The following is a 57671-nucleotide window of genomic DNA, read 5'->3' as shown; positions in this document are numbered from 1 at the left end:
ATCGTAGATTGGGAAAGATTAAGCGATTGGAACAAATTTATACTTATTCCAGTACTTGTAACCACAGATGCTTCCTCAAGTAATAGCTATTATGGTTCTTCGAGCAATGTTATTAGCATACAACATGACCTGAAACCTGGTTATGCACGATTAAAAGGAGGTACAAATGCCACAAATGCTTCTTTAGATAAAGAACAACAAGATAAATACAAATTAAAACTTGAAGTTGTTTCTACGAACTTTGGAACAAAATCAAAATAAGAAATAGTTGAAATATTATAAAGCAATAGCGCAGGTTACTCAATGTAAGTTGCGCTATTGTTTTATAATATATTTATAAAGAAGTCAGATAGAATAATTCCATAATAAAACCGCTCAAACAGCAATCTTTGCTAGCGTACGTTATAGTTATAAATAAGCCTAAGATTCCTGATTAATATAGAAGAAATAGTGACGGTATATGCTTAGGATATTAACGGTATCGTCACCATATAGCGTCACTATTTCTATCGGATAGCGTTATTACTATCTTACAAAAGTATATTCTCCTACAAAGATCTTAACTTAATCCATAATAAAAACCGTGAGTTTGATTTTATCTCACTCACGGTTCCATATAATAGATTCTTATACTTCTTATTTAACAGCAGCCTTTTTAGCCTTCCCCGTAGACTTCTTCGACTCGGCTGTTGCTTTCTTTACTTCAGCTTTCTTTGCAGCAGGTTTTGATTTAGTAGCAGGGGCCTCTTTCACTACCGGCTCTTTAGCATTAGTAGCCTTTTTGACCGCCGTTTTCTTTGCCGCTTCTACTTTTGCCTGTAATTTAGCCAATACCTTTTCCAATTCAGTAATCTCATCCCCCTGATTCTTAATGGTAGTCAACAAAGAATTTAGTTCTTCACTGTCTACATCAACAGGATACAGTGCATCTACCCGTTTGATAAAGTCACCCAAAATATTCATATAGTTGGTGAAAGCATCATAAGGAGAATCATAGATACCACGGTTCAACCACATCCCATTGTTCTTCGTTGTCATAAAACGGAAGTTATTGCTGGCCTGCAAGTAATCCCAATCCTGCTTAATACGACGATCATCACATAAATGAACACGTTCGGCTACACTATACAGTTTATTGAAAGCCTCACGTTGCATAACATTACCCAGCCAACAACTAGTATCTCTTTCTTCATCTACCCATGACATCGGATAGGCAACATCAAGCTGCGACACTGATTTCAGCTTCGTTACGATTTCCGTCGGTGTAGAGAACGTGATTCCCTTAGCTTTTGCACATTCAGGCAGTGCCTTCATAAATTCAAGAATATTGGAAGATAACGGTTGAGCCATACCAAGTGCACTCAATTCCATAAAGATATTGATGACTTGTTCTTCTTGTGGCAATGCATCGATCCAATTAATATACTTATCGGCAAACAAAGGATATTCCGCCCAATCTGAATTAGAGAAACGCAAACTGATGTCGTCAGAGAGTTTGAAATCCCGCAACAAGAGCTTAAGACTTGGAGCCTGATTACAGTGATAAACATAATGCGGGCTCTTCCATCCCAACACATGTTTAGCACCTTCCGTCAACATCCCTTTGAAGCCCATAGAAGCTACCAATCCACCAATTTCATCAGAATAAATCAGACTAGAATTGCGGAACACTTTCGGTTCTTTACCAAACATCTGTTTCATCTTATCACGTTGACGAAGTACTTCTTCACGGAAGCAATCCTCATTGGCCAGTGAAGACAAGCCATGAGAATAAGGCTCACATAAGAACTCGCAACACCCAGTTTCATTCAACTGGTGCAATAAATCAATGACTGCCGGAGCATGAATTTCCAATTGCTCCAAGGCTACTCCCGAGATAGAAAGCGCTACTTTAAAAGCTCCCCCCGAATTTTTCGCCATCTCAATCAATGTATTGAGAGCAGGAATATACGAACGTTCAGCGACCTCATTCATACCCGTTTCGTTGGCATAATCATCATAATAATAATGGTCATTACCAATATCGAAGAAACGATAACGTTTCAAATGGATAATTTGATGTATTTCAAAATAAAGACAGATAGTTCTCATTTTTATTTATTGTTTTGTTATTTACCATAGTTTCTTAACACAGACTCGTAGAGAGCACGGATTCTCAAGCCGACTTTTTCCCACGTAATCCCATCTACTTCCTTCTTTCCCTCTTCTTTGAGATATTCGAAAAGAGACGGATTGGTACACAGAGAATGGATAGCGTCAGCCATCGCATGAATATCCCAATAGTCAGTTTTTATCACCTTATCAAGAATCTCGCCACATCCAGATTGCTTAGAAATGATGGAAGGTGTTCCACACTGCATAGCTTCCAGCGGAGCGATACCGAAAGGTTCAGAGACAGACGGCATGACAAATACATCACTGTTCTTATAAACCTCATATACCTGTCTACCTTTCATGAAGCCCGGGAAGTGGAATCGATCGGCAATACCACGTTCAGCAACCAAGTTAATCATGGCATTCAACATATCGCCCGACCCCGCCATTACAAAACGAATATTACGAGTACGCTGCAATACAAGCGCAGCAGCTTCTACAAAATATTCCGGTCCTTTCTGCATCGTAATACGTCCGAGGAAAGTGACCACCTTTTCTTTTGAGTGATCGGGACGCGGAATATCCAGCAGTTCCTGCGACAATGGATAAACAGCATTATGCATTGCAAATACCTTTCTGGGGTCCTGATGATACTCGTTAATAACAGTGCGACGAGTAAGCTCGGATACGCACATGATACAATCGGCATGATCCATACCATTCTTCTCAATCGAATAAACAGTAGGATTGACTTTGCCACGAGAACGGTCAAAATCCGTAGCATGCACATGGATGCAAAGCGGCTTTCCGCTAACCATTTTGGCATGTACTCCGGCAGGGTAAGTCAGCCAGTCATGCGCATGAATGATATCAAACTCCTGCTGACGGGCTACTACTCCGGCAATGATCGAGAAATTATTAATTTCTTCGTGCAAGTTCCCGGGATAACCACCTGCAAATTCCATACATCCCAAATCATTCACATGCATATAAGAAAAATCGGCATAGATATGGTCGCGGAAAGAGTAATATTCTTCCGGTGTCATCTCCAACAAACGTGATTTCAAGTAGTCATAGTGAACATCACGCCACACGATGGGTACTTGATTCATACCGATTATTTTCAAGAACTTCTCTTCTTCGCCGCTAGGTTTAGGCATACAGAAAATCGTCTCCATATCACCTTGCAGACTCAATCCTTTAGTTATTCCATAAGAAGCAACCGCAAGACCACCATATATTTTGGGAGGGAATTCCCATCCAAACATTAAAACTTTCATCTTCGTTCCTCCTTTTTTAATAATACTTAGACAGTAGCTTTAAGACACGCAGTATTTCTGCTACATTCATCGCGAACGATACTGCGCCACGTCCTTTGAAGGGCGGGTTCCCATCAAACAACTCGGGAATGGAACCAACGCAGTGGCTTGTCATCTCATCATCATAACTAATCAGCTGACGTTCAACGAATGACAACCCGCTCATCTTATAAATTCGAAGATAAGCTTCCAGATAGAATCCCATCAACCAAGGCCAAGCAGTTCCCTGATGATAAGCATAATCCCGTTGTATCTGCGGACCTACATAGTTCGGATTATATCCACCGCTCTTCGGACTCAACGAACGAATTCCTTTCGGAGTGAGCAGCTCTTTGGTCACAATATCGAGCACCTGTTTCTTTTGCGCACGATCCAAAGGAGAATAATCAAACGCTACGGTAAATATCATATTAGGACGTACACTCCAGTCCATCATATTACCGTCTACGTAATCAAGCAAATAACCATATTCATTACGGAATACCTCGACAAAAGATTTTCCTGTCACTTCTGCCTGTGCATCAAGTTCATCTGCCAAGTACACATCACCACCTTCACGCACCAAATCAGCGATAAAACGCAGTGCATTATACCATAACGCATTAAATTCAACAATATATCCAGTACGAGGAATCACCGGATGCCCGTTCACAGTAGAATTCATCCATGTAATCGCTTTATCCGTACCATTGGCAAAAAGTAATCCATTGTCATGCAAGAAAAGATTCTCATGTCTTCGCTGACGGATAAACTCCATAATATCTTTCAGAAGCTCTCCATATTTCTGACGGCATTGTTCGCGGGAAGTCTCTTTGGCATATTGCTGCATAGCCCAGACAGCCCAAAGCAAAACGTCAGGATGCTCCATTTCATAAATTTTGTATCCAACAGGTTCTTCATTAATAAAATTACGAATCGCCTTTTCCGCCGTTTTCATCACATCCTCAAACTGGTCGATCTCATCAAGCGCAAGCGTCAATCCAGGCAAGGCGATAAACATATCACGAGCACGGCATTTAAACCACGGATAACCGGCAAGAATATAATGTTCATCTTCCTGTTGGTTATGGAACTGATGAGCGGAATTTTTCAGACAGTGGTAAAAGCTATCACGTGGGGTACGATCAGCTACTTCAGCCTCAAATGTTTGTTTCAGTCTACGAGGAGTTACTTCTGAAGTTCCGGCAGAGAATACAATACTCTCTCCTTTCTTTATATCCACTTCGAAATAACCGGGAACATAAAGGTCTTCATTGAAGTCATATCCACGTTCCTGTTCTTTGGGGTATTCAATCCCCCGATACCAGTCGGGCATGAAATGAAATTCACACTTTTTATTCAACTGCATATAAAGTTCCGGATAACCGGGATACATACAGGTTTTAATACCATTTTCCACCAGTTGATACTCGCGGCTTGCCTGTGGGGTTTCGTGAGTGTACTCACGTACACTTCTGAAAGCAAGGAACGGCCGGAAGCGCAGGGTTGTAGCCGAATGCGCATCAAGTAAAGTATAACGAATCAGGATTCTATTTTCATGATGTACAAAGATTTTTTCTTTGCGGAGGATTACACCTCCGACACGGTAAGTTGTTGCCGGGATATGCTCACAGTCAAACTCACGGATATACTTGTGTCCGTTAGGACTAAAGTTGTTTCCCTGATATTTGTGCAACCCCAAGTTAAACTCCGCACCGTGTTGAATTACCGTTTCATCAAGAGAAGATAGCAGCACATGATTTTCATCGTCGAGATTGGGAACTGGAATTACCAACAGGCCGTGATATTTGCGTGTGTTACAATCAACAATCGTCGTACAATGATAAGCTCCTGCTTTGTTCGTCCGGAGGATTTCTCTCTGAAGAGATTCTTCCAGATTCGTCATGAGGGTCTTGTCAAATCGTAAATAACTCATAGTTGTGCATTATTAAAGGTTAATTATTGGTCATTATATCGTATATCTATTTATTGTTACATACCGTGTATATTGGCTGTAGCAGCATATACAATAGGTATAACGCCCAAATGTACAAATTATAGATAAAAACAAAAATAAAAAGGCTTTTTATTTTCAGATTTTGTGCAAATATTCGTAGTATTGCGTAAAATATCTAAAGAAAAGAATGTCATGAAGCAAGATATTCAGCGTATCATGCTGGCTGCAGCAAAGCCTTTGTTCCTTATTTTTATTCTCTATATACTCAAGATTATGGAAGTCGGAATGGACTGGGACTTCTCTCGCTTGGGGGTATATCCTATGGAGAAACGGGGACTGACCGGCATTTTAACCCATCCGCTGATACACAGCGGGTTCAGTCATTTATTAGCAAATACAATCCCTTTATTCTTCTTGTCATGGTGTCTTTTTTACTTTTACCGGGGAATAGCCGGTAAAATTTTTATTCTCATTTGGCTCGGAAGCGGACTACTTACTTTCCTGATCGGAAAACCGGGATGGCACATCGGTGCCAGCGGACTGATCTATGGCTTTGCCTTCTTTCTCTTTTTCAGTGGTATTCTCCGCAAATATGTTCCACTCATTGCCATCTCTTTACTTGTCACCTTTTTATATGGAGGAATTATATGGCATATGTTTCCTTATTTCTCCCCTACCAATATGTCATGGGAAGGACATCTTAGCGGAGGAATTATGGGAACGCTCTGCGCTTTCGTTTTCGTAAATCACGGACCGCAACGGCCGGAACCTTTTGCAGATGAAACGGAAGAGGAAAATAATGAAGAAGAGAAGGGAAAAAGCCCTTAAAGGGCTGAAATAGCAGAGTAAACAGACCACATTTAATTTATCAAATAAAAGTAAAGCTGTCAAAAGCCTGTTTTACTATCTGATTGATTAGAGACAAAATATCCCAAACATAGTAAATCCAAACTTCTGACAGCCTCAAAAAGCTTCTGCCCTACCAAAGGAAGCAGATAAAGAATCTTTTATTCCAAAGGAATCCACTTATACTCTCCAAGCAACTTAGCAGAATATTTGCCTGTCAAATCAGGTATATTAGTATCATCCTCCACTGTTGCATCAAACTCCCATCCACAAACTAAATCATCTTCCTGTCCTGTAACCCTAATTTCCTCATTCATCAGCTTTTTAATTTCTCCCTGTGACTTGGCAGATTTCCAAAGATGGAAATGTTTGATATATCCAGATAGTTTCCAGTCATTTGTCATACCAAGATTCCCCCCCATATGTCTAAAAGCAATCATAGATGTTCCCAAATCATTCGGATTATAAGGATTACCATCAAGCCCTGTCGCCTGATCCTTCAATTCGCCATTCATATACACTTTTACAACAATAGGTTTTCCTTCTGAATTAACATCTCCATCAACTCCTTTCTCGTTAATAACTGCTGCAAAATGAACCCATTTCTCTGTCGTACTGAAATCAATGCCAGGTTCCAACAATCCCCAATTATCCATTCCCAACGACATACGTAGTCTCTTATTATCAAAGTTATTAATTACCCATCCTTTTCTATAATGTCCGGTACCATCTTCGATAAAGACATCCACCACACTACCAAAACCGGAAGTATATTTCAACTTCACCCACAACTCAACAGTGAAAACTTGTTCACCAGTATTACCAAACTTAGAATAGTTCTCACTTGCTCCAAAATCAATATACCCGTCATTTTGTCCGTCTACATACAATTCTGCAGCTACAGAAACATATTCTATAATCACAGTTGCTTTAAAATCCTCCATCGCTTTTTTAGCAGCCTGAATCAATTCATCCACTTTCTCCTGTGAAGGATTAGTCTCTTCTCCGTTTTCAATTTGCCGGATGCTCTTTTTTATCTGGATTAATACCAGTTCAAGTATATCCCTGCTCTCTTCCGGATACATTCCCGTCTTATTTCCATACTGCGATCCATCCCTCAATGTTTCCAGCTGATTTTGATAATCAGTCAGTTGGCTTATAAAAGCTACTGTGTCTACCTTTAGCACATTATCGTCGTCATCAGAACAAGAAATAGAACATACTGATATAAACAATGCACATAGCATTATTAACAACATCTTTACTTTTGTGACTTTTTTCATGGTTTATTTTTTATTAATAAATATGATTACTGTTTGCTTTCTCTAAATTTCCCAACCCAGTACGCAGTGCGGGTGAGATAATAATCAGGTTCACGGTTCTCATAATCCAAATAAGTAAACTCGGAACTTGTGTAAGGCACAGCCGGTTCTATCTGGCTCCCTTCATGCCATTCATTAAAGGAGGTAATAGAAATAGCCGAAACCCCAGCTTCAATGGCCTTTCGATACATAGCGTCATAATACTGCCCATCCGTTCTAGTCCGGATTACCGAACCATTCCAAGGACGTATACGTGTGTCTATATATCCGGGACCCACACTTGGAATAAATATCTTACCATTTTCCTTTGCCCATTTTTGCATACTTACCCAATTAGTCGGGGTAGAACCATACGTGAACCCGGTAGCTGCAAAATATGTATAGAAACCATCAAAATGAGCATTCAAAATAAAAGGCCGTTGCACTGTCGGACTAGAAGTCCATAATCCAATCATCAAAGCATCATAGGCTGTATTTCTGATTGTAATGGAACCACCAGGACTTAATAACTTTTCCCATTCACTAGGTTCGATTAAATAAGAGTCATAAATAAAAAACAAAGGTTTGCCATCCTTTCTGTAGAAGGCCGGGTGATTTCCATACCTCGTTATCAATTTAACTATGTTCTCCCGGAGATTCTGCACATTTCTGCTGGGATATGGCTCCAAGTGAAAACATACTTTTATTTTTTTCTTATCTGCTGCATCCAGTATAAGACCGATTCTCTTGGCTTCAGTCTCATCCTGTTCATTCCACCAGGTAAGTGCCAGCACTCCGGTACGCGCCATAACAAACATATCCATATGTTTGGTCAAAATATTAGGATCACTACTACTATATCTTCCTAATTGAGGATAAAAATTACTGGCTATACTCTCCTGTGTACCCGGAATGGTCCCCGGATTCTGACCGGATCCACCATTAGGATCGGGTGCTATAGCATGGGCCCAATGTCTATATTGACCGTCAATAGCCTCACTTCCATACCAATCATAATAAAAGCAGAAAGTATCATAATCCAACTCTGTACCTAAATTATTATTTCCTCCGTTATTCTCCGAATTAGAAGGATTATTATCATCTTCTTTGCTACAACTTTCCAATGAAAGTGACAAGAAAAAAATCATCATAAAAAAGAGTCTCTGCATCATAATTGATTTAATTTTAATTATTCATATTCTTTATTTTCTCATTTCAAATGAAGGGGGGACAGACTGGTCTTGAGACGCCCACTCCTTATTGGGATAGGCCCCCATCGTTACTTCTAATTTATTTCCCTTCATCAGTTCCTCATGACTAAACCAAGATTTATCCCATTCCACTCCATCCAGCTTAACCGATTGAATGTATTTATGTTTCGGCGAATAATTATGGCAATATACTTCAAAGGTTTTGTCATCACTCAACTGAATTTTTGCCCGTTCAAACACCGGACTTCCAATGACATATATAGGTAATCCTGGCGTAACCGGATAAAAACCCAGCTGCGAGAAGACAATAAATGCACTCATGCCACCACCATCCTCATCTCCCGGCATTCCCATCAAATCATTTCTAAACCATTCCTCCAGTAATGCCCTAATCTTTTTCTGGGTCATCCAGGGTTTATTGGCATAGTTATATAAGTAAGGAATATGTAAACAAGGTTCATTTGCCATAGAAAACTGTCCGACATTACCTGTATGATCAGGAAAACGCGAGAAAAATTCATACTTGCTTTTTCCTAAAGGAGTATCAAACATCTTTTCCAGCTCATCAACAAACGCCTCTTTCCCTCCCATCAGTTTGATAAGATCCGCTACATTATGGGGGACATCCCAACGATAAACCCATCCATTATTTTCGCCATAATAATCCCTTCCACCCATTCCACCGGAATAACGATAATCAAACGGAGTGATAAAATTTCCTTCACTATCTTTAGGATGAAAAAATTTTGTTTCTGCATTAAACAATTGATGATAGTTCAAACTTCTTTGCAAAAAGTAATTGTAATCCTCTTTATTATCCAGCAGTCTGGCTATTTGTGCCAGACACCATTCATCGTACACTGTACCTAATGTCACAGCAACAGCTTGCCTTTTCTCAAAACTATGTACTTCGGAAACAACTTCCTCTTCACCAGAAGCTAACGCCGGAAAATATCCGTTTGACACATAAAAAGAATCTAGCTTTCCGGCTTCCATATCCGACCACGGTGCTAATGTCTTTTCAGTGATAGCATTTCTACAAGCACGATATGCTTCCTTTAAATCGAAATCCGTAATTCCTTTTACATAAGCGTCAAGTACAGTAGCCACCCCATGATTTGAATTCATCCGTCGGCTATCACCTGTTATCTCCGGAAAAGTAGGCATCCAAAAATGTTTCATCTGACCAGCCATCCGGATAAAAGACTGAATCATATATTTCTCGCGTTCCGGTTCCAGTAATATTCTCAATGGATGGGTAGCTCTATACGTATCCCAGATCCAATCATCAGTATAAAAAGGAACACCGCTATCCTGATGAACCTGATTGTCAAAAGCACTATAATACTGTCCATCTTCAGAAAGACAAACCATTCGTTCATATGTTCTGTATAAAGAAGTATAGAATATAGTCTTACTATCCTCACAGTTTCCCTTTACCTGAATCTTTCCAAGAGCATCATTCCAAATAGTTCTACCTGTTCGTGTAAGAGTTTCCAAATCCTTTCCAGCCACTTCGCGTTCCATATTTTTTTTCGCCTGATCTACACTTATAAAAGAGATTCCATAACGAAGATTAATCCTTTTATCATTCTCTGGAAATTTCATTACGACAGTATTTCCTTCTTCCGTTTGTAAAGGAACCACGTCCGTTTCCAGATAAAGATACACTCTTGTCTCATAGGAACCGATTTGCTGATAACCAAAAACTTTGTTTTTCTCTACATGCAACTCTCCATTTGTCGCCCCGATCAAAAGCCCAGGTTGCCCTGCCCGGAAATCTAATTGATATAAAGCCGACTGATGAGAAGGGACATATTTTACCTCTATATCATAGTCACTCAAAAAAACACTGTAATAATAAGGCTTGATCTTTTCATTATCGTAATTATACAATATAAAAGAAGACCTACTACCCTTCTCTAAACTATCACAAAAGCTATTGAACGGATTGATAGAGAAGGCCGAATTTCCTCTATGACTTGTCACTATCACAGGTAATCCCTTCAATTTATTACTTGTATAATCCTCCCTTTGAGGATATATTCGTAACATACTGTTAGGTAAATGGACAGTCGGATAAGTCGGTACCAACAAGTGACTAATATTTCCCATATATGGATTTACGTAACCAACAGGAGCTTTTATCTCCACACATCCTCCAAACGAGAAAAGCGGTAACAACAAAAACAGTCTGTATGCAAGGCAATCTTGTATTTTTCTTTTCATAAATGTCCTATTCCTTTATAAGTCGATTTCTACTGCAGGAGAATAATTATATTTAGCTTCCGACGTACTGCTCAATGCTCCGATTCTGAAAAAATAACTATGTTCCCGTTCAATTCCAGTAGTCTGGCTCAAATCCATGCTCAATTCGTACTCCGTCAAAGGTGATACAGCAGTATTTATTTCACTACTCACTTTAGCTGTCTGGATATTACTACTTACATGGGACTCTGTATGTGCAAATAGAGCGATTGTCTTTACCGGATCTACCGTATATTGCTGTAAACTGAATTTTGCTACTACTTTATTACCTTTATATCTAATATCAGGATTCACGATACGTATGTAAGGCAGAACCTCAAACACCTTATAATTCTTTCCTTTATTAATTCTAAAATCAATCGTATCTTGAGGAATATAATTCCCCTTATTCAGAATTATTTTGTAATCGCCCGCAAACATGAGATTATTTTGGAATGTTCCGTCATTTTTAACAGCCATTGCCTGAACAGGAGGATTGTCCCATCCGAGTTCAATAAAATAAATCTGCGAACCTCTGATTATCTCTTGCTCCACCAACTCACCTGTCTCCATATCCCGGATTTCCCCACCGAATGTAGCATTTGGGGCTATATCCAGATTGTCCTTTTCACATGCTACAAAACATATGGAAAAGAATATTATTGTCAATAAATAAAAAGTTGCTTTCATATTTTCTGTCTTTAAAGTAAAGTTTTGATATATCAAGGATTCTGAACAAGTCCGTTGCTACCGGTACCAGGAATATCCTGATAGTACCAGGAATAATCAAACGAATGTTTGTTCACTCCAGGAGCATCCATGCGTACAAAGATGTATTTAGGAGTTTCTCCTCTTAAATCGAGGAACGGAACTAAGGACTTCTTTATTCGGTTCTCATATTCCTTATGAAATATCCTCCAACGAATCAGATCCCATCTGCGTCTATTCTCAAAAGCAAATTCAACAAAACGCTCTTTACGTACATTCTCTATTGTTAATGGAATTTCGTCTTTGTGTGCAGCTCGCTTTCTAACAGCATTAAGCGCTTTTTTTCCTTTTTTCAGCTGTTCACCCGTTGCAGACGAATGTTCTATGGATGCTTCCGCATAATTCATCAGAATCTCAGCATAACGAAATTCGATCCAGTCTGTAAATCCCTTATTCCACTCAGAAGTCACGTCTTTACTTTCCTGCAAGAATTTGCGAAGAAGAAAACCAGAACGGGTGTAGTTACCACCAACAGAACTAAATCCCGAATACATTTTCTGATCCTGCGCACCAAACGAATAGTAGGTCTTTCCATCTTTCCCCTGAGTACTGGCATCTGTTCTGAACACATAACTTCCATCGGGACGAATAAATCCTCCCTGAATAATGATTTTCTGTCCTTTCCATTGCGTACCCGGAAGAATCATAGTAGCCCACATACGAATATCCTTATCATTGAATATTTCATAAGGAGCATCCATTGGATAAGAATAATAGTTAGCATTTCTGTCAAAACCAGAAAAAATTTCATTATTATCCACACGAGTACGGATAGGCTTACTTAATCCTTGCCCGTCATCCGTATAATCTTCATAAATATCGGCCAGATCTAACGAAGGATTCATACGTCCCGGATGCGGCCAGCCGTTTGCTACCTGATTAGGACGATACCAAATATCATAATTGTGTGCAAGTTGGGTACCAGATGTATATCCTTTAATAAAAATAGGTTCCTTCGTTCCATTCAATACACTGTTTGGATCCTCAAACAGTTTTTTATAATTTACGATAGCTTCGTCTCTGCTTTGAGGCTCTGCACCATATAAACCATACAACCCACTCTTCATTATTTCATCAGACGACTGCATACAGATTTCATAATAACGATCTGCTTCCGAAGCATCAATACCCACAAGTTTCTGTTCTACAGCCGGCCCCGACAGACCCACATAAGGCTCATGAGTATATTTGGCAATCGAAGCTGCATATAAAGCTGCCCGAGACTTCAGTGCCAATGCAATCCATTTATTAGCACGACGAGTATCTTCTGAAGACTCACTTAGTTTCCGGATAGCGTCATCACAATCGCTCAAGATAAAATCCCATGTATCCTTTTCTGTGCTGCGGGGCACTTTCAATTCTTCTACATCTCCATTATACACCTGAACTTTCTTGATAATCGAAACTCCACCATACCGCTTTGCCAAAGCAAAATATGTATATGCACGTAGAAAAGCAGCTTCACCCTCCAATAATGTTTTTTTATTATTGGAAGTATTCAACGTAGGAATCGTTTCCAACAGGTTATTAATATCCCTTATCAATGTGTAAATACCAACAGAAGCATTATACAAACCTTTATCATCCGTATATCTTTCCCAAAAATTAAATCCTTCACTTCCCCATTCGTCGAATTCAGAATGCATCGCTTCGTCACAGTACATAGCAGCAGCCCGTCCACCATTATTCGGATCAGTATTCCCAATTCCCAAATTAAAGCCCTTATCAATCGCATAAGAGAAGTCCTCGATAGGAAGACGGCCGTAAAGATTTGCCATGTGCATCGCAATCCCCTCTTCAGTAGTCAGGACTTTGTCTGCAACCACCTTATTATTAGGCTCTATATCCAGAATATCCGTACATCCTGCAAAAAGAAGAGCCATATTCAGCAATAGTATAATCTTATATTTCATAATCTATCAGAAATTAGCAGTAAAACCAATATTAAAACTTTTAGTCAGAGGATAATTCATTCCAGCACTATAAGAGCCTTCCACCTTTTCCGGATCAAACGCTTTCACAAAAGAATCACAGAAGGTTAAAAGATTATAGCCATTAATATAGAATCGTATATTACTAATACCACTCTTTCTCAAAATACTGTCTGGCAATGTATAACCCAGTTCCAAAGTTTTGAGTCTTAAATAAGAAGCATCACGACGCCAGATATTACTCTCTTTATACATAGCTCCAGTATCCTGTATTAAACGGGTAGCAGGCCATTTCCCGGCAACCCATTTACTATTCGGATTGTAAGGGTCTTCTTTGCGCCATCTGTCATAGAAATAGGCTGGAGTATTCGCTCCTTTTGACCACAGTACCTCGGCATAAACCTCTGAAAACTGGACAGTATACATTCCCGCTCCCTGAAGCAAAGCGTAGATATCGAAATTTTTCCAAGAAGCCTCCAAATTAAAGCCATAATGAATCAGTGGAGTACCTGACCAAAAGAGAGGCATTCTATCATTATCATCGATAATACCGTCACCATTAGCATCTACATAACGGTAATCCCCCGGCAGTTCCTTGCTATTTCCCAACTCTCCATCCTGAACAGGAGCATATTTTATTTCCTCTGTAGTCTGGAATTGCCCATTAGTTTGATACCCCCATGTGAAATCATTCCAACGTCCGGAAGACTGATTTCTCCAACGATCCATGCTACTGGTGAAAGGTCCTCTTTCTACATGCTCCATCCGGGTGCGGGCTAAGTTCATATTCGCTTTGACGCTATAAGAAAAATTTCTGATCTTATTAGTATGCCCGAGCGTTATGTCAATACCCCTCGTCAAATCACTATTCAAATTTTCCTGTGGCAGTTGCGAACCAAATGTATTAGGTAATGCCACCACTCTTGTAGCTAACAATCCGCTTCTTTTTCTTTGGTATAAGTCGAACTCCAAAGAGAATAATCCTTTGAATATAGAAAGATCGAATCCTATATCAAGTAACTTAGCTTTATACCAAGTTAAATTCGTATTCGTAATAGAGGGAGCAGAAATGCCCGAAGTGGTAGTTCCGTCATTAAATTCATAAATACCAACATTAAGATTATACCCCGACACATATTGGAACGGATCACCTGCATCCTGTCCGGACTCCCCGTATGAAGCCCTAATCTTCAGATTATCAAGAAAGCCCAACTTTTCCTTCAAAAACTTCTCTTCCGACAAACGCCAACCAATAGACCCCATAGGGAAAAAAGCCCATCTGCTACCAGGAGCATAGCGGTAAGAACCATCATTTCTGAATCCTAATTCTAATAAATACCTTCCTTTGTAATCATAGTTAAACCGACCGACATACGAGATAAAAGCCTGTTCGTTGGACATCCCCCCTGAAACAGCATCTTTCAATCCGGCATAATCTACTTCATCATAAGTCAATAAATCAAACTTACGTTCTATATTCGACCAATCGCTTTTTTCCTGTCTCCTTTCATAAACCAATGTAGCACTTACATTATGTGTATCATTAAACAACCTATTGTAACTGATTTGTGCTTGCATGTCAAGCCTGCTCGCTTCGTTATTATTCACTTGTATCATAGAAGGATTATTGTATTCATTCTCTATATATTCATCCGTTTCGATAGCGTATGTATAAGTAGAAAACTTCTTTCTCAATCCTTTATGTTTATTGTGATTATAATCATAGCCTAATTGCCCTTGTATAGATAATCCCTGCACAAACGGTACTTCATATTTTAAAGTGAATGTCGATTGAAAGTTTTTATTATAATAATAATGATAACCTGTCATATCCGCATCCGCCAAAGCAATGGGATTAATTCCCATACTTTGAGTTGCCAAATAGTCCGGATTGTTATTGGCATACGCAGGCACAGTCGGCACATTCACACGGGTCTGCTTGAAGATCTCATAGAAAGAGTTCCATGGCTGGCTGGTCTTATCATATCTACCTGCCAAATTAACTCCTGCGGTCAATCCTCTAGCTATTTTTATATCAGTATTCGAACGAAAAGTAAATTTCTCATATCCCAAATCACCGGATTTCAACAACCCTTCATCAGATGCATAGCTAAAACTACCAAAGTATGAGACAATATCCGAACCTCCTTGCAAGGACAAAGTATATTGCTGTTGAATAGAACTATTCTTAATCACATGATCGTATAAATCAGTACTGGCATATCCAGAAGCACCCGTCTTCCATAATTCCAGTTCTTCTTTTGTAACCAATGGATTACCTTCTCCTAATATTGCAGCATCATTTCTAAGCTCCATATATTGAGCTGCGTTTGCCATCCTAGGAATATTAGTCGGTTTAGACCATCCCCAATTAGCCGACAAGGATATTTTCGCTTTTCCTTTATATCCTTTTTTTGTTGTTACAACAATGGCTCCATTAGCCGAATTCATACCATAAATAGCTGCAGTACCATCTTTCAGGAAAGAAATGCTTTCTATATCATCCGGATTAAGACGCTGAAACTCATTAGCCCCATCTCTGACAATCCCATCAATAATGAAAAGCGGAGTACCCAAACCACGGATATTGATATCGGAACGAAATTGTCCCGGTTCACCGTCATTCTGCCGTATCTTCAATCCCGAGACTTTCCCTTCAAGTGATTGTGCCAGACTGGTAGCTTTCGTTTTAATAATCTCATCATTTTTAATATTAGAAATAGCACCCGTCAAACTCTCTTTTTTCTGAACTCCATAACCTACCACTACCACTTCATCCAACGCCTGTGTATCTTCCAGCAATTTGATAACTAAAGACCGCATATCAGACACTTTTATTTTTTGAGTGCGGTAACCAAGAAAACTAATAGTTAATTCCGTCCCGACAGGAACCTCAATGGAAAAATCTCCATTCATATTAGAGATAGTTCCCTTCCCGACCACAGAAGATTGAATACTGGCTCCAATAATCGGTTCGCTGGCGTTGTCTATAACTTTACCCGTTATCAGGTTACTTTGGGCAAGAACAGAAACTGAGAACAGTAAGTCTCCCATCATCACAAGAAAGAACCTTAAATGCACATTCCAGTGCTTCTCTTTGCAAATGCGTGCTTTCATAAATTATAAATTAAGTTGATATATTGTTCAATCAATCATCTATTATAGAGCACTATGAATCATGAACCTACTCAAGAGGTATCAGTACACTTCATAACTCGATAGATTTGCGATTAATTGGTACTGCGAAAGTATATGAGAGGCATTATCACAACATTAATTTCATATTAATAATATGATTTTTCTTATCACATTCCATATAAGTACCTGATAAACAAAGAGAAAAAAATAGAAATATTTTGCCCTCTTATGAAGAAAATAAAAGAACCCGAAAGCAATAAAGCCACTTCCGGGAAATCATTAATGCACTTTTAATGCAAAATTTATTTCATTCAAAAAATAAATTCCACCTATCAGCTCTCACAAATCACATCATCGTATGTAAATTCGGGAGAAGTATTCAATAAACGGTTATAATCAGCACAATACTTATCAAAACATTGTTTAGCAAGTCCTTTTTGTCCAGACAGAAATAACGCCCTGCACTTTATACGAATAGCATCTTCATCCGTACAGTCATGCATCAGTATAATATCCGCTATTTTCAGCAATAGTTTGTTGTCTTTCCCAATCTCTTCACGAACACTGATAGAAAGAAGTAGTTCTATAACGTTATGAGAATACTCCGATTTATATTCATCCACCCATTCCGTACTTACATTAGGCAGCAACACCCCCAAAGATGCCAACTCTACAAAGTTGACAATCATTTCTTTATTAGAAGAATTATAGAATTCAAAAGCATTTAAGATCTGGCATACCTGATGATAATCACATAGGGTATCTTCACCCATATCAATATACCAATAATCATTTTTATTAACAATCTGTACTTCCCCGACCGTCTCAAGAATTAGCCGAAGTTTACGGATATTAACCCTACGGTTGTTGGCTGCACTCGTTTTACTCATATCAAACCAAAAAGTCTCTTCCAATCTTTGTGAAGTTGTTCCCTTTCCACCTTTGATGGAGTTTAGCAATAGGAAAAGAAAAAGTAATTTAAGAGTAGGCGTAAATTCACCTGTTATATTATTCCCTTGTTTATCAAAGACCTGAAAACCACCAAGAAGTAAAATTGCAGATATTTTTCTGTTAGATGGCTTAGCAATCTCTTGTTCTCCATATTCCACTTTGGAAATAGTCATCGAAACTCCAGTTGTTTTACTTTTCTTTTTCTTGTAGACATATACAATAACGAAGAAGAAGAATACCAGACATATTAAAATGCTTCCATAGATAACCCATGTAGAAAAATGACAATCTTTGTTCTTTTCCATATAAATCTCATCTGACGATAAAGGAGGATATACTAAAGAATATACATCTAAAACTGCCTCACCCGGTATCTTCTCCTGAACAACAAAAGCATACAACATCTGGTCTTGATAGAGAAATAAATCACAATAAGACTTAATATCCAGAAAATCATATTCGATAGAATCACTTACTATTTTGGATTGTGGATTTGAGGTACAAATATCAAAACTGCACAAGTTGAGATTGGTATGGAAACGATCATTATTATAAACCAAAGCATACAACTTATCAGCGACAGTATCTATTATCATTGAATTACTAAACGTAAAATGCTCGCCTTCATTAAAAAAAGACCACACTTTAGAACATGATTTATCCCGGATATTCAACCGATAAAGATCATAGTAATTCTGTGGAGACTCTTCCTGCTTTCCTGAACGGCTTCCATACCCGCCCATTATAAGAATGTGGTCTTTATCTTCAATGCCCATAGCACTTAAATACCGAGGAGTGATACAGGAATCCAAAGAAATAATTTGCCATTGATCTCCGTCATTCAAACCTTTTTCCACAAAATCTGCATTATAAGTATGGCGTCCATATCCTCCAAAAAGGATCAAATGATTGGTTTCCGGATCTATCATACGATTATGATGCTGTCTGGAGTCCACTTCCCACGTAGAAGGAATCGACCATTCATGCGTGGCAAAATTATATTTGCTTAAAAGAGGATGTTCAGTAGAATAGGAAATCAACTCGTCAGTAGCAGCAGAATAAATAACCTGTCTGGATACTCCAAAATAAGGTTCTCCTTTTTCAACTGATAGAGTATCTACCTGTTTATTATCGACATGGTAGACCAATACCTTCTCTTTTAGTACCATAAATATCCTACCACCTATACTATCATAAGCTAATTGAAGATTTTGACATTGAAACTTCTTACTATCAAATTTCAGGGATTTCTCTTTCTGCCAGTTATAATGTCTATCTATTTCCCAAATGCCATTTTGAACAATTGCACGTTGAGCCTCTACTTCATCCATTGTTTCTCCTTTTCTGTTATGCAAGGCCAGCTTCCAGCATCGTATTATTCTACCATCCTGATTATACAATTCAATGTTACGCAAACTAACGGGAGGAACATCGGTCGTATAATACTTTGGATGCCTATTGCTTCCAAATAAGAAACTTAGACTGTTAAAGTCTTTAAAAGAATGACGCATCATTTGAGTAGCCTCATTCACCGAAATCTTAATCCCCTGTTCTGTGAAATCAAGCCTTATCTTAATCCACTCATCCTTTACTATTTGAGTACTGTCTATAAAATCCACATTCTCAACAATCGAACTACCTTTGTTCAATATAAAATTGAATTTGGATCGTAGTTGATAAGATATAAAATCCAAGCAAGAAGAAGTATCGTCGGAGATTATTCTAAACACATATCCATAAGTATGCAATTCCTCTCTCAACTTAATGTCAAAACTAAGCGAGAACTTATTACCCAGATGCAGACTTCTATCCGGAGTCAGATCAAGACTTGTTCTTTGATCCTGATTAACAGTATGTGCTTTGAAGGTAAGTCCATAACGATAATTGGACAATATAGTAGTATTTGCATAGCCCCATTGCAATGTTACAAACAAGCAGAAAATGAGAAGGCTGATCAACAAATATCGTTTTTGTTTCATTGTTCCGTGATTTTTTCTTTTTACTTATATACAATAAGGTTAACTTAATAACAGAGGTCTTTTCATGACAAACAAGAAATTCCCATCTATCTGCAACTATGACAGGAGACGTTCAAGTAATGCAAAGACACATATTAAATATTTATCTACATCCAATATACCCATATCCAGCCCCCCTATCATGATTTTCCGGCCCTACTTACGCCTCTCCACCCAGTATCAGGGATGGTTTATTTTCCATAATACCCGGATCTGGGCACATAAATCGGTTGAAAACGAGTTCCTATATTCTCTATTTTACCTTGTTCTTTCAAACGTTGTATATGACGCGATGCCATAATTTGAGTAAACTGGCAAATGGATTGTAAATTACGCCGAATCAAGACTTGGTGAGTAGTGAAAAACTCCGTCAAACGCCGATCAATTTCTTCCTCTGAAAGGACAGCCGAATGGCACTTCCATTTCGAACGTTGTATATGCATGTCATATAATTCACCTTTGAGTTCTTTATCCGCCTGAAAACGAATAGCTTTGAAAGAAACTTTATCAGAACGTGTCTTAACATCATATACCGGTTCTGTAGTCTGCAACGTCACCTGAAAATATCCTATCCCTTTCAAATGTACACGTTCACCATTTTTAAGATGAGAGCTCATGAAATGACTTAATGACATCAGAACGCCTTCAACCTCTGCCTCACCGAACGTTGTAGCTCTATGAATTTCAGCTGCCAAATATTCAGTACTCACAGAATTGAAGTTAACAACTCGGGGATGATATTGCTCTTCCTCTCCTTCTTCTCCCGTTCCAGGATTCTTATAAAACTCAAATTGTACTGCCATCTTTACGGTTATATATTAGTTTCTCCTTCATAAGGACACCGACATCCTCACCATTTCTCACCAACATCCTTGTAGTTTATTACCAACAGGGCAGACGCATTAAAAATTATTGTTCTGTAAAAGTTGTGACAAATATTTTTCATCCCATCCGGCTTTTAGTCTTTTCAGATTCATACTTCCTTTTGTTGTTTTATCCTTCTTTAGTATGGTAAGTGCCATCTTTGTTGCCACCGAAAAGTTTCTGGCTGCATTTTTCACCTTTTTACTGTAGTCTTCTCGAAAGGTAACATCCAATTGCCAATGAAGATTATTCTCAATAGACCAATGCTGTCTGATGGCAGATGCAATCTCCTCCGGTTTGGTATTATCAAGTGAAGTTACATAGTATCTGACCTCTTGAGTATATTCTCCTGTTGCTACTATTGTTCTCTCCGACTTTATCCCTACAATAGACTTCAACCCCACAAGTTTCTTCTTAAACATTTTCTCCATTATAGAACCATAACTGACTACAGTACAGGTTCTTTTCTCAACTCTTCCATGTCCGGTATTTTCCGACACATGCCTGGTGACTCTATTGATTATTTCATCTCTATCCTGATAATCGTCAATAATTTGTTTAGCTAGTTGATAATTTTTTTTCTTATTCTCCTTTATAGCTATAATATAATTTGCATCACGCTCAATAATGGTCTGGGTTATATCTTTCTGGCATCCCATCGCGTCAATTGTAACAATACAACCACTTAGTTCCAAAGAGTTAATCAACAATGGAATAGCTGTGATTTCATTGCTTTTATCATCTACTTTTACCTGACCTAAAGAAATTCCATTAACGGCAGACCAGGCGGAAACCATCCATAATTTGAATCCTTCTTTTCCCGTAGTATGCTCTCCATCACATTGGCTTGGACCACGCATGAGCTTGCCATCTATAGCTACAACGCCTTTCACCTCCTGACAAACTTGTTTTACCCAATTACGAAAGATCAACTCAAAATACTCGGGCTTTATTATACTGAAGAATCTATTAAAAGTATCATGACTAGGGATGAACTCCAGGTCAGGTATGCGACTTTTGAAAAAAGCAATTTTCGCATTGCCAAATTCCTCAATCTCATTCCAAGACTGGGCGCCACAGATTACAGCAGCAATGGATATATAGATAATAGTTTCCATTTTATGTACTTTTTTGCGGTTCATCCTAGGATCTTCTATTTGTTTACAAAGGTCAATTATGCCAATTTTCATGTTAGTTTATGTTTTATAATATCTTATAAAGATAAGGAAAATAATCGACATATACAATAGATAATACACTAATAGTCAATAATATAAAAATAAAATACAAGTTGTAAGATAGTAAAAAATATAATGCGTCGACCCTGTTATTACCAACATCAGTAACCTCTCACTAAAATGATGAGACATTATCACCCGAATGAGAAGCCCTTTTCACCTCGATGACAAGCTCTTCTCACCCTAGTGAAAAGTATAAGTAAAATCGTCAAATATACAAAAATAACAAGTAGAAAACAAGTAAAGATTAGATTATTAATCAAGACCGATGCAACGCTTCAATCAATAACGTTATATTGGCCGTAAACAACCTTACAGAAATAGCCAATAAGATGATACCAAAAAACTTACGAATAATATAGATACCACCTTTTCCCAAGAAACGTTCTACACGACCAGTCATACTCACTACAAAGTAAACCCAAATCATGTTCAATACTAAAGCTATAATGATATTAACACTGGCATATTCCGCCCGAAGAGAAAGCAAAGTAGTAAAAGCTCCGGCACCTGCCAACAAAGGAAAGACAAGCGGCACCAAAGTAGCTTCTTTGATAGGACCCTGATTTTTGAAAATCTCAATATCCAAAATCATCTCCAAAGACATGAGGAAGATAACAAACGCACCGGCAACTGCAAACGATTCGATATCTACATGGAAGAGTTTCAGCATCATATCTCCCGCATAGAAAAATCCGATCAGCAAAACAAAAGAGATGACGGTAGCTTTCATTGCATTCACATCTTTCCCCTTTTCTTTCAGGTTAATTATAATAGGTATAGAGCCGATAATGTCTATCACGGCAAAAAGTACGATAAACGCACTAACCATCTGTTGCCAATTGAAGCCTGCAAACATAATTTCCTCCTTTTTTTTCTGCAAATATACTCTATTTTTATACATTCAAACAATAAAAAAAACAAAAAGAAGGGTCAGATATTGACAGCCGTGTTGTATTATGAGTAAATTTGTACGATTAACAAGAGATTACAACATATGGAAACAATGTTCGACACTTTGCTCCAATTGCCTTTATTTCAAGGTCTTTGTCATGAAGATTTCACAAGTATTCTGGATAAGGTCAAGCTACACTTTATCAAGCATAAAGTAGGAGAAACTATCATTGAGAGTGGTAGTCCGTGTAAACAACTCTGCTTCCTGTTAAAAGGCGAGGTTTCTATTGTCACAAATTCCAAAGAAAATATATACACCGTCATTGAACAGATGGAAGCACCTTACCTGCTGGAACCACAGTCGCTGTTTGGCATGAACACTCATTACACTTCTGCTTATGTGGCACATACAGAAGCGCATACTGTCAGTATCAGCAAAGCATTTGTACTTAGCGATCTGTTCAAATATGAAATATTCCGGCTCAACTATATGAATATCGTAAGTAACCGGGCACAAAATCTTTACTCCCGCTTATGGGAAGAGCCGACACAGGATTTAACAGAGAAAATCATTCGCTTTTTTCTGTTGCATTGTGAAAAGATTCAGGGAGAAAAGATATTCAAAATGAAGATGGACGATCTTGCCCGCTACTTAGATGACACCCGGCTGAATACTTCAAAAGCACTCAATGAGCTACAAGACAAAGGATTATTAGAATTACGCCGGAAAGAGATTCTTATTCCGGATGCACAGAAGCTGGTAAGCGAATAGATACGGACTGGCTCATTATAAAAAGACCTATTCATCATAAAAATAGCCTCAACAGGAATTCCTATTGAGGCTATTTTTAGATTATAAAGTGTTATTATTCCCACTCAATGGTTGCTGGTGGTTTAGAACTGATATCATAGGTTACACGGTTCACTCCCTTCACCTTATTAATAATATCATTCGATACCTTACCCATAAATTCATAAGGCAGATGCGCCCAGTCGGCTGTCATGGCATCTGTAGATGTCACAGCACGTAAAGCAACTGCTCTTTCGTACGTACGTTCATCTCCCATCACGCCTACAGACTGTACGGGCAACAAGATAACTCCTGCCTGCCATACCTGGTCATACAATCCCCAGTCACGCAATCCCTGAATAAAGATATCATCAGCATCCTGCAGAATACGTACTTTTTCAGGAGTAATATCACCCAGAATACGCACTGCCAGCCCCGGTCCCGGGAACGGATGGCGGGTAATCAGATGTTCCGGCATACCCAACTCACGACCTACCCGACGAACTTCATCCTTAAACAACAAACGAAGTGGCTCACACAATTTCAGATTCATCTTTTCAGGAAGTCCACCTACATTATGATGGCTCTTTATCACTGTACCCGTGATAGACAATGACTCGATGCAATCCGGATAGATTGTACCTTGAGCCAGCCATTTCACGTCTTTGATCTTATGAGCTTCTACATCGAACACATCGATGAAACCCTTACCTATAATCTTGCGTTTAGCTTCCGGTTCGGCCACACCAGCCAGTTCCGTAAAGAACTTTTCGCTGGCATCAACGCCAATCACATTCAGGCCGAGACATTCGTAGTCCTTCATCACATTCTTGAACTCATTCTTACGCAGCATACCATGATCTACAAAGATACAAGTCAAGTTCTTGCCAATAGCTTTATTCAGCAGCACTGCCGCAACCGATGAATCGACTCCACCACTCAAACCGAGAACAACCTTATCATCACCCAACTGTTCTTTCAGTTCGGCAACCGTGCTCTCAATAAAAGAAGCCGGCGACCAATCTTGCTTGCAGCCGCAAACATCTACCACAAAGTTCTTCAGGATTTGAGTTCCGTCTTCACTATGGAATACTTCCGGATGGAACTGGACACCCCATACCTGCTCCCCTTCTATCTGATAAGCAGCAATCTCTACTTTATCTGTTGAAGCTATTTTCTTGAAATTATCAGGAATAGCAGTAATCGTATCTCCATGACTCATCCACACCTGCGACTCCTCACGCACTCCTTTAAACAGTACATTATCTTTGCAGAAAGAAGCCAAATGAGCACGTCCATACTCACGCGTTCCGGCCGGTTCCACTTTTCCGCCATTGGTGTATGACAGATACTGTGCACCATAACAAATACCCAATATCGGATATTTACCACGAATTTCACTCAAATCTACTTTGAAAGCATCTTTATCGTAAACCGAAAAAGGGCTTCCGGAGAGAATGACTCCTTTAATAGTCGGGTCTTCTTTAGGAAACTTGTTATAAGGAACGATTTCACAATACGTATCCAATTCACGTACACGGCGGCCTATAAGCTGTGTTGTCTGCGAACCGAAATCAAGAATTATTATTTTTTCCTGCATATCAATGGTTGGATTTTGAATAAATTGAGTTGCAAAAGTAGAAAAAAGTACGCAATCTATATTAATAATGAAGAGAAAAATAAAGGAGATTCACAAGTTTACACCTGAAATCTCCTTCATTTTAATTAGAATCAATTATTTTTTTCTTTCAGCAAATCACGTATCTCCGTCAACAAAACTTCTTCTTTCGTTGGCGCAGAAGGAGTTGGAGGAGCAGCCGCTACTTCTGCCTGTTTTTTAGTTGTCAGTTTCGTAATCAAACGTATAAATAAAAATATAGCAAAAGCGATAATCAGAAAATCAAAGGTGGCCTGCAGAAACTGGCCATAATCCAATGTCACAGCCGGAGCTATCTCCTTACCGTCAGCACCGATCTCTGCCGCTTTCATCACCCATTTCAAATCCGTAAAGTTCACACCGCCAACCAGTAAACCAATCGGAGGCATAATAACATTAGCAACCAATGATGATACGATTTTTCCAAACGCACCACCAATAACAACACCGACAGCCATGTCTATGACGTTACCTTTCATGGCAAACGCCTTAAAGTCCTGTAAAAATGTACTCTTTCCCATCTTTTTTCAATATTTAATGTGAATTTAATGCGCGAATATAAAAACATTTTTGTAATTTTGCACCGCATTTGAAAATAAAACAAGTGCGGAGGTAGAGAGATATTTGAACAAATATTATAAAACCCTTAAAAGTTTAAACAAAATGATTAAAGTAGGTATTAATGGATTCGGACGTATCGGACGTTTCGTTTTCCGCGCTGCAATGACAAGAAACGATATTCAAATCGTAGGTATCAATGACCTTTGCCCGGTTGATTACTTGGCTTACATGCTGAAGTATGATACAATGCACGGTCAATTCGACGGTACTATCGAAGCAGATGTTGAAAACAGCAAATTGATCGTTAACGGTCAAGCTATCCGTATCACAGCTGAAAGAAATCCGGCTGACTTGAAATGGAACGAAGTAGGTGCAGAATACGTTGTTGAATCTACAGGTTTGTTCTTGAGCAAAGACAAAGCTCAGGCTCACATCGAAGCTGGTGCAAAATATGTTGTAATGTCAGCTCCTTCTAAAGATGACACTCCGATGTTCGTTTGCGGTGTAAACGAAAAGACATACGTAAAAGGTACTCAATTTGTATCTAACGCTTCTTGTACTACTAACTGTTTGGCTCCTATCGCTAAAGTATTGAACGACAAGTTCGGCATCCTTGACGGTTTGATGACTACAGTTCACTCTACAACTGCTACTCAGAAAACAGTTGACGGTCCTTCTATGAAAGACTGGAGAGGTGGTCGTGCTGCTTCTGGCAACATCATACCTTCTTCTACTGGTGCTGCTAAAGCTGTAGGTAAAGTAATCCCTGCATTGAACGGCAAATTGACTGGTATGTCTATGCGTGTTCCGACTTTGGACGTATCTGTAGTTGACTTGACAGTTAACTTGGCTAAACCGGCTACTTACGCTGAAATCTGCGCTGCAATGAAAGAAGCTTCTGAAGGCGAATTGAAAGGTATCCTGGGTTACACTGAAGATGCAGTAGTTTCTTCTGACTTCTTAGGTGACGCTCGTACTTCTATCTTCGACGCTAAAGCAGGTATCGCTTTGACTGATACTTTCGTTAAAGTTGTATCTTGGTATGACAACGAAATCGGTTACTCTAACAAAGTTCTTGACTTGATCGCTCACATGGCATCAGTTAACGCTTAATTAGAAGCTTGAACCATATAGAAAACCGCTGCGGGAAACCGTAGCGGTTTTTTTATACATTTCATTTTATATATTGTTAAAAAGCAACGTGTTATCCGTTGAATAAGCGACAATTTTAGTAGCTTTGTACTTCTATGGAGAGATTATTAATAACATTGATACTAGTTTGCACTATGAGCAATATAACAAACGCCCAGAATCCTTTCTACGGGCAATACCATACGCCGCACGGAACCGTGCCATTCGACCGGATTGAAACTGAACATTATGAGCCTGCTATCCTCGAAGGAATCAAGCTGCAAAATGCTGAAATAGAGGCTATCATACAGAATCCGGAAAAGGCTGATTTTAGCAATACGATAGAAGCTTTCGAAGAATCAGGGGAATTACTGGATAAAGTAGTTGCCGTCTTCGGTAATATGTTGAGCGCAGAAACGAATGACGATCTGCAAGAACTCGCTCAAAAGATTATGCCGTTGCTTAGTGAACACAGCAATAATATCACACTGAATGAAAAGTTATTCGCACGTGTGAAAGAAGTGTATAACCAAAAAGAGACTTTGCAACTGACACAGGAACAAAAACAGTTACTGGAAAATGCATACAACAGTTTTGTTCGTCATGGTGCCAATTTGGAAGGAGAAGCGCGGGAAGAGTACCGCCGCCTGACTAACGAGTTGAGTAAACTGACGCTTACTTTCAGTGAAAACAACCTGAAAGAAACAAATGCCTATCAGATGCTGTTGACAAAAAAGGAAAGTCTCGCCGGATTACCCGAAATTATCATAGAAGCTGCTGCTGAAACAGCCAAGAGCGAAGAAAAAGAAGGATGGGCGTTCACGCTTCATGCTCCAAGCTACGTTCCTTTCATGACGTATTCCGATAATCGTGATTTACGCCAGAAATTGTATATGGCTTACAATACAAAATGTACGCACGATAACGAATTCAATAATATCGATATCGTAAAAAATATAGCCAATACACGTATGAAAATAGCCCAGCTATTGGGATACAAAGACTATGCGGAATACACGCTAAAGAAAAGAATGGCTGAAAACAGTGAGTCTGTATACAAGCTGCTCAACCAACTGCTGGAAGCATACGCTCCTACCGCACAACAAGAATACAAAGAAATACAAGAACTGGCCCGCGAAGAGCAGGGAGATGATTTCGTTGTAATGCCTTGGGACTGGAGTTATTATTCAAACAAACTGAAAGACAAAAAATTCAATATCAATGAAGAAATGCTCCGTCCTTACTTCGAATTGGAACAAGTGAAGAGAGGAGTGTTTGGACTAGCTGAAAAGTTATATGGAATTACTTTCCGGAAAAATACAGAAATTCCGGTTTACCATAAAGAAGTGGAAGCCTTTGAAGTGTTTGATAAAGACGGAAAATTCTTAGCCGTCTTATATACTGACTTCCACCCGCGTTTAGGTAAGCGCGCCGGAGCTTGGATGACGAGTTACAAAGACCAATGGATAGATAAAAAGACTGGCGAAAACAGCCGTCCGCATGTATCCGTTGTGATGAACTTTACCAAGCCAACCGAGAATAAGCCTGCTTTATTAACATTCAATGAAGTAGAAACATTCTTGCATGAGTTCGGACATAGCCTGCATGGCATGTTTGCCAATTCCACTTACAGAAGTTTAAGCGGAACCAATGTATATTGGGACTTTGTGGAGCTTCCTTCGCAGATTATGGAGAACTTCGCCATAGAGAAAGATTTCCTCAATACATTTGCCCGTCATTATCAGACAGGAGAAGTTTTACCGGATGAATTAATAAAACGTCTTGTAGATGCTTCTAATTTTAATATTGCCTATGCTTGTCTGCGACAACTAAGTTTCGGTTTACTCGATATGGCGTGGTATACTCGCGACACTCCTTTTGAAGGAGACGTGAAAGCTTATGAACAGGAAGCCTGGAAGGATGCACAAATATTGCCGGTTGTGCCGGAAGCTTGCATGAGTACGCAGTTCTCCCATATCTTTGCTGGTGGATATGCTGCCGGATACTATAGTTATAAATGGGCGGAAGTACTGGATGCTGACGCTTTCTCATTGTTCAAGCAAAAAGGAATATTCAATCAGGAAGTTGCAGACTCGTTCCGCAATAATATCCTGTCGAAAGGAGGAACGGAACATCCGATGGTACTTTATAAACGTTTCCGCGGGCAGGAACCAAGTATTGATGCTTTATTAATCAGAAATGGAATAAGAAAGTAAGTATTAAGTTATTAGATATAAAATATGAAGAGAAGTATATTTCAAATAGTAGGATTGCTTTTATTGCTTCCTTTATTTTCAGGATGTAATGATTCGGACGATTTGCAAGGTATATTCACCGGAAAGACATGGAAACTGACCTACATCAATCTAAAGGATAAAGGCGGGTGGATGAATGGTTTTAGTGAGAAAAGCATCAAAATATTGAATGAAAATCAAGAATCCTATACAATAACTTTCACAGGAACCGAAGAAGATAACAGAATTTCTAATGGTGCTGTCAAAGGGAGAATTATCACTGCAGATCTTACAGGCACCTGGAGTGCTAATGGAAAGAATAATGAATTTCATGCTAGCGTTACCAATGTCAATGAGAATGATGATTTAGCTAAAGAATTTATAAAAGGGCTAAACAATGCCTCTTCATACATAGGGGATGACAATGGATTATTCTTATATTATAATCCGGCCGGAAGCCAGCAAACATACGTATTGGCATTTCATGTACAAAGATAGCAAATAATTAACAACATGGACATTGAAAAGAAACAATTAGAACTTGACAAACGTTATATACGCATGGCCAGTATATGGGCTGAAAATTCCTATTGCCAACGCCGTAAAGTAGGAGCTTTAATTGTTAAAGATAAAATGATTATCTCCGACGGATATAACGGAACGCCTTCCGGTTTTGAGAATGTATGCGAAGATGAAAACAATCTGACAAAACCATACGTTCTGCATGCGGAAGCAAATGCCATTACCAAAATAGCACGTTCAAACAACAGTAGCGACGGTGCTACCATGTACGTCACCGCCTCTCCTTGCATCGAATGTGCGAAGTTAATCATACAGGCAGGGATCAAACGGGTAGTTTACTCCGAACATTACCGCCTGGAAGATGGAATTGAGTTATTAAAACGGGCGGGAATCGAAGTTATCTACACAGAATTAGATAACCATTCCTCTCCAGATAAATAAGAAGACGAACGTTTTAAAAAAGGAATAGACATGAGTACAAAAAACTCTTCACGTTTTACACCTGTCATCATAGCAGTCAGCGTGGTAGTCGGGATTCTTATCGGTACATTTTATGCCAAGCATTTTGCCGGCAACCGTTTGGGTATTATCAACGGCTCCTCCAATAAGCTAAACGCATTGTTACGCATTGTAGACGATCAATATGTCGACACCGTAAACATGACCGATTTAGTGGAAAAAGCCATGCCGCAGATTCTGGCCGAATTAGATCCACATTCAACTTATATCCCAGCCCAAAATCTCGAAGAAGTCAACTCGGAACTGGAAGGTAGCTTTAGCGGAATCGGTATCCAGTTTACCATACAGAACGACACCATTCATGTGAATGCAGTCGTTCAGGGTGGCCCTTCTGAAAAGATAGGATTGATGGCGGGCGACCGTATTGTTACCGTGGACGACAGTTTGTTTGTCGGTAAGAAAGTAACCAACGAACGGGCTATGCGCACTCTGAAAGGTCCGAAAGGTTCACAAGTGAAATTAGGTATCAAACGAACAGGAGAAAAAGACTTATTGCATTTCAACATTACCCGTGGAGACATTCCTCAAAATACCGTTGATGCAGCTTATATGCTAAACGATGACATTGGTTACGTGAAAGTCAGCAAATTCGGACGTACCAGCCATGTAGAATTATTGAATGCACTGGCACAACTCAACCATAAAAAATGCAAAGGTCTAATCATTGACCTCCGCGGTAACACCGGAGGATATATGGAAGCTGCCATTCGCATGGTGAATGAGTTCCTGCCCGAAGGCAAATTAATCGTATACACTCAAGGCCGTAAATATCCACGTGCAGAAGAATTCGCCAACGGTACAGGTAGCTGTCAGAAAATGCCACTCGTCGTATTGATTGACGAAGGTTCTGCTTCTGCCAGTGAAATCTTCACCGGAGCTATTCAGGATAACGACCGGGGTACAGTTGTAGGACGCCGTTCCTTTGGTAAGGGGCTTGTGCAACAACCGATCGACTTCAGTGACGGTTCAGCCATCCGCCTGACAATCGCCCGCTACTACACTCCATCCGGACGCTGTATCCAACGCCCATACGAAAGCGGTAAAGATCGTAACTACGAACTGGATTTATATACCCGTTACGAACATGGGGAATTCTTCTCACGCGACAGTATCAAGCAGAATGAAAGCGAACGTTATAACACCAGCTTGGGACGTACTGTTTATGGCGGTGGTGGTATCATGCCGGATATATTCGTACCGCAAGATACAACGGGAGTCACCTCTTATCTTTCTACTGTTATCAACCGGGGACTGACTATTCAATTCACATTCCAGTACACCGACAATAACCGGAAGAAACTTAGCCAATATGAAACAGAGGAAGAATTGCTGAATTATCTTCGTCATCAGGGATTGGTAGAACAGTTTGTCCGTTTTGCCGACAGCAAAGGAGTGAAAAGAAGAAATATCCTCATTCAGAAGTCATACAAACTTTTGGAGAAGAACCTCTTTGGTAATATCATCTACAATATGCTTGGACTGGAAGCTTATCTTCAATATTTTAACAAGACAGATGCTACCGTCATTAAAGGCATTGAGATACTCGAAAAAGGAGAAGCTTTCCCAAAAGCTCCGGTAGCCGTTGAAGAGGAAGAAGTGACGAAGGACAAAAAAGATGGAAAGAAAAAAAGAACTGCGCAAGCGTATAGCATTACTGAAGACCCAACACGCGGATTCGACTATGCGAAAGCTGCAATCAGCTAACATACTGACCGCCCTTGAAGCCCACCCGGCTTTCAGGGCGGCCAATACCGTACTACTATACCATTCGCTAAATGATGAAGTAGACACACATGAGTTTATCCGAAAATGGAGCAATAAGAAGCGAATCTTGCTCCCCGTAGTGGTAGGCGATGATTTGGAGCTTCGGATATATACCGGGCCTGAAAATATGTCAATCTGTGGTGTCTATGGCATAGAAGAACCAACCGGGGAAGCATTCACAGACTATGCAGCCATCGATTTCATCGTCGTTCCCGGAGTAGCATTCGACGCAAAAGGTAATCGTTTGGGACGAGGAAAAGGATACTACGACCGCCTCTTGCCACGCATACCAACAGCTTACAAAGCTGGGATTTGTTTCCCATTTCAATTAGTAGAAGAAGTTCCTGCGGAATCATTCGACGTCCGCATGGATATAATTATAACAATCAATGAAGACGAATTATCACACCCATACCACCCGCTGCCATCATGCGACAGGGAGTGACGAAGAATTTGTTTTAAGTGCCATCAAAGGCGGCTATCAAGAAATAGGCTTTTCAGACCACACTCCGTGGAAATACCACACCAATTATATCTCCGACATCCGCATGCTCCCTGAAGAGTTGCCGGGCTATGTGGAAAGCCTCCGTTCGCTACAAGAAAAATACAAGAATCAAATCAGTATAAAAATAGGATTGGAATGTGAATACTTTCCTGAATATATACACTGGTTAAAAGGAATCATCAAAGAATATAAGCTGGATTACATCATCTTCGGAAATCACCATTTTCATACAGATGAGAAGTTTCCCTATTTTGGCCGGAATACAGATTCGGTAGACATGCTCGAGCTCTACGAAGAGAGTGCTATTGAAGGGATGGAAAGCGGACTATTTGCCTACCTTGCCCATCCGGATTTATTCATGCGTTCCTACCCGGAATTCGATCATCATTGCAAACTGGTCAGCAGACATATCTGCCGAACAGCAGCACGGTTAAACCTACCGTTGGAATATAATCTTGGTTATGAAGAGTATAATGACATTCATGGAATCACCAGCATTCCTTACCCGGATTTCTGGAAAGTAGCCGCCCATGAAGGTTGCACCGCTATCATCGGTGTAGATGCTCACAATAATCAATATCTGGAAAATCCTTTTTATTACAGCCGTGCAACCGAAACACTTCGCAAGCTGGGTATAAAGGTTATAGACAGAATCCCTTTCCTCAACGAAAAATAATGTTTGTAATAACCATAGCACCGACTCTCTGATTGAGTGTGCGCACCAATACCTCACGCCCCATCATCAACTCCTGCCGGAGAGCAGCAGAAGTAAGATGCACATACAATGTCTGATTACGAATATAAAGATTGCTGGTATAAGCCGCCGCCGGTCCTAAGACTTGAGGCCAGGCATCCAACAGTCTTTGTTCGTTCAGCGGAGATTCCAAACTCTCCTGACGAAGAAACTGTTGAATCAGTTTTCCTATTTGTTCGGCATCATTGCGCTTCATCGTCAGCCTCCATTTCTTGAATTGTACCCTCTTCTACACGAAATATCTTATAATCACTACCTACCTTATGTAAAATACGGTCCAGATGCCCCCGGTTCGTATCCGTTATAAATATCTGCCCGAAATTATCTCCGCCCACCAGCTTCACTATTTGCTCTACGCGGGAAGCATCCAGTTTATCAAAAATATCATCTAATAATAATAAAGGAACAGTTCTGCCCGTACGTTTCAAGAAATCAAACTGTGCCAATTTCAACGCCACCAGATATGTCTTATTCTGTCCCTGCGAGCCTTCTTTCTTTATCGGAAATTCGCCCAACAGCATATTTAACTCATCCTTATGAATCCCCCGCAAAGAGAACCCCATTATCTTATCCCGCTCCCTGCTCTGCTTCAACACTTCCAACAAAGAAGCATCCCGTGCATGAGACTCATAAGATAATCCCACAGCCTCTTTATCCTGAGAAATAAAAGAATAGAAAGATTGGAAAATAGGAATAAACTCCCGGATAAACGCTTCACGCTTCCGGAAAACGATTTCACCGGCTTGAGACATCATTTCCTCCCATACAAGAAACAACTCTTCCTCCACCGGGAACTCACTCTTCAGCAATGTGTTACGCTGCGCCAATGCTTTATTATACCGTATCAGTGCTTCAAGATATTCTTTATCATACTGCGAAATCACTACATCCATAAACCGGCGACGTTCATCACTCCCTCCGGCTATCAATTCAGAATCGGCAGGTGAAACCATCACCAAAGGCAGGAAGCCGATGTGATCCGAGAAGCGGCTATATTCTTTCTTATTCCGCTTAAATTGTTTCTTCGAACGGCGTTTCATTCCACAATAAATCTCTTCAGGAGTTCCGTCCTCCGCTTCATAGAAACCCTGGATGACAAAGAAGTCTTGTTCATGACGAATATTCTGCGAATCAATCGGATTGCCGGAACTTTTACAGAAGGATAAGAAATACACTGCATCCAGCAGATTCGTCTTCCCCATCCCATTCAATCCGAAAAAACAATTCAGTTTGGCAGAGAATCCCAGCTCCACCTCTTCCAGATTCTTATAATTTAATATAGATATTCGTTTCAGTATCATTGTGCACACGTTAATTTGTTCACAAAAGTAGCAAGATTTTCGTGGTTTTCGGGTGTAAAACAAAAAAAGATGCTTCTAAATTTCATTTGTAGATATAAAAAAACTACTTTTGCGAGTCGAAATATCAAACTGTGAATAATAACAAAAAGAATCATATAAAATGGCAGAACAAAAGAATCAGAACGAACATCTGAACGTAGAAGATGCACTGACACAATCGGAAGCATTTCTTATCAAGTACAAAAACGCAATTATTGGCGGTGTTGTTGCTGTGATTATTATTGTAGCAGGTTTTATCATGTACAAAAACCTCTATGCTGAACCACGTGAAGAAAAAGCACAAGCAGCTCTTTTCAAAGGACAGGAATACTTTGAACAGGATGCTTTTGAACAGGCTTTAAACGGTGACAGCATCGGTTACACAGGTTTCCTGAAAGTAGCTGATGAGTACAGCGGAACAAAAGCAGCTAATTTGGCAAAAGCTTATGCTGGTATTTGCTACGCACAACTTGGCAAATATGAAGAAGCAGTGAAGATGCTGGATAGCTTCAATGGAAAAGACCAAATGGTTGCTCCGGCAATCTTGGGTGCTGCAGGTAACTGCTATGCACAACTTGGCCAACTGGACAAAGCTGCCTCTACTTTACTGTCGGCAGCAGACAAAGCTGACAACAACACATTAAGCCCGATTTTCCTGATACAAGCCGGAGAAATCCTGGTAAAACAAGGAAAATATGACGATGCAGTAAACGCTTACACTAAGATCAAGGATAAATACTTCCAGTCTTATCAAGCTATGGACATCGACAAATATATCGAACAGGCTAAATTGATGAAAAAATAATACCTTATTATATAAGGAGATCGAGGCACGGATTACACCGGATTAAGCGGATTATCTATTAAAACCGTGGAATCCGTGAAATCCGTGCCTTTCTTCTTAATTTCCCATACTTTCAAACTTCATTTTATAATTCTCAACTTTTAATTTACTATGGCAACAGCTTACCATAACTTATCCGAATATGATTTCAATTCCGTTCCGAATGCAGAAGCAATGAAATTTGGCATTGTCGTATCCGAATGGAACTTCAATATTACCGGTGCTTTACTGAAAGGCGCAGTCGATACATTAAAAAAACATGGAGCAAAAGACGAAAATATTCTGGTAAAAACTGTACCGGGAAGTTTCGAACTAACTTTTGGCGCCAATCAAATGATGGAAAATTGCGATCTTGATGCAATTATTGCAATTGGTTGCGTAATTAAAGGAGATACTCCACATTTTGATTATGTTTGTATGGGAGCAACCCAGGGAATTACCGAATTAAACGCAACTGGCGATATACCAGTTATTTACGGATTAATTACCACAAATACAATGGAGCAAGCAGAGGATCGTGCCGGTGGCAAACTGGGTAACAAAGGAGACGAATGTGCAATTACTGCAATAAAAATGATCGATTTTGTTTGGAGTTTAAATAAATAGTTGTATCTTTGCACCGCAATTGAGAAACAAACCTCCTCAAAAGCAAAAAAAGGGCAAATACCAGAGTGGCCAAATGGGGCAGACTGTAAATCTGCTGTCTTTCGACTTCGGTGGTTCGAATCCATCTTTGCCCACAAAAATTGCGGAAGTAGCTCAGTTGATAGAGCATTAGCCTTCCAAGCTGAGGGTCGCGGGTTTGAGCCCCGTCTTCCGCTCTCCAAAGAGAATCTGAGAAATTAGATTCTCTTTTTTTGTTTTACTTTAGACCGCTAAGATTATGAAACGGCGGGGCTCAGTTGTAATTCTTGGGGGATTAAGTTTAGTCAATTCCCTTCATGCATATACCTTTGCTAGCCTAAAAAGGAAGAAGCTCATATCCACTACTCCTCTAAATGATGCCCTAAATGCTTTGATTTTAGCATTAAATGCTTCCGCTGCTGCATTTGTACTCCTGTTCACAAAGAAGTTCAGAATCCTTTCATAATGATTCTCAATAGAGTTTGCTACTGTTGTGAATGTATCGTATCCATATTGGCTCAGTCTGAAACCTTGGGGGATTGCGTTAAAATTCTTATTTTTGCATCATGAAAACATCCTCTTCCCAAACGATTGATCCTGTTGCTTCTTTAAGCTTGTTCTTGCCTTCAGGAATCCTTGATTACTTTACCCTAGTCAATCATGTTTCTCAGGATACTTGCTTTATTCTTTATCTAGAGGAGAAAGCCACTATTCCTGCTGAGTACTCTGATCTCCATCTTCACTCAAAAGGTTTCCTCCCTGAGATTGAAGTTCAGGACTTCCCTATCCGTGGTAAAGCCGTTTATTTACGTATCAAGCGTCGTCGCTGGGAAGATCCATCCACTGGGCAGACATATAGTCGTGACTGGAGTTTGGTAGCCACCGGTACTCGCATAACCGCTGAGTTCGGTGCTTTTTTAAAAGAATTACTTAGATAATCACGCCGTTAGCTGCCAAAGTGTAGCTGAGCATTACTGTATGGATGGCAAACAGCTTCAAAGCCAATATAAAGACCACCTGAGTGACTTCCAGAATTGGGATCAGAGAGCACATGCCCAAGAGTATATCCTTTATCCAAAGAATATGGGTTATCACCTATGTATTGACGAAACGGCTTTAAGTAAGGGAGATCTTTATACCATCTTAATAAATAGAGATAAGCGAGGTAGGAAAGGTTCTATTATAGCTGTAATTCAGGGCACTAAAACCGATGATATCATTGCGGTACTTACAAAGATGCCACAGGAGCTGCGTAATCAGGTCAAAGAAATTACACTGGATATGGCCGGGAGCATGCAAAAGATTGCCAAAACGTGCTTTCCACGTGCCATGCAGGTGATTGATAGGTTTCATGTACAAAAACTTGTATACGAAGCTGTACAAGAGTTGCGCATTACATATAGATGGCAAGTGATAAAAGAGGAGAATAAAGCTATGAAAGCGGCAAAAGAGAAGGGGGAAGTATATAAAGCAGAAGAACTCGAAAACGGAGATACACTCAGGCAATTATTGGCCAGAAGCAGATATTTATTATTTAAATCACCTGATAAATGGACCAAGAGTCAGAAAATCAGGGCAGAATTACTTTTCAAGCAGTTTGAAGATATTAAGCACGTATATTACTACTCATTGGAGTTGGGAAAGATCTTTTCCACAAACTATGACAAGGATGTAGCAAGAGCAAAGCTGGCACTATGGTATAATAAGATTGAAGAATATGGATACGATACATTCACAACAGTAGCAAACTCTATTGAGAATCATTATGAAAGGATTCTGAACTTCTTTGTGAACAGGAGTACAAATGCAGCAGCGGAAGCATTTAATGCTAAAATCAAAGCATTTAGGGCATCATTTAGAGGAGTAGTGGATATGAGCTTCTTCCTTTTTAGGCTAGCAAAGGTATATGCATGAAGGGAATTGACTAAACTTAATCCCCCAAGAATTACAACTGAGCCTCCATATTCTTCAATCTTATTATACCATAGTGCCAGCTTTGCTCTTGCTACATCCTTGTCATAGTTTGTGGAAAAGATCTTTCCCAACTCCAATGAGTAGTAATATACGTGCTTAATATCTTCAAACTGCTTGAAAAGTAATTCTGCCCTGATTTTCTGACTCTTGGTCCATTTATCAGGTGATTTAAATAATAAATATCTGCTTCTGGCCAATAATTGCCTGAGTGTATCTCCGTTTTCGAGTTCTTCTGCTTTATATACTTCCCCCTTCTCTTTTGCCGCTTTCATAGCTTTATTCTCCTCTTTTATCACTTGCCATCTATATGTAATGCGCAACTCTTGTACAGCTTCGTATACAAGTTTTTGTACATGAAACCTATCAATCACCTGCATGGCACGTGGAAAGCACGTTTTGGCAATCTTTTGCATGCTCCCGGCCATATCCAGTGTAATTTCTTTGACCTGATTACGCAGCTCCTGTGGCATCTTTGTAAGTACCGCAATGATATCATCGGTTTTAGTGCCCTGAATTACAGCTATAATAGAACCTTTCCTACCTCGCTTATCTCTATTTATTAAGATGGTATAAAGATCTCCCTTACTTAAAGCCGTTTCGTCAATACATAGGTGATAACCCATATTCTTTGGATAAAGGATATACTCTTGGGCATGTGCTCTCTGATCCCAATTCTGGAAGTCACTCAGGTGGTCTTTATATTGGCTTTGAAGCTGTTTGCCATCCATACAGTAATGCTCAGCTACACTTTGGCAGCTAACGGCGTGATTATCTAAGTAATTCTTTTAAAAAAGCACCGAACTCAGCGGTTATGCGAGTACCGGTGGCTACCAAACTCCAGTCACGACTATATGTCTGCCCAGTGGATGGATCTTCCCAGCGACGACGCTTGATACGTAAATAAACGGCTTTACCACGGATAGGGAAGTCCTGAACTTCAATCTCAGGGAGGAAACCTTTTGAGTGAAGATGGAGATCAGAGTACTCAGCAGGAATAGTGGCTTTCTCCTCTAAATAAAGAATAAAGCAAGTATCCTGAGAAACATGATTGACTAGGGTAAAGTAATCAAGGATTCCTGAAGGCAAGAACAAGCTTAAAGAAGCAACAGGATCAATCGTTTGGGAAGAGGATGTTTTCATGATGCAAAAATAAGAATTTTAACGCAATCCCCCAAGGTTTCAGACTGAGGCAACGGCGGCATATCCCTAAAAATTAATTCATTCCGGTACGGAAATGATCCCAAGATACTACCGCTGACAATAACGGCTCAGTCTGAAACCTTGGGGGATTAAGTTTAGTCAATTCCCTTCATGCATATACCTTTGCTAGCCTAAAAAGGAAGAAGCTCATATCCACTACTCCTCTAAATGATGCCCTAAATGCTTTGATTTTAGCATTAAATGCTTCCGCTGCTGCATTTGTACTCCTGTTCACAAAGAAGTTCAAAATCCTTTCATAATGGTTCTCAATAGAGTTTGCTACTGTTGTGAATGTATCGTATCCATATTCTTCAATCTTATTATACCATAGTGCCAGCTTTGCTCTTGCTACATCCTTGTCATAGTTTGTGGAAAAGATCTTTCCCAACTCCAATGAGTAGTAATATACATGCTTAATATCTTCAAACTGCTTGAAAAGTAATTCTGCCCTGATTTTCTGGCTCTTGGTCCATTTATCAGGTGATTTAAATAATAAATATCTGCTTCTGGCTAATAATTGCCTGAGTGTATCTCCGTTTTCGAGTTCTTCTGCTTTATGTACTTCCCCCTTCTCTTTTGCCGCTTTCATGGCTTTATTCTCCTCTTTTATCACTTGCCATCTATATGTAATACGCAATTCTTGTACAGCTTCGTATACAAGTTTTTGTACATGAAACCTATCAATCACCTGCATGGCACGTGGAAAGCACGTTTTCGCAATCTTTTGCATGCTCCCTGCCATATCCAGTGTAATTTCTTTGACTTGATTACGCAGCTCCTGTGGCATCTTTGTAAGTACCGCAATGATATCATCGGCTTTAGTGCCCTGAATTACAGCTATAATAGAACCTTTCCTACCTCGCTTATCTCTATTTATTAAGATGGTATAAAGATCTCCCTTGCTCAAAGCCGTTTCGTCAATACATAGGCGATAACCCATATTCTTTGGATAAAGGATATACTCTTGGGCATGTGCTCTCTGATCCCAATTCTGGAAGTCACTCAGGTGGTCTTTATATTGGCTTTGAAGCTGTTTGCCATCCATACAGTAATGCTCTGCTACACTTTGGCAGCTAACGGCGTGATTATCTAAGTAATTCTTTTAAAAAAGCACCGAACTCAGCGGTTATGCGAGTACCGGTGGCTACCAAACTCCAGTCACGACTATATGTCTGCCCAGTGGATGGATCTTCCCAGCGACGACGCTTGATACGTAAATAAACGGCTTTACCACGGATAGGGAAGTCCTGAACTTCAATCTCAGGGAGGAAACCTTTTGAGTGAAGATGGAGATCAGAGTACTCAGCAGGAATAGTGGCTTTCTCCTCTAAATAAAGAATAAAGCAAGTATCCTGAGAAACATGATTGACTAGGGTAAAGTAATCAAGGATTCCTGAAGGCAAGAACAAGCTTAAAGAAGCAACAGGATCAATCGTTTGGGAAGAGGATGTTTTCATGATGCAAAAATAAGAATTTTAACGCAATCCCCCAAGGTTTCAGACTGAGCCACTATCGCTTGACTATAGTCAAACGAAAACTACTTAGGCAATGAAATAACTATCAATAGGTAAACGATTGCTTAAAAATAACTAATAAAATCATTAGTGGCAATTTATTCCAAACTATGCAGTTTTGAATAAAATAATGAAGTATTCTGGAAACGTTGTGGTAAATCTGAAAAAGATGATTGAGTTTTTAAGATTCCCCGTTATCTTTTTATTATAAAATATGGGTCAAAGGTGAGGGGTGGTGAGGGTAGATTTATAACCTTTTATTTTATTATTTTCTATACTATCTCCTTTTTTATCTATAAAAAAAAATACGAAAGTTATAAATCTACCCTCACCACCCCTCACCCTTGCCCCATTCATTAGCGCACCGTTTAACTCGTTTCTATGCTGTTCTTAATTAAATGGGAATTTAGCGGTTAAATGAGAATTTATCGGTTAAATGGGAATTTTGCAGTTAGGCTGAAAGCCTTACAATTATATATTTATTGGGGTGCCCTGAAAGGGCTTAATTATATAGCGTAGGGCAACGCCCTACGAAAAAAACACACCAGCCACAAGCCCTGAAAGGGCGGAACTGTATACAATTATGCCCTTTCAGGGCGCAAATTCAGACTACCGTTTTTTCGTAGGGCGTTGCCCTACGCTATATAATTAAGCCCTTTCAGGGCACTCCGCAAAATTATCATTTAGCTCATTTCCGTACCGAAATGAACTATAATGGATTACCTGCTTATGTAGTTAATCAAAACAAAAGTAGTAAACGTTAAGCAATTCTAAAAAGACCACTTCTTTTTAGGAAAGACCTTCTAATGGCCTGTCTTTTATATGTATTTGTCGATACACAAGACTATACAAAATCAGGTAGAAAAAGTTTGAATCATTTTCTACCTCATAATAGAAGTTTATGATGAAAATATCAGTTATAAATATAAATAATTGGCTAATTAATTACTATTTTTGACACGTAAATGAAAAACAGCGAATAACCCCTATTAAAAACTTAAAATATGATGAAGAAACTACTCACAGCCACTGCTATCGGCTTGGCTTTGTTAACTTGGCACACCAGTTGTACTCAACAACCAAAGGCTCCGGAAGCCTTTACTCCTATCAAAGTAGAAACTCCTGCCCGCCCTGCCGGACAAGAAGATGTAATCCAACTCGTTACTCCTAAAATTGATACCGTACGTGTCGGTTTCATCGGCTTAGGAATGCGTGGTCCCGGCGCCGTAGCACGCTGGACTCATATTCCGGGAACTAAGATTGTAGCGTTATGCGACCTGCTTCCCGAACGTGTTGAAAAATCACAAGAAATTTTGAAGAATGCCGGACTCCCTGCAGCTGCTTCTTACAGCGGAGAGGAAGATGCATGGAAAAAACTTTGCGAACGGGATGATATTGATCTTGTATACATAGCTACAGACTGGAAGCATCATGCTGCAATGGGTGTCTATGCCATGGAACATGGCAAGCATGTAGCCATCGAAGTTCCTGCCGCTATGACATTGGATGAAATCTGGCAGTTAATCAACACTTCTGAAAAGACCCGCAAGCATTGTATGCAGCTCGAAAACTGTGTATATGACTTCTTTGAACTGACTTCTTTAAATATGGCACAACAGGGCGTATTCGGAGAAGTGCTTCATGTAGAAGGTTCATATATCCACAACCTGGAAGATTTCTGGCCTGAATACTGGAACAACTGGCGAATGGATTATAATCACCTGCATCGCGGTGACGTATATGCGACTCACGGTATGGGCCCTGCTTGTCAGGTACTTAATATCCACCGTGGCGACCGTATGAAAACATTGGTATCTATGGATACGAAAGCTGTCAACGGACCGGCTTACATTAAAAAACAAACAGGAGAAGAAGTGACCGACTTCCAGAATGGTGACCAGACTTCGACCTTGATCCGCACAGAAAATGGCAAAACGATGCTGATCCAGCACAATGTAATGACACCCCGCCCATACAGCCGCATGTACCAGATAGTGGGAGCCGATGGCTATGCAAGCAAATATCCGATAGAAGAATATTGCCTGCGACCTACACAAGTTGATTCTAAAGATGTGCCTAATCATGAAAATCTGAATGCACATGGCTCTGTACCCGAAAATGTAAAGAAAGCGTTGATGGACAAATATAAAGATCCGATTCACATAGAGTTGGAAGAAACTGCCAAGAAAGTAGGCGGCCACGGTGGTATGGACTTTATCATGGACTACCGTCTGGCATATTGCCTGCAAAATGGATTACCATTAGATATGGACGTTTATGACCTGGCAGAGTGGTGTTGCATGGCCGAACTTACCAGACTTTCCATCGAAAACAATTCTGCTCCGGTAGAAGTCCCCGATTTCACTCGCGGCGGATGGAATAAAGTACAAGGCTATCGTCACGCTTTTGCAAAATAAAACTGAATATATCCTTTTAGCACGAACATAATGAACCAATCCGGCTTCTCCCCCAAAGCCGGATTATTCATGGGTTCGTGTTTGAACATTTTATAGATTATCATAATCACTTTTATGAAAACAGCTATTCCAAAACCTTCTAAGCAAAGCATTATCCGTGAAGCCAGAGATTATGTAATGATTGCCATCGGCATGATTTTGTATGGCATCGGTTGGACCGTTTTTCTACTTCCGAACGATATCACTACCGGGGGAGTACCGGGTATTGCTTCTATTGTATATTGGGCTACGGGGTTTCCCGTACAGTATACGTACTTCAGCATCAACTTCTTTTTATTGCTACTGGCCCTCAAATTGCTGGGGATGAAGTTTTGCATTAAAACTATTTTTGGAGTATTTACCCTCACCTTCTTTCTGTCCGTCATTCAAAAGCTGACAGCAGGTTTCGGACTCCTTCACGACCAGCCCTTTATGGCATGTGTCATTGGAGCATCCTTCTGTGGAGGTGGTATAGGGGTTGCTTTTTCGGCAAACGGAAGCACAGGAGGCACGGATATTATCGCAGCCATCATCAACAAATACCGGGACATCACATTAGGAAGAGTCGTACTCATCTGCGATATGATTATTATTTCTTCCAGTTATTTTGTCTTAAAAGACTGGGAAAAAGTGGTATATGGGTTTGTTACTCTTTATATTTGTAGCTTCGTTCTCGACCAGGTAGTGAATAGTGCCCGTCAATCCGTACAGTTCTTTATCATATCCAATAAATATGAAGAAATAGGACGGCATATCAACGAATATCCACACCGGGGAGTTACGATTATCAATGCAACCGGCTTTTATACAGGACGAGAAGTAAAGATGCTGTTCGTATTAGCCAAGAAGAGGGAATCACCTATCATCTTCCGGTTGATTAAAGATATAGACCCGAATGCATTTGTGTCACAAAGTGCTGTCATCGGAGTTTATGGAGAAGGATTCGATCATATTAAAGTAAAATAAAAAAGAAATGAAAAACCAATATTGAGAAACATGAAATTTCGACCAACCCCCAATTTATTAACAGGCATTTTCATGGGAATATTTTCCCTGACAACATTTAATGTAATGGCTGAAAAAGCCGTGCCCCCCTATTGGCAGGATGTGCAGGTAGTTGAAGTCAACAAAGAGTATCCACGCACTTCTTTTATGACATACAACAATCGCGCTGATGCCTTGAGTGGCAAGTTCGAACGAAGCAAGTATTACCGCTTGCTGAACGGAACCTGGAAATTCTACTTTGTAGACTCTTACAAAAAGCTTCCCGACAACATTACTGACCCGAATACGAATACAGATTCGTGGAATGATATTCAGGTACCCGGCAACTGGGAAGTACAAGGACACGGAATAGCCATCTACACCAATCATGGTTATGAATTCAAGCCACGCAATCCGCAACCTCCGGCTCTTCCCGAAGCGAATCCGGTGGGAGTTTACCGTCGGGATATTGATATTCCGGCAGATTGGGACGGACGGGATATCTACCTGCATCTGGCAGGAGCCAAGTCCGGCGTATATGTATATATCAACGGGCAAGAAGTTGGATATAGCGAAGACTCCAAAAATCCGGCAGAGTTTCTTATTAACAACTATGTGAAGCCCGGCAAAAACGTGCTTACCGTTAAAATCTTCCGTTGGAGCACTGGTTCCTATCTGGAATGTCAGGACTTCTGGCGCATGAGCGGTATTGAACGCGATGTTTATCTGTATTCACAACCTAAAGCAGCCCTCAAAGATTTCCGGGTGAAGTCTACCCTGGATGACAGCTACAAGAATGGAATCTTCAGCTTGAATGTCGATTTGAGAAATCACGAGAAGGCAGCAACTAATCTCACATTAGTTTATGAGCTATTGGATGCACAGGGAAAAGTAATCTCTACTGAAGAGAAGACCGCCTATATCCCATCGAACGAAATACGTACACTTTCTTTCGATAAGAAGCTGGCAGATGTCAATACATGGACATCCGAACATCCGAATCTGTACAAACTGCTGATGACCGTCAAAGAGAATGGCAAAATAAATGAGATTATTCCTTTTAATGTAGGATTCCGCCGTATTGAGATCAAACCTATCGAACAAAAAGCTGCTAACGGAAAGCCATACGTTTGCCTGTTCATCAATGGTCAGCCACTGAAACTGAAAGGGGTAAATATCCACGAACACAACCCGTCAACAGGTCATTATGTAACAGAAGAGTTAATGCGTCGTGACTTCGAGCTTATGAAGCAACATAACCTGAACAGCGTACGCCTCTGCCACTATCCGCAAGACCGCCGTTTCTACGAACTTTGCGATGAATACGGTCTTTATGTATACGATGAAGCCAATGTCGAAAGCCACGGAATGTATTACGATCTTCGGAAGGGTGGTTCATTGGGTAACAATCCCGAATGGCTAAAACCACACATGGACCGTACCATCAATATGTTCGAACGTAACAAGAACTATCCGAGCGTCACCTTCTGGTCGTTGGGAAATGAAGCCGGAAACGGATATAATTTCTATCAGACTTACTTGTGGCTGAAAGAGGCTGACAAAGAGCTGATGAATCGTCCGGTCAACTATGAGCGTGCTCAATGGGAATGGAACTCCGATATGTATGTTCCGCAATATCCGGGTGCCGACTGGCTGGAAAATACAGGAAAGAACGGCAGCGACCGTCCTGTAGCTCCTTCCGAATATGCGCACGCAATGGGAAACTCCACCGGAAACCTGTGGGGACAATGGCAGGCGATTTACAAATATCCGAACCTCCAGGGTGGATATATCTGGGACTGGGTAGACCAAGGTCTTCTCCAGAAAGATGAGAATGGAAGAGAATACTGGGCTTACGGAGGTGACTTCGGTGTAGACGCGCCGAGCGATGGCAACTTCCTCTGCAACGGTCTTGTCAATCCGGATCGTGGTCCGCATCCGGCAATGGCTGAAGTGAAATATGTACATCAGAATGTAGGCTTTGAGGCAGTAGATGCCGCTGCCGGTATATTCAAAATCACCAACCGTTTCTATTTCACCAATCTGAAAAAGTATCAGATTCACTATAACGTACTCGCTAACGGAAAGACTATAAAAGGTGGAAAAGTATCTTTGGATATTGCTCCGCAGGCATCCAAAGAATTCACCGTACCGGTAAACGGCTTGAAAGCCCAACCGGGAGTGGAATATTTTGTAAACTTCAGCGTAACAACCACAGAACCTGAACCGTTGATTCCAACAGGATATGAAATAGCATACGACCAGTTCCAGCTTCCTATCCAGGCAGAGAAAGCTATTTATAAAGCAAACGGTCCGGCACTGAAAACAACGACTCAAGGAGATGAGCTAATCGTTTCTTCTTCCAAAGTGAATTTTGTATTCAACAAGAATAGCGGATTAGTTACCTCGTATAAAGTGGATGGCACAGAATATTTCAAAGACGGATTTGGTATTCAGCCTAACTTCTGGCGTGCTCCTAATGATAATGATTATGGTAATGGCGCTCCTAAACGTTTACAGGTATGGAAGCAATCAAGCAAAAACTTCCACGTAACGGATGCAACCATGACAACAGAAAATAAGGTAGTTTCCTTAAATGTGACCTACTTATTGGCTGCCGGCAACTTGTATGTTGTCACATACAAAATCTATCCGAACGGAGTAGTCAATGTAAATGCCAAATTCACGTCAACAGATATGCAGGCAACAGAAACTGAAGTTTCTGAAGCTACCCGCATGGCTACGTTTACTCCCGGAAGTGACGCTGCCCGCAAGGCCGCTTCCAAACTGGAAGTTCCCCGTATCGGTGTTCGTTTCCGCTTGCCGGCACAGATGAACAACGTACAATACTTTGGCCGTGGTCCGGAAGAGAACTATATCGACCGTAATCATGGAACCCTCGTTGGCGTATATAAGACAACAGCAGATAAAATGTACTTCAACTATGTACGTCCACAGGAAAACGGACATCACACCGATACCCGTTGGATCGCTTTATCTCCCGCCAAAGGAAACGGCCTGGTTTTGGTAGCCAACAGTACGATCGGTTTCAATGCCTTGCGCAACTCTATCGAAGACTTTGACTCTGAAGAGGCACTGCCCCACCCTTACCAATGGAATAACTTTAGTCCGGAAGAAGTAGCCAATCATGATGAGAATGCCGCCCGTAATGTATTACGGAGAATGCATCATGTTAATGACATCGTTCCGAGAGATTTCGTAGAGGTTTGTGTGGACATGAAGCAACAAGGTGTAGGCGGATATGACAGTTGGGGTGCACGCCCGGAACCTTTCCACCAAATCCCGGCCAATCGTGATTACCATTGGGGATTCACATTAGTACCTGTTCGCTCGGCTAATCAGGCCAACGAGGCGGCTAAATACGATTATCGATAACCTTAGTATAAATTTTTAAAGAAAAAACCCATGAAAGATTTATCTAGCATTGTAGCTAAATTTAAAGTCCAAGGTACGATAGAAGAAATCAAACCTTTGGGTACAGGACTTATTAACGACACTTACAAAGTAAACACCAAAGAAGCAGATGCTCCCGACTACGTTTTGCAACGCATCAATCATGCCATTTTTCAGAATGTAGAGATGCTTCAATCCAATATTACCGCTGTCACCAATCATATTCGCAAGAAACTAACGGAGGCAGGAGAATCGGATATAGAGCGCAAGGTTTTGAGTTTCCCCGAAACAGAAGAGGGTAAAGCATATTGGTTCGACGGTGATAGCTACTGGCGTGTGATGGTATTCATCCCACGCGCCAAAACGTATGAGACGGTGAATCCCGAATATTCAAATTATGCTGGAGAAGCTTTTGGTAACTTCCAGGCTATGTTGGCCGATATTCCGGAAACATTGGGTGAAACCATACCTGATTTCCACAATATGGAGTTCCGCCTCAAACAACTACGTGAAGCCGTTGCAAAAGATGCTGCCGGACGGGTATCGGAAGTGAAATACTATCTGGACGAAATAGAGAAGCGTGCAGATGAAATGTGTAAAGCAGAACGTTTATATCGTGAAGGAAAACTCCCCAAACGTGTTTGCCACTGCGATACGAAAGTGAATAACATGATGTTCGACGAGGATGGCAAAGTGCTTTGTGTCATCGACCTGGATACGGTAATGCCCAGCTTTGTCTTCTCCGATTATGGAGATTTCCTTCGTACAGGCGCCAACACGGGTGATGAGGACGATAAAGACCTTGATCGTGTAAACTTCAATATGGAAATATTCAAAGCGTTTACCAAAGGCTATCTGAAAGGAGCCAAATCATTCCTGACTCCAATTGAGATTGAGAATCTTCCTTATGCAGCCGCTTTATTCCCATACATGCAGTGTGTACGGTTCTTGGCAGACTATATCAATGGAGATACTTATTATAAAATCAAATATCCGGAACATAATTTGGTTCGTACTAAAGCACAATTCAAACTGCTTCAAAGTGTGGAAGCCAACACACCGGAAATGATCGCATTCATCAACGATTGCTTAAAGAATTGAGAATAGAGGAAAAAAGAGAATGGAGAATTATCTATTTGGTAAAGGCTCCATTCTTCCAATGATAAACAATCGGACGGCGGAGAAACGGTTTCAGTTTCTCTGCCGTTTCTGTTGACATATAATCAGGAGTAGCCAATGTAACAGTCAATTCTGTATTTTCTTTATTAAAATCGGCTTTCATCAATAATATATCTGCCGAACGGCGTGCCTCGTCAAACTCATAAACACCTGCTGAATCCGGCGTATTCAGAAAGTCGCCCATCACAGGCAGGGTAATATAGAGAGATGCTGTAAGCGGTTTCCAGTCATCTGTATAGAAACGGATGCTGCTGTCGCAGGCAGGTGCACAAGCTGTAGAGACTGTACAGATCACGTTCGTCGAGTCATTCAAAGCCAACACTTTCATCTGCCAGGTAGATTGAGAAGACATCTGCATACGGATATAATCTTTACTTAGATCAGTCATCTCCGACTTCTTGCCGAAACGATTCTCTACTTGCGCTTTCATCTTACTTTCCAGAAAGTCAATACAATCTTCCCGGTTTACTTTGGTTAGTAACGGGCTTAGAGAATCCGGCATATTCACAAACAGCGTTTTGGCTTCTTGTGCCCAAAGAGCGGTCGAAGCAAAGAGTCCGACAGCAGAAAAGAATATAGTGATTACAAATTTATTTATTTTCATATCTATCTTATTTAACCTGTGACAAACAGATTTTGTGTAACTGTTTTAATTTTTAGACCCCAAATATAAGAATATCATTCCGATTAACACCAGTATAAGGTCAATCGCTTTGCTTTTTAAATTCTTTTCACGGAAGAGAAGTGCACCGAAAGTGAAAGAGACTACTACACTTCCCCGACGGACCATCGAAACAATGGAAATCATGGAATCGTCATAGCTCAATGCGTAAAAGTAAACGAAATCGGCAGCCGAAAGGAAGATAGAAATCAGGATAATCGTCCAGTCCCAGCGAAACGGGGTGGTAGACTTTCTTTTAGGCCACCAAAGCAATAACAGAATAGGACACATAATAAACACCTGATAAACATTATACCAGGATTGTACCAGCATCGGATTCAGAGACTTCATCAGATACTTGTCATATAATCCGCTGATAGCACCTGTAATGGCAGCCAACACAATAAAGAATATCCATTTGTTATGTTTAAAATCAATTCCTTCTTTCTTCCCCGAACGACTTAACATAAAGAAAGAGACAATGGCCAGCATTACCCCAATCCATTGATAGAGATTCAACCGTTCGCCAAATACCAGCATCGCTCCCACAAGCACCATCACCGGACGAGTGGCGTTGATAGGTCCTACTATGGTTAAAGGCAGATGTTTCATTCCGAAATATCCGAATATCCACGAAGACAACACGATGAACGACTTGATGATGATATATTTATGCTGTTCCCAACCAACAACGGGAACATTAAATATCGTTCCTCCCAACAGGTCCGGTTTATATACGGATATCAGGATAAACGGCAGAAAGATGAGACTGGAAAAAAATGTATTTAGAAACAAAACGGGAAGTACCGCATTATCTTTCAACGATTTCTTCTTGAATACATCATAAAAGCCCAGCAAAGTAGCCGAGAGAAATGCTAATAATAACCACATGAGAATATTTATTATTTATTATTCAAATATACTTTCGGGATATTCCACATTTACCAGAAACAGAGCTTGCCCCGGAGCAGATGTCCCGGCTTTGCAACGGTCTTGTTGTTCGATAACCCGCCGGAAGCCTTCAACAGTAAGTTTCCCTCGTCCCACTTCAATCAGCGTACCTACGATAGCTCGCACCATATTTCGCAGGAAACGGTCGGCACGGATGGTAAACACCCAAGTAGCATCATCTTCCTGCGTCCATTCGGCATGAGTGATATGACAGATATTGGTCTTTACATCCGTATGAAGTTTGCTGAAGCTCGTAAAGTCAGTGTACTCGAAAAGGGTACGTGCAGCTTCGTTCATGAGTGCATAATCCAACTGATTATAAACTCGCCAACGATATTGCCGGTTAAAAGGATATTTCGATGTCGTTACATAATACTTGTAAGTTCGCGCAGTCGCATCAAAGCGGGCATGCGCATCCGGCCGGACCCGGCAAACACGATAAATGGAAATATCGGGAGGTAACAAACGGTTTAATTTATCGGCAACTGATATTTCATCCAACGGCTCATCGAAGTCAAAATGAGCAACCATCAGGGAAGCATGTACCCCGGCATCTGTCCGACCTGCCCCTATTACTTCAATTTCGCGACGCAGAAAGGTAGACAATGCTTTCATCAGACATTCCTGCACACTAATCCCATTCGGTTGAATTTGCCAACCATGATAGTTGGTCCCGTCGTAAGCCAAATAAATAAAATACCTTTGCACGCTAATTCCTCATTTTAGGGTTTTCGCGCGCAAAATTAATCATTTTATCTCATTTATCTTTGTATAATTCACATAAACCTGTATATTTACAGAACAAAATAATCATGATTTACTAATACCCCACAATTATGAGTAGTACCATTTTCCTCATCATCGCCCTCGTCACGACAGGCATCTTTCTTATTCAATTCGTATTATCCATCTTTTTCGGAGATATAGATGCAGATGTAGACGTGGATGCTGATATCAGTAGCGTAGTTTCTTTTAAAGGACTTACCCATTTCGGAATTGGATTCGGATGGTACATGTATCTGGCGGGAAACACGGAAATTCAAAGTTACATAATCGGTATTCTAGTGGGTCTTTTCTTTGTTTTTGCCGTCTGGTTCCTCTATAAGAAAGCTTATCAACTGCAACAAGTGAACCACAACGAGCAGACCGATCAGCTTGTGGGACGGGAATGTGTGATCTATTTCAAACAAAGCGACAGCAAATATACTGTACAGACCACCCGGGACGGAGCCATGCGCGAAGTAGACGTCATCTCCGAATCCGGAAAAGCATATCAGACTGGCGACAGAACAATGATTACCAGCTACAAAGACGGAACGCTATTCATTCAATAATTATTCAAATACACAATTTTATGACACAAGAAATGTTAATCATGGCTGCTATACTAGTGGCAGTCATCCTACTCACTTTTATTGGTATCCTTTCGCGTTACCGCAAATGTAAGAGTGATGAAGTCCTCGTTGTATATGGTAAAACGGGAGGAGATAAGAAGTCGGCAAAGCTATATCATGGTGGTGCGGCTTTTGTATGGCCGATTATTCAGGGATATGAATTCCTGTCCATGAAACCAATGCAGATCGAATGTAAACTGACCGGTGCATTATCCGCTCAAAACATTCGTGTAGACGTGCCGACTACAATCACTGTAGCTATCAGCACCGATCCTGAAGTGATGCAAAACGCTGCTGAACGTATGCTGGGATTAACAATGGATGACAAGCAGAACTTAATTACTGATGTTGTATATGGTCAGATGCGTATGGTGATCGCCGATATGACTATCGAAGAATTAAATTCAGACCGAGATAAGTTCCTGGCTAAAGTGAAAGATAACATCGATACCGAACTTCGCAAATTCGGTTTGTATCTGATGAACATTAACATCAGTGACATTCGCGACGCTGCCAACTACATTGTCAACTTAGGTAAGGAAGCTGAAAGTAAAGCACTGAACGAAGCACAGGCTAACATCGAAGAACAGGAAAAGCTGGGTGCTATCAAAATTGCCAATCAGATAAAGGAACGTGAAACGAAAGTAGCAGAAACCCGCAAAGATCAGGATATTGCTATTGCAGAAACAAAGAAACAACAGGAAATCTCTGTTGCAAATGCGGATAAGGACAGAATCTCGCAAGTAGCCATCGCCAACGCGGAAAAAGAATCGCAAGTAGCAAAGGCTGAAGCTGAAAAGAATATCCGAATCGAGCAGGCAAATACCGAAAAGGAAAGCCGCGTTGCCGAACTGAATTCCGACATGGAAATCAAACAGGCGGAAGCTGCAAAGAAAGCTGCCATCGGACGAAATGACGCACAGAAAGAGGTAGCACTTTCCAATGCAGAACTAGCTGTAACACAAGCCAATGCCGACAAGCAAGCCGGTGAAGCTGCCGCGAAATCGGAAGCTGCTGTACAGACTGCACGCGAAATTGCGCAAAAGGAAGTGGAAGAAGCTAAGGCACGGAAAGTGGAATCTTCATTGAAGGCTGAAAAGATTGTTCCTGCGGAAATCGCCAGACAGGAAGCTATTCTTCAGGCAAATGCCATCGCTGAAAAGATTACCCGCGAAGCGGAAGCACGTGCAAAGGCTACTTTAGCACAAGCCGAAGCGGAAGCAAAAGCTATCCAAATGAAACTGGAAGCAGAAGCGGAAGGTAAGAAACGGTCATTACTTGCTGAAGCGGAAGGTTTCGAAGCAATGGTAAGAGCAGCCGAATCGAATCCGGCTATCGCTATCCAATATAAGATGGTAGACCAATGGAAGGAAATCGCCGGCGAACAGGTAAAGGCGTTCGAACACATGAACTTGGGAAATATCACTGTATTCGACGGAGGAAACGGTGGAACTAGCAATTTCCTGAATACATTAGTAAAGACAGTAGCTCCGAGCCTTGGCGTATTGGACAAGCTTCCTATCGGTGAAACTGTGAAAGGTATTATTAATCCGGAAAGCAAAACGGAGGAAAAGCCTGCAACTAAAGCTGACGAGAAAAAAGATAAGAAATAGTTGTAATCCGACATAATATACGCTGATGAGAAAAGAATGATTACTTGTTCTCATCAGCGTTTGTTTTTTATATAATTCAAATAAATCTTTGAATATTCCAGATTTATTACGTTCTTTGTGTTACATAAAACATGTAACGTAAAATATGTAATAAGTCATGAAGCCATACAATCCATTCCTTGTATACGGTTACAACAGTCCCGAATACTTTTGCGATCGGGAGAAAGAAACTGATAAAATGATTTCAGCTTTACTAAATGAACGTAACCTGACCTTAATATCCCCCCGACGCATGGGAAAGACGGGACTCATCAAAAATGTATTCTATCAAATGAAGCGGGAAAATAATCCGAATGCTGCCTATTTTTATATGGACATTTACTCCACACGTGATTTAAAAGCATTCATCCAGTTACTTGCTCAAAATGTACTTGGAGAATTAGATACTCTGTCCCAAAACATACTCCGGCAAATGACTGCTTTCTTCAAATCTTGCCGTCCTATTATCAGCGCTGACGAAAGAAGTGGTATGCCTACCGTAACATTAGACTTTGCTCCTACCCACGCTGAACAAACATTGAAAGAAATACTCAATTATATGGTAGCCTCAAAGAAACAGTGTTATCTTGCCATTGATGAATTCCAACAAATTACAGAATATCCGGAAAAAGGTGTAGAAGCATTGCTCCGCTCTCATATCCAATTCATGCCCAATGTACATTTTATCTTTTCCGGAAGTAAAAAGCATGTAATGGAAGAAATGTTTACTTCTGCAAAACGTCCTTTTTATCAAAGTACCCAAATCATTGTATTAACGGAAATCCCACTGGAGAATTATTATTCGTTCGCACACTCATTCTTTGCTAAGGAAAAAAGAGAGTTGACACTAGAAACATTTTCTTATTTGTACCAACTTGAAAACGGACACACATGGTACGTCCAAAGTATACTCAACCGATTGTATGAAAAGAAAATCAACCCCATTGATAACCGACTGGTAGATAGATGTATAAACGACATTTTAGATGAACAGGAAACCATATATCAAAGTAACCTGACTCTACTAACCAACAATCAAGTAGATTTATTGAAAGCTATTGCCACAGAAGGCTGTATAAAAAGCATAAATGCCAATGACTTCATCAAAAAGCATCATTTAAAAACGCCCAGCAGCGTTAACGTGGCACTAAAATCCTTACTGAATAAAGAACTGATATATAATACACCAGATGGGTATATTGTCTATGACCGTTTTTTCGGAAAATGGCTGAAAGATGCAGTAATCTAATACGCACTAGAAATGATTGGTTCTTAATCAAATTCCGTGCTACTTATTTATGTTCAATAACCTTATTCATGGCTATTCCGGGGTACTTTAAGATGCATATAGCTTGGATAATTTATTTGCTATTTCTAATATGCCGATATCCCTTTATCCATCAACCTTTCAATGAGCTTTACTAGCACGGAATTTGAAGAAGAACCAAATGATTTCGCGAAATCATTTCTCATGTTCTCATACTTCACATGATAATTATCTGTAATTCAAAGCAATAGCACTATGAGAAATACTTTTTAAAAAGGTGTTTCTCATAGTATTTTGCCTGAAATGTCATAAAAAACCGGTATTTCTCATACTTTCATCATGCATTTCTCATACCGGAACTGCTATATAATACCTACATAATAAATGTCAACCCAACCCGAAGATAAAAAAAAGGCAGCCAACTATTATCAGGGTATTACAGCCCCCGGTAGTCCCACATATTGTGGGAAAAGATTCCCTAGCTGGAGAGAATTTATTCCCTCATTTTGAGGGAATAAATTCCCATAATATAAGAGAATACTTTCCCACAATATATGGGATTACCGGAACTAACGGATATACTTACCCAAGATCATAGTATTCGATATATTCATCATATTGAGGCGTTTCTGTAACTCCCCTCTTTCGAAAAAGTTCTTGTATATACTTTTGTTCCTTTGGTTTAATCAACCGTTCTTTATTGCAACAACGATAATAGATCGTTTTGCCGAAGTAGGCTATCATCTGTCGCTTGATAACGGTGGCATCAGCAAGCGGCACCCGATCCAGCAAATGTTTCATTCCCCGTGCAAACAACACCGGCTTTTCATCAATAAAGTAAGTACAGTCTTCACCATCGGAGGTGACATGTTCGGGATTAATAACCATTACAGCAGCCCGCTCTTTCGGCATTCGGAGAGTTACTTGTCGTCGCAGACATTTGTCCGCACGCAAACAATGTCCATTCAAGCAATGAGCGAAGCTAACGGGCATAGAATTGTAATCGAAATCTGTTTTCATGTGTGTTATGTTTAGTGGAAAGTGGCCTATTTTTATAAACCGCTACAAATGTATGAAAATAGCTGGAGGACAAGAAATAAATACACTATTTACTTCAACACATTGATAAAATCTTTATATTTGCCTCCAACATCAATACAGGAACTTATAAAACTATATCTCTCCTGCAAAACTATAAAACAGAATAATCATGAAGACAAAACATTTACCTGGAGCACTACTGCCATTTCTCTATACAATTATCTTTTTTAGCTGTGGAAATAACGATGAAAAAAAGATATATTCTTTATCCTTCGAAAAAGAGTATTACGAACGACCTTTGTTAGGAACAACCAATATCACCATCACAGGTGGAAACAGGGACTACACCGTAACTGTAGAAAAAACTGACATTTTAAATATAGATGTAGATTTGTCCAGTTCGATAGGAATGGGAAGCTTAAGGGTCACCCCAAAAAAGAAAGGAGAAACAAAGGTGAAAGTAAAAGATAATATCACCAACGAAACAGTTGATTTAAGAATTAAAATAACAGACAGCTATTTGGCGTACGCTATAGAAAAAAGTAATCATCCGGCACTTTCCAATGGCACTGTAGTTTATCTGATTAACAATGAAGCTAAAGAATGCTATTTTTTCCGTTATATTGAGTTTAGAGACGAACTATCTCACACTCCAATAGCAAAAGGAACATACGACTTTTTCACCAAGTTAGAAAGCGGTTCCGGCAACTCGTCTCCTACATACGCCATACCTTATTTAACATTAAATTATACATCTGACGAACAAGAAAATTTCACGGATGCATCAGTTCCCCCCACCCCTCACAAATTAAGATTTGAGCTATACGATGGGGTTACGAGTGCAAATGCTGTCCTAAATCTTATATCAAGATTTCTAGGTGTAGATTGGAAAGAACTTGTAGAAAAAGCTCTTACCAGAAGCGAACATACAATAGTACCCACACTAAAAACAACAATTGACAATACAGATTATACCATAATAGGTATATTAAATACCTATCCTGAAATACCAGAGAATATTTTGGAATAACCTCAAAAGTATGGAATTGAAAATAATGCAAAGCATGGAACGTATGAAAAAATAGCGTATATTTGCGAGCAAAAAATATAAAATGACTATTTATAAGCTTCGCATATTACCGCTATTTTTACTAGTTATTGGGCTTACAACGCTTACTTCGGGCTGCAAAAAGAAAGACATGTCGCTGAAACTGAATGAGCCACGCAATATTCGTGGCGTCGTCAGCTATAAACGTTCTTTCCCTGATTTGAATGACGCACATCTGGAAGTAGCCAAAAAGATAGGGATTCACCCATTGGCAGACCGGGAAGCAGCAGAAGATATGAAAGAAAAGCTAACTCATATTACCGACAATGAGTTTTATGTAGTAGATTCACTGACACACTCCATCCCCTATCTCGTACCGCGTGCCAGTGCACTGCTCGATACAATCGGTTCCAACTTTCTCGATTCATTGGCAGCCAAAGGTTTAAACCCCAACCAGGTAATCATCACTTCCGTATTGCGTACCGAAAACGATGTGAAACGCCTCCGCCGTCGCAACGGAAATGCTTCCGCCAACTCGGCACACTGCTTTGGAGCCACCTTTGACGTCAGTTGGAAACGTTTTAAAAAGGTAGAAGACAAGGGTGGAAGACCGTTACAGGATGTAAGTGCCGACACACTGAAACTTGTCTTGTCCGAGGTTTTAAGAGACCTGCGACAAGCTGAAAAATGCTACATCAAATATGAATTGAAGCAAGGATGTTTCCACATCACCGCCAGATAATCGGGAGATGAGTATAAAATGCAGTAAAATTCACCTCCAAACAATCAGAGAATCCAAAACGTTTGATTAAATTTGCAGAAATTTTTCTTTAATACAACTTAATGATAGAGAAGCTGATTGTTCTTGAGGACATTGATCCGGTTATTTTTTACGGTGTAAACAACGCCAACATACAGTTAATTAAAGCTTTATA

At 40.1% G+C, this 57671-nt stretch carries 48 protein-coding genes, 2 tRNA genes and 2 pseudogenes (2 of these 52 only partly in view); 26 read left to right on the top strand and 26 right to left on the bottom strand.

The genetic code is table 11. The annotated features are described in order from the left end of the window. Positions 1-261: the final stretch of a DUF4270 domain-containing protein gene (locus INE92_RS25705; RefSeq protein ID WP_074910232.1), read on the top strand. It extends 1428 nt beyond the left edge of the window; only the last 261 of its 1689 coding nucleotides appear in the window; its start codon lies beyond the left edge, outside the window; the stop codon is at positions 259-261. Between the two features lie 375 nt (positions 262-636). On the opposite strand, the gene INE92_RS25700 is transcribed toward INE92_RS25705, so the two are convergent. The 3 genes from INE92_RS25700 to INE92_RS25690 are packed head-to-tail and all read right to left on the bottom strand — an operon-like array spanning position 637 to position 5328. Next, complete coding sequence (locus tag INE92_RS25700; protein WP_004316708.1) at positions 637-2091, bottom strand: glycoside hydrolase family 57 protein; 1455 nt, start codon at positions 2089-2091, stop codon at positions 637-639. Positions 2092-2108: 17 nt separating this feature from the next. Continuing rightward, positions 2109-3374, bottom strand: a complete 1266-nt coding sequence (locus INE92_RS25695; RefSeq protein ID WP_004316709.1) for a glycosyltransferase family 4 protein — start codon at positions 3372-3374, stop codon at positions 2109-2111. A 16-nt stretch (positions 3375-3390) separates the two neighbouring features. Further along, positions 3391-5328: a glycogen debranching enzyme N-terminal domain-containing protein gene (locus INE92_RS25690; RefSeq protein WP_211421272.1), complete on the bottom strand. Its 1938-nt coding sequence runs from the start codon at positions 5326-5328 to the stop codon at positions 3391-3393. Between the two features lie 213 nt (positions 5329-5541). Here INE92_RS25690 and INE92_RS25685 point away from each other — a divergent pair, with 213 nt between their 5' ends. Then, on the top strand, positions 5542-6177 hold the full coding sequence (locus INE92_RS25685) for a rhomboid family intramembrane serine protease (protein WP_032851259.1): 636 nt from the start codon (positions 5542-5544) through the stop codon (positions 6175-6177). A 179-nt stretch (positions 6178-6356) separates the two neighbouring features. On the opposite strand, the gene INE92_RS25680 is transcribed toward INE92_RS25685, so the two are convergent. The 10 genes from INE92_RS25680 to INE92_RS25635 form a co-directional block, all read right to left on the bottom strand. Then, on the bottom strand, positions 6357-7478 hold the full coding sequence (locus tag INE92_RS25680) for a DUF4972 domain-containing protein (protein ID WP_004316715.1): 1122 nt from the start codon (positions 7476-7478) through the stop codon (positions 6357-6359). A 26-nt stretch (positions 7479-7504) separates the two neighbouring features. After that, a complete protein-coding gene (locus tag INE92_RS25675; protein ID WP_004316718.1) occupies positions 7505-8668 on the bottom strand; it encodes a glycoside hydrolase family 99 protein in 1164 nt (387 codons plus the stop codon). Between the two features lie 30 nt (positions 8669-8698). After that, positions 8699-10936: a GH92 family glycosyl hydrolase gene (locus tag INE92_RS25670; protein WP_015532463.1), complete on the bottom strand. Its 2238-nt coding sequence runs from the start codon at positions 10934-10936 to the stop codon at positions 8699-8701. A gap of 15 nt (positions 10937-10951) precedes the next feature. After that, positions 10952-11644, bottom strand: a complete 693-nt coding sequence (locus INE92_RS25665; RefSeq protein WP_004316720.1) for a DUF3823 domain-containing protein — start codon at positions 11642-11644, stop codon at positions 10952-10954. Between the two features lie 32 nt (positions 11645-11676). After that, positions 11677-13635: a RagB/SusD family nutrient uptake outer membrane protein gene (locus INE92_RS25660; protein ID WP_008645635.1), complete on the bottom strand. Its 1959-nt coding sequence runs from the start codon at positions 13633-13635 to the stop codon at positions 11677-11679. Positions 13636-13641: 6 nt separating this feature from the next. After that, positions 13642-16770 carry a SusC/RagA family TonB-linked outer membrane protein gene (locus INE92_RS25655; RefSeq protein WP_055235841.1) on the bottom strand — a complete coding sequence of 1043 codons (3129 nt, stop codon included), beginning with the start codon at positions 16768-16770 and terminating at the stop codon, positions 13642-13644. Positions 16771-17123: 353 nt separating this feature from the next. Further along, positions 17124-19721: a hypothetical protein gene (locus tag INE92_RS25650; protein WP_141408925.1), complete on the bottom strand. Its 2598-nt coding sequence runs from the start codon at positions 19719-19721 to the stop codon at positions 17124-17126. Positions 19722-19951: 230 nt separating this feature from the next. Then, positions 19952-20563 carry an HU family DNA-binding protein gene (locus INE92_RS25645; protein WP_004316725.1) on the bottom strand — a complete coding sequence of 204 codons (612 nt, stop codon included), beginning with the start codon at positions 20561-20563 and terminating at the stop codon, positions 19952-19954. Between the two features lie 99 nt (positions 20564-20662). Further along, positions 20663-21814 (bottom strand): ISAs1 family transposase, encoded by a 1152-nt coding sequence (locus INE92_RS25640; protein ID WP_008018700.1) that lies wholly within the window; start codon positions 21812-21814, stop codon positions 20663-20665. A gap of 307 nt (positions 21815-22121) precedes the next feature. Next, positions 22122-22721: a MarC family protein gene (locus INE92_RS25635; RefSeq protein ID WP_004316176.1), complete on the bottom strand. Its 600-nt coding sequence runs from the start codon at positions 22719-22721 to the stop codon at positions 22122-22124. A gap of 138 nt (positions 22722-22859) precedes the next feature. Here INE92_RS25635 and INE92_RS25630 point away from each other — a divergent pair, with 138 nt between their 5' ends. Then, the gene (locus INE92_RS25630; protein ID WP_004316175.1) at positions 22860-23528 is read left to right on the top strand and encodes a Crp/Fnr family transcriptional regulator; all 669 of its coding nucleotides are present in this window, start codon (positions 22860-22862) and stop codon (positions 23526-23528) included. 94 nt (positions 23529-23622) lie between these two features. Here INE92_RS25630 and guaA read toward each other — a convergent pair whose 3' ends face one another. Both guaA and mscL read right to left on the bottom strand, forming a co-directional pair. Continuing rightward, a complete protein-coding gene (gene guaA, locus INE92_RS25625; RefSeq protein WP_015532441.1) occupies positions 23623-25146 on the bottom strand; it encodes a glutamine-hydrolyzing GMP synthase in 1524 nt (507 codons plus the stop codon). Between the two features lie 131 nt (positions 25147-25277). After that, complete coding sequence (mscL, locus tag INE92_RS25620; protein ID WP_211421271.1) at positions 25278-25724, bottom strand: large-conductance mechanosensitive channel protein MscL; 447 nt, start codon at positions 25722-25724, stop codon at positions 25278-25280. A gap of 142 nt (positions 25725-25866) precedes the next feature. Here mscL and gap point away from each other — a divergent pair, with 142 nt between their 5' ends. From gap to INE92_RS25585, 7 genes are all read left to right on the top strand, one after another. Further along, positions 25867-26877, top strand: coding sequence for a type I glyceraldehyde-3-phosphate dehydrogenase (gene gap, locus INE92_RS25615; protein ID WP_004316172.1), 1011 nt, complete (start codon positions 25867-25869; stop codon positions 26875-26877). Between the two features lie 173 nt (positions 26878-27050). Then, positions 27051-29111, top strand: a complete 2061-nt coding sequence (locus INE92_RS25610; protein WP_015532440.1) for a M3 family metallopeptidase — start codon at positions 27051-27053, stop codon at positions 29109-29111. A gap of 24 nt (positions 29112-29135) precedes the next feature. Beyond that, on the top strand, positions 29136-29627 hold the full coding sequence (locus INE92_RS25605) for a DUF4847 family protein (RefSeq protein ID WP_004316170.1): 492 nt from the start codon (positions 29136-29138) through the stop codon (positions 29625-29627). A 15-nt stretch (positions 29628-29642) separates the two neighbouring features. Further along, the gene (locus tag INE92_RS25600) at positions 29643-30092 is read left to right on the top strand and encodes a dCMP deaminase family protein (protein WP_004316169.1); all 450 of its coding nucleotides are present in this window, start codon (positions 29643-29645) and stop codon (positions 30090-30092) included. A 30-nt stretch (positions 30093-30122) separates the two neighbouring features. Next, positions 30123-31874 carry a S41 family peptidase gene (locus INE92_RS25595; RefSeq protein WP_008645625.1) on the top strand — a complete coding sequence of 584 codons (1752 nt, stop codon included), beginning with the start codon at positions 30123-30125 and terminating at the stop codon, positions 31872-31874. Next, positions 31852-32379, top strand: coding sequence for a 5-formyltetrahydrofolate cyclo-ligase (locus INE92_RS25590; RefSeq protein ID WP_004316167.1), 528 nt, complete (start codon positions 31852-31854; stop codon positions 32377-32379). Before INE92_RS25595 ends, INE92_RS25590 begins: the two co-directional genes overlap by 23 nt. Then, positions 32324-33115, top strand: a complete 792-nt coding sequence (locus tag INE92_RS25585) for a histidinol-phosphatase (RefSeq protein WP_008645624.1) — start codon at positions 32324-32326, stop codon at positions 33113-33115. The genes INE92_RS25590 and INE92_RS25585 overlap by 56 nt, the downstream gene beginning before the upstream one ends. On the opposite strand, the gene INE92_RS25580 is transcribed toward INE92_RS25585, so the two are convergent. Together INE92_RS25580 and recF are read right to left on the bottom strand one after the other, a co-directional pair. Then, positions 33102-33389, bottom strand: a complete 288-nt coding sequence (locus INE92_RS25580) for a DUF721 domain-containing protein (RefSeq protein WP_004316165.1) — start codon at positions 33387-33389, stop codon at positions 33102-33104. The two genes, INE92_RS25585 and INE92_RS25580, sit on opposite strands and share 14 nt — an antisense overlap. Then, entirely contained in the window at positions 33376-34494 is a 1119-nt protein-coding gene (gene recF / locus INE92_RS25575; RefSeq protein WP_008645622.1) for a DNA replication/repair protein RecF, read from the bottom strand. The genes INE92_RS25580 and recF overlap by 14 nt, the downstream gene beginning before the upstream one ends. A gap of 160 nt (positions 34495-34654) precedes the next feature. On the opposite strand from recF, the gene INE92_RS25570 reads away from it, so the two are divergent. From INE92_RS25570 to INE92_RS25555, 4 genes are all read left to right on the top strand, one after another. Beyond that, complete coding sequence (locus INE92_RS25570; protein ID WP_004316163.1) at positions 34655-35338, top strand: tetratricopeptide repeat protein; 684 nt, start codon at positions 34655-34657, stop codon at positions 35336-35338. Positions 35339-35488: 150 nt separating this feature from the next. Further along, complete coding sequence (gene ribH / locus INE92_RS25565) at positions 35489-35983, top strand: 6,7-dimethyl-8-ribityllumazine synthase (RefSeq protein WP_004301766.1); 495 nt, start codon at positions 35489-35491, stop codon at positions 35981-35983. A 51-nt stretch (positions 35984-36034) separates the two neighbouring features. Then, positions 36035-36117: transfer RNA gene (locus INE92_RS25560), tRNA-Tyr, on the top strand. An 8-nt stretch (positions 36118-36125) separates the two neighbouring features. Continuing rightward, positions 36126-36198, top strand: a tRNA-Gly gene (locus INE92_RS25555). A gap of 118 nt (positions 36199-36316) precedes the next feature. Here the strand turns inward: INE92_RS25555 and INE92_RS25550 are convergent. Continuing rightward, positions 36317-36472: pseudogene (locus tag INE92_RS25550) on the bottom strand (transposase); the annotation flags it as partial. A 95-nt stretch (positions 36473-36567) separates the two neighbouring features. On the opposite strand from INE92_RS25550, the gene INE92_RS25545 reads away from it, so the two are divergent. Next, complete coding sequence (locus tag INE92_RS25545; protein ID WP_008640050.1) at positions 36568-36939, top strand: ISAon1 family transposase N-terminal region protein; 372 nt, start codon at positions 36568-36570, stop codon at positions 36937-36939. Between the two features lie 40 nt (positions 36940-36979). Next, a complete protein-coding gene (locus INE92_RS25540) occupies positions 36980-37915 on the top strand; it encodes an ISAon1 family transposase (protein WP_008025715.1) in 936 nt (311 codons plus the stop codon). 62 nt (positions 37916-37977) lie between these two features. On the opposite strand, the pseudogene INE92_RS25535 reads toward INE92_RS25540, so the two are convergent. The 4 genes and pseudogenes from INE92_RS25535 to INE92_RS25520 form a co-directional block, all read right to left on the bottom strand. Then, positions 37978-38703: pseudogene (locus tag INE92_RS25535) on the bottom strand (ISAon1 family transposase); the annotation flags it as partial. Between the two features lie 40 nt (positions 38704-38743). After that, entirely contained in the window at positions 38744-39115 is a 372-nt protein-coding gene (locus INE92_RS25530) for an ISAon1 family transposase N-terminal region protein (RefSeq protein ID WP_008640050.1), read from the bottom strand. A gap of 169 nt (positions 39116-39284) precedes the next feature. Then, a complete protein-coding gene (locus INE92_RS25525; protein WP_007483769.1) occupies positions 39285-40220 on the bottom strand; it encodes an ISAon1 family transposase in 936 nt (311 codons plus the stop codon). Positions 40221-40260: 40 nt separating this feature from the next. After that, the gene (locus INE92_RS25520; protein ID WP_008640050.1) at positions 40261-40632 is read right to left on the bottom strand and encodes an ISAon1 family transposase N-terminal region protein; all 372 of its coding nucleotides are present in this window, start codon (positions 40630-40632) and stop codon (positions 40261-40263) included. 1064 nt (positions 40633-41696) lie between these two features. Here INE92_RS25520 and INE92_RS25515 point away from each other — a divergent pair. The 4 genes from INE92_RS25515 to INE92_RS25500 all read left to right on the top strand — a co-directional run bounded on the left by INE92_RS25515 (position 41697) and on the right by INE92_RS25500 (position 48644). After that, the gene (locus INE92_RS25515; protein ID WP_008645458.1) at positions 41697-43106 is read left to right on the top strand and encodes a Gfo/Idh/MocA family protein; all 1410 of its coding nucleotides are present in this window, start codon (positions 41697-41699) and stop codon (positions 43104-43106) included. Positions 43107-43220: 114 nt separating this feature from the next. Continuing rightward, positions 43221-44111 (top strand): YitT family protein, encoded by an 891-nt coding sequence (locus INE92_RS25510; protein WP_015532437.1) that lies wholly within the window; start codon positions 43221-43223, stop codon positions 44109-44111. 72 nt (positions 44112-44183) lie between these two features. Next, entirely contained in the window at positions 44184-47525 is a 3342-nt protein-coding gene (locus tag INE92_RS25505; RefSeq protein WP_195436046.1) for a glycoside hydrolase family 2 TIM barrel-domain containing protein, read from the top strand. 30 nt (positions 47526-47555) lie between these two features. Continuing rightward, complete coding sequence (locus INE92_RS25500) at positions 47556-48644, top strand: phosphotransferase enzyme family protein (protein WP_015532435.1); 1089 nt, start codon at positions 47556-47558, stop codon at positions 48642-48644. 31 nt (positions 48645-48675) lie between these two features. Here INE92_RS25500 and INE92_RS25495 read toward each other — a convergent pair whose 3' ends face one another. Genes INE92_RS25495 through truA form a run of 3 tightly spaced genes read right to left on the bottom strand, consistent with a single transcriptional unit; the run spans position 48676 to position 51042 of the window. Next, entirely contained in the window at positions 48676-49326 is a 651-nt protein-coding gene (locus INE92_RS25495) for a DUF3256 family protein (protein WP_008645465.1), read from the bottom strand. Positions 49327-49371: 45 nt separating this feature from the next. Then, on the bottom strand, positions 49372-50274 hold the full coding sequence (locus INE92_RS25490; protein ID WP_008020829.1) for a DMT family transporter: 903 nt from the start codon (positions 50272-50274) through the stop codon (positions 49372-49374). A gap of 18 nt (positions 50275-50292) precedes the next feature. Beyond that, the gene (gene truA, locus INE92_RS25485; RefSeq protein WP_008020828.1) at positions 50293-51042 is read right to left on the bottom strand and encodes a tRNA pseudouridine(38-40) synthase TruA; all 750 of its coding nucleotides are present in this window, start codon (positions 51040-51042) and stop codon (positions 50293-50295) included. A gap of 128 nt (positions 51043-51170) precedes the next feature. Here truA and INE92_RS25480 point away from each other — a divergent pair, with 128 nt between their 5' ends. From INE92_RS25480 to INE92_RS25470, 3 genes are all read left to right on the top strand, one after another. After that, a complete protein-coding gene (locus INE92_RS25480) occupies positions 51171-51668 on the top strand; it encodes a hypothetical protein (protein ID WP_008020827.1) in 498 nt (165 codons plus the stop codon). A gap of 20 nt (positions 51669-51688) precedes the next feature. Continuing rightward, positions 51689-53341: a flotillin family protein gene (locus tag INE92_RS25475; RefSeq protein ID WP_008645467.1), complete on the top strand. Its 1653-nt coding sequence runs from the start codon at positions 51689-51691 to the stop codon at positions 53339-53341. A gap of 157 nt (positions 53342-53498) precedes the next feature. Then, positions 53499-54629 carry an AAA family ATPase gene (locus INE92_RS25470; protein ID WP_004314175.1) on the top strand — a complete coding sequence of 377 codons (1131 nt, stop codon included), beginning with the start codon at positions 53499-53501 and terminating at the stop codon, positions 54627-54629. Between the two features lie 600 nt (positions 54630-55229). Here INE92_RS25470 and INE92_RS25465 read toward each other — a convergent pair. Further along, positions 55230-55667, bottom strand: coding sequence for a DUF6078 family protein (locus INE92_RS25465; protein ID WP_008020821.1), 438 nt, complete (start codon positions 55665-55667; stop codon positions 55230-55232). Positions 55668-55857: 190 nt separating this feature from the next. Between INE92_RS25465 and INE92_RS25460 the strand changes: the two genes are divergently transcribed. The 3 genes from INE92_RS25460 to INE92_RS25450 all read left to right on the top strand — a co-directional run. Next, positions 55858-56718, top strand: coding sequence for a hypothetical protein (locus INE92_RS25460; RefSeq protein WP_008645469.1), 861 nt, complete (start codon positions 55858-55860; stop codon positions 56716-56718). Positions 56719-56800: 82 nt separating this feature from the next. Then, entirely contained in the window at positions 56801-57478 is a 678-nt protein-coding gene (locus tag INE92_RS25455; RefSeq protein ID WP_008645471.1) for a DUF5715 family protein, read from the top strand. Positions 57479-57579: 101 nt separating this feature from the next. Next, positions 57580-57671 carry the beginning of a PhoH family protein gene (locus INE92_RS25450; protein WP_004315678.1) on the top strand. 856 nt of this gene lie beyond the right edge of the window, so only the first 92 of its 948 coding nucleotides appear in the window; its start codon is at positions 57580-57582; the stop codon falls past the right edge of the window.

This window comes from Bacteroides xylanisolvens, assembly GCF_018289135.1.
GTDB classification, from domain to species: Bacteria; Bacteroidota; Bacteroidia; order Bacteroidales; family Bacteroidaceae; genus Bacteroides; species Bacteroides xylanisolvens.
This window is presented reverse-complemented; position numbering and strand designations above follow the sequence as displayed.

Excerpts from the sequence above, each read along its gene's own strand:
- INE92_RS25700 (WP_004316708.1), bottom strand. The coding sequence starts at position 2,091 with ATGAGAACTATCTGTCTTTATTTTGAAATACATCAAATTATCCATTTG.
- INE92_RS25695 (WP_004316709.1), bottom strand. The coding sequence starts at position 3,374 with ATGAAAGTTTTAATGTTTGGATGGGAATTCCCTCCCAAAATATATGGT.
- INE92_RS25690 (WP_211421272.1), bottom strand. The coding sequence starts at position 5,328 with ATGAGTTATTTACGATTTGACAAGACCCTCATGACGAATCTGGAAGAA.
- INE92_RS25685 (WP_032851259.1), top strand. The coding sequence starts at position 5,542 with ATGAAGCAAGATATTCAGCGTATCATGCTGGCTGCAGCAAAGCCTTTG.
- INE92_RS25680 (WP_004316715.1), bottom strand. The coding sequence starts at position 7,478 with ATGAAAAAAGTCACAAAAGTAAAGATGTTGTTAATAATGCTATGTGCA.
- INE92_RS25675 (WP_004316718.1), bottom strand. The coding sequence starts at position 8,668 with ATGATGCAGAGACTCTTTTTTATGATGATTTTTTTCTTGTCACTTTCA.
- INE92_RS25670 (WP_015532463.1), bottom strand. The coding sequence starts at position 10,936 with ATGAAAAGAAAAATACAAGATTGCCTTGCATACAGACTGTTTTTGTTG.
- INE92_RS25665 (WP_004316720.1), bottom strand. The coding sequence starts at position 11,644 with ATGAAAGCAACTTTTTATTTATTGACAATAATATTCTTTTCCATATGT.
- INE92_RS25660 (WP_008645635.1), bottom strand. The coding sequence starts at position 13,635 with ATGAAATATAAGATTATACTATTGCTGAATATGGCTCTTCTTTTTGCA.
- INE92_RS25655 (WP_055235841.1), bottom strand. The coding sequence starts at position 16,770 with ATGAAAGCACGCATTTGCAAAGAGAAGCACTGGAATGTGCATTTAAGG.
- INE92_RS25650 (WP_141408925.1), bottom strand. The coding sequence starts at position 19,721 with ATGAAACAAAAACGATATTTGTTGATCAGCCTTCTCATTTTCTGCTTG.
- INE92_RS25645 (WP_004316725.1), bottom strand. The coding sequence starts at position 20,563 with ATGGCAGTACAATTTGAGTTTTATAAGAATCCTGGAACGGGAGAAGAA.
- INE92_RS25640 (WP_008018700.1), bottom strand. The coding sequence starts at position 21,814 with ATGAAAATTGGCATAATTGACCTTTGTAAACAAATAGAAGATCCTAGG.
- INE92_RS25635 (WP_004316176.1), bottom strand. The coding sequence starts at position 22,721 with ATGTTTGCAGGCTTCAATTGGCAACAGATGGTTAGTGCGTTTATCGTA.
- INE92_RS25630 (WP_004316175.1), top strand. The coding sequence starts at position 22,860 with ATGGAAACAATGTTCGACACTTTGCTCCAATTGCCTTTATTTCAAGGT.
- guaA (WP_015532441.1), bottom strand. The coding sequence starts at position 25,146 with ATGCAGGAAAAAATAATAATTCTTGATTTCGGTTCGCAGACAACACAG.
- mscL (WP_211421271.1), bottom strand. The coding sequence starts at position 25,724 with ATGGGAAAGAGTACATTTTTACAGGACTTTAAGGCGTTTGCCATGAAA.
- gap (WP_004316172.1), top strand. The coding sequence starts at position 25,867 with ATGATTAAAGTAGGTATTAATGGATTCGGACGTATCGGACGTTTCGTT.
- INE92_RS25610 (WP_015532440.1), top strand. The coding sequence starts at position 27,051 with ATGAGCAATATAACAAACGCCCAGAATCCTTTCTACGGGCAATACCAT.
- INE92_RS25605 (WP_004316170.1), top strand. The coding sequence starts at position 29,136 with ATGAAGAGAAGTATATTTCAAATAGTAGGATTGCTTTTATTGCTTCCT.
- INE92_RS25600 (WP_004316169.1), top strand. The coding sequence starts at position 29,643 with ATGGACATTGAAAAGAAACAATTAGAACTTGACAAACGTTATATACGC.
- INE92_RS25595 (WP_008645625.1), top strand. The coding sequence starts at position 30,123 with ATGAGTACAAAAAACTCTTCACGTTTTACACCTGTCATCATAGCAGTC.
- INE92_RS25590 (WP_004316167.1), top strand. The coding sequence starts at position 31,852 with ATGCGAAAGCTGCAATCAGCTAACATACTGACCGCCCTTGAAGCCCAC.
- INE92_RS25585 (WP_008645624.1), top strand. The coding sequence starts at position 32,324 with ATGAAGACGAATTATCACACCCATACCACCCGCTGCCATCATGCGACA.
- INE92_RS25580 (WP_004316165.1), bottom strand. The coding sequence starts at position 33,389 with ATGAAGCGCAATGATGCCGAACAAATAGGAAAACTGATTCAACAGTTT.
- recF (WP_008645622.1), bottom strand. The coding sequence starts at position 34,494 with ATGATACTGAAACGAATATCTATATTAAATTATAAGAATCTGGAAGAG.
- INE92_RS25570 (WP_004316163.1), top strand. The coding sequence starts at position 34,655 with ATGGCAGAACAAAAGAATCAGAACGAACATCTGAACGTAGAAGATGCA.
- ribH (WP_004301766.1), top strand. The coding sequence starts at position 35,489 with ATGGCAACAGCTTACCATAACTTATCCGAATATGATTTCAATTCCGTT.
- INE92_RS25545 (WP_008640050.1), top strand. The coding sequence starts at position 36,568 with ATGAAAACATCCTCTTCCCAAACGATTGATCCTGTTGCTTCTTTAAGC.
- INE92_RS25540 (WP_008025715.1), top strand. The coding sequence starts at position 36,980 with ATGGATGGCAAACAGCTTCAAAGCCAATATAAAGACCACCTGAGTGAC.
- INE92_RS25530 (WP_008640050.1), bottom strand. The coding sequence starts at position 39,115 with ATGAAAACATCCTCTTCCCAAACGATTGATCCTGTTGCTTCTTTAAGC.
- INE92_RS25525 (WP_007483769.1), bottom strand. The coding sequence starts at position 40,220 with ATGGATGGCAAACAGCTTCAAAGCCAATATAAAGACCACCTGAGTGAC.
- INE92_RS25520 (WP_008640050.1), bottom strand. The coding sequence starts at position 40,632 with ATGAAAACATCCTCTTCCCAAACGATTGATCCTGTTGCTTCTTTAAGC.
- INE92_RS25515 (WP_008645458.1), top strand. The coding sequence starts at position 41,697 with ATGAAGAAACTACTCACAGCCACTGCTATCGGCTTGGCTTTGTTAACT.
- INE92_RS25510 (WP_015532437.1), top strand. The coding sequence starts at position 43,221 with ATGAAAACAGCTATTCCAAAACCTTCTAAGCAAAGCATTATCCGTGAA.
- INE92_RS25505 (WP_195436046.1), top strand. The coding sequence starts at position 44,184 with ATGGGAATATTTTCCCTGACAACATTTAATGTAATGGCTGAAAAAGCC.
- INE92_RS25500 (WP_015532435.1), top strand. The coding sequence starts at position 47,556 with ATGAAAGATTTATCTAGCATTGTAGCTAAATTTAAAGTCCAAGGTACG.
- INE92_RS25495 (WP_008645465.1), bottom strand. The coding sequence starts at position 49,326 with ATGAAAATAAATAAATTTGTAATCACTATATTCTTTTCTGCTGTCGGA.
- INE92_RS25490 (WP_008020829.1), bottom strand. The coding sequence starts at position 50,274 with ATGTGGTTATTATTAGCATTTCTCTCGGCTACTTTGCTGGGCTTTTAT.
- INE92_RS25480 (WP_008020827.1), top strand. The coding sequence starts at position 51,171 with ATGAGTAGTACCATTTTCCTCATCATCGCCCTCGTCACGACAGGCATC.
- INE92_RS25475 (WP_008645467.1), top strand. The coding sequence starts at position 51,689 with ATGACACAAGAAATGTTAATCATGGCTGCTATACTAGTGGCAGTCATC.
- INE92_RS25470 (WP_004314175.1), top strand. The coding sequence starts at position 53,499 with ATGAAGCCATACAATCCATTCCTTGTATACGGTTACAACAGTCCCGAA.
- INE92_RS25465 (WP_008020821.1), bottom strand. The coding sequence starts at position 55,667 with ATGAAAACAGATTTCGATTACAATTCTATGCCCGTTAGCTTCGCTCAT.
- INE92_RS25460 (WP_008645469.1), top strand. The coding sequence starts at position 55,858 with ATGAAGACAAAACATTTACCTGGAGCACTACTGCCATTTCTCTATACA.
- INE92_RS25455 (WP_008645471.1), top strand. The coding sequence starts at position 56,801 with ATGACTATTTATAAGCTTCGCATATTACCGCTATTTTTACTAGTTATT.